This window comes from Plantactinospora sp. WMMB782 (assembly GCF_049179135.1).
Lineage (GTDB): Bacteria > Actinomycetota > Actinomycetes > Mycobacteriales > Micromonosporaceae > Plantactinospora.
Genome location: NZ_JBMHMC010000007.1, coordinates 7,553,497 through 7,609,462, shown reverse-complemented (window position 1 = coordinate 7,609,462; position 55,966 = coordinate 7,553,497). Strand labels below are relative to the sequence as shown.

51 protein-coding genes (2 of these 51 running past the window's edge) are annotated in these 55,966 nt (G+C 71.1%); 20 read left to right on the top strand and 31 right to left on the bottom strand.

The window, feature by feature from the left end; all coding sequences use genetic code 11:
• Window positions 1–823, bottom strand: partial view of a helix-turn-helix transcriptional regulator gene (locus ACN28A_RS35955; protein ID WP_421403182.1) — the 5' portion only. The gene continues 14 nt to the left of window position 1, outside the view; only the first 823 of its 837 coding nucleotides appear in the window; the start codon lies at window positions 821–823; its stop codon lies off the left edge, out of view.
• Window positions 824–1,006: 183 nt separating this feature from the next.
• Between ACN28A_RS35955 and ACN28A_RS35950 the strand changes: the two genes are divergently transcribed.
• Window positions 1,007–2,434 carry an aldehyde dehydrogenase family protein gene (locus ACN28A_RS35950; protein WP_421403180.1) on the top strand — a complete coding sequence of 476 codons (1,428 nt, stop codon included), beginning with the start codon at window positions 1,007–1,009 and terminating at the stop codon, window positions 2,432–2,434.
• 37 nt (window positions 2,435–2,471) lie between these two features.
• Here the strand turns inward: ACN28A_RS35950 and ACN28A_RS35945 are convergent, their stop codons facing one another.
• Entirely contained in the window at window positions 2,472–3,623 is a 1,152-nt protein-coding gene (locus ACN28A_RS35945) for an NAD(P)/FAD-dependent oxidoreductase (RefSeq protein WP_421403178.1), read from the bottom strand.
• Window positions 3,624–3,880: 257 nt separating this feature from the next.
• Between ACN28A_RS35945 and ACN28A_RS35940 the strand changes: the two genes are divergently transcribed.
• Window positions 3,881–5,155, top strand: coding sequence for an endonuclease/exonuclease/phosphatase family protein (locus ACN28A_RS35940; protein WP_421403176.1), 1,275 nt, complete (start codon window positions 3,881–3,883; stop codon window positions 5,153–5,155).
• Window positions 5,156–5,466: 311 nt separating this feature from the next.
• Window positions 5,467–5,886 (top strand): ester cyclase, encoded by a 420-nt coding sequence (locus tag ACN28A_RS35935; protein WP_421403174.1) that lies wholly within the window; start codon window positions 5,467–5,469, stop codon window positions 5,884–5,886.
• Window positions 5,887–6,056: 170 nt separating this feature from the next.
• Here the strand turns inward: ACN28A_RS35935 and ACN28A_RS35930 are convergent, their stop codons facing one another.
• Together ACN28A_RS35930 and ACN28A_RS35925 are read right to left on the bottom strand one after the other, a co-directional pair.
• On the bottom strand, window positions 6,057–7,055 hold the full coding sequence (locus ACN28A_RS35930) for a mechanosensitive ion channel family protein (RefSeq protein WP_421403172.1): 999 nt from the start codon (window positions 7,053–7,055) through the stop codon (window positions 6,057–6,059).
• A 231-nt stretch (window positions 7,056–7,286) separates the two neighbouring features.
• Window positions 7,287–8,030, bottom strand: coding sequence for a DUF1345 domain-containing protein (locus ACN28A_RS35925; protein ID WP_421403170.1), 744 nt, complete (start codon window positions 8,028–8,030; stop codon window positions 7,287–7,289).
• Window positions 8,031–8,351: 321 nt separating this feature from the next.
• Here ACN28A_RS35925 and ACN28A_RS35920 point away from each other — a divergent pair, with 321 nt between their 5' ends.
• From ACN28A_RS35920 to ACN28A_RS35905, 4 genes are all read left to right on the top strand, one after another.
• The gene (locus ACN28A_RS35920; protein ID WP_421403168.1) at window positions 8,352–9,542 is read left to right on the top strand and encodes a hypothetical protein; all 1,191 of its coding nucleotides are present in this window, start codon (window positions 8,352–8,354) and stop codon (window positions 9,540–9,542) included.
• Window positions 9,543–9,737: 195 nt separating this feature from the next.
• Entirely contained in the window at window positions 9,738–10,616 is an 879-nt protein-coding gene (locus tag ACN28A_RS35915; RefSeq protein WP_421403166.1) for a copper resistance protein CopC, read from the top strand.
• 23 nt (window positions 10,617–10,639) lie between these two features.
• Complete coding sequence (locus tag ACN28A_RS35910) at window positions 10,640–11,011, top strand: hypothetical protein (protein WP_421403165.1); 372 nt, start codon at window positions 10,640–10,642, stop codon at window positions 11,009–11,011.
• Between the two features lie 6 nt (window positions 11,012–11,017).
• The gene (locus ACN28A_RS35905; protein WP_421403163.1) at window positions 11,018–12,325 is read left to right on the top strand and encodes a hypothetical protein; all 1,308 of its coding nucleotides are present in this window, start codon (window positions 11,018–11,020) and stop codon (window positions 12,323–12,325) included.
• A gap of 86 nt (window positions 12,326–12,411) precedes the next feature.
• Here ACN28A_RS35905 and ACN28A_RS35900 read toward each other — a convergent pair whose 3' ends face one another.
• Entirely contained in the window at window positions 12,412–13,341 is a 930-nt protein-coding gene (locus ACN28A_RS35900; RefSeq protein ID WP_421403161.1) for a diacylglycerol/lipid kinase family protein, read from the bottom strand.
• Window positions 13,342–13,411: 70 nt separating this feature from the next.
• The gene (locus ACN28A_RS35895) at window positions 13,412–14,506 is read right to left on the bottom strand and encodes an NYN domain-containing protein (RefSeq protein WP_421403159.1); all 1,095 of its coding nucleotides are present in this window, start codon (window positions 14,504–14,506) and stop codon (window positions 13,412–13,414) included.
• Between the two features lie 229 nt (window positions 14,507–14,735).
• Between ACN28A_RS35895 and ACN28A_RS35890 the strand changes: the two genes are divergently transcribed.
• Entirely contained in the window at window positions 14,736–15,800 is a 1,065-nt protein-coding gene (locus ACN28A_RS35890) for a serine hydrolase (RefSeq protein WP_421403157.1), read from the top strand.
• A 155-nt stretch (window positions 15,801–15,955) separates the two neighbouring features.
• On the opposite strand, the gene ACN28A_RS35885 is transcribed toward ACN28A_RS35890, so the two are convergent.
• The 7 genes from ACN28A_RS35885 to ACN28A_RS35855 all read right to left on the bottom strand — a co-directional run bounded on the left by ACN28A_RS35885 (window position 15,956) and on the right by ACN28A_RS35855 (window position 24,911).
• On the bottom strand, window positions 15,956–18,118 hold the full coding sequence (locus ACN28A_RS35885; protein ID WP_421403155.1) for an alpha-glucuronidase: 2,163 nt from the start codon (window positions 18,116–18,118) through the stop codon (window positions 15,956–15,958).
• On the bottom strand, window positions 18,115–20,229 hold the full coding sequence (locus ACN28A_RS35880; protein ID WP_421403153.1) for a beta-galactosidase: 2,115 nt from the start codon (window positions 20,227–20,229) through the stop codon (window positions 18,115–18,117). The genes ACN28A_RS35885 and ACN28A_RS35880 overlap by 4 nt, the downstream gene beginning before the upstream one ends.
• A complete protein-coding gene (locus tag ACN28A_RS35875; protein ID WP_421403151.1) occupies window positions 20,226–20,915 on the bottom strand; it encodes a hypothetical protein in 690 nt (229 codons plus the stop codon). Before ACN28A_RS35875 ends, ACN28A_RS35880 begins: the two co-directional genes overlap by 4 nt.
• Before the next feature lie 178 nt (window positions 20,916–21,093).
• On the bottom strand, window positions 21,094–22,734 hold the full coding sequence (locus ACN28A_RS35870; RefSeq protein WP_421403149.1) for an extracellular solute-binding protein: 1,641 nt from the start codon (window positions 22,732–22,734) through the stop codon (window positions 21,094–21,096).
• A 53-nt stretch (window positions 22,735–22,787) separates the two neighbouring features.
• Window positions 22,788–23,750 (bottom strand): carbohydrate ABC transporter permease, encoded by a 963-nt coding sequence (locus ACN28A_RS35865; RefSeq protein ID WP_421403147.1) that lies wholly within the window; start codon window positions 23,748–23,750, stop codon window positions 22,788–22,790.
• Window positions 23,747–24,742, bottom strand: a complete 996-nt coding sequence (locus ACN28A_RS35860; protein WP_421403145.1) for an ABC transporter permease — start codon at window positions 24,740–24,742, stop codon at window positions 23,747–23,749. The genes ACN28A_RS35865 and ACN28A_RS35860 overlap by 4 nt, the downstream gene beginning before the upstream one ends.
• 43 nt (window positions 24,743–24,785) lie before the next feature.
• The gene (locus ACN28A_RS35855) at window positions 24,786–24,911 is read right to left on the bottom strand and encodes a hypothetical protein (protein WP_421403143.1); all 126 of its coding nucleotides are present in this window, start codon (window positions 24,909–24,911) and stop codon (window positions 24,786–24,788) included.
• Between the two features lie 294 nt (window positions 24,912–25,205).
• Between ACN28A_RS35855 and ACN28A_RS35850 the strand changes: the two genes are divergently transcribed.
• Window positions 25,206–26,243, top strand: coding sequence for a LacI family DNA-binding transcriptional regulator (locus ACN28A_RS35850; protein WP_421403141.1), 1,038 nt, complete (start codon window positions 25,206–25,208; stop codon window positions 26,241–26,243).
• Window positions 26,244–26,294: 51 nt separating this feature from the next.
• On the opposite strand, the gene ACN28A_RS35845 is transcribed toward ACN28A_RS35850, so the two are convergent.
• The gene (locus ACN28A_RS35845) at window positions 26,295–27,209 is read right to left on the bottom strand and encodes a cation diffusion facilitator family transporter (RefSeq protein ID WP_421403139.1); all 915 of its coding nucleotides are present in this window, start codon (window positions 27,207–27,209) and stop codon (window positions 26,295–26,297) included.
• Window positions 27,210–27,344: 135 nt separating this feature from the next.
• Window positions 27,345–28,334 (bottom strand): LacI family DNA-binding transcriptional regulator, encoded by a 990-nt coding sequence (locus ACN28A_RS35840; protein ID WP_421403137.1) that lies wholly within the window; start codon window positions 28,332–28,334, stop codon window positions 27,345–27,347.
• A gap of 267 nt (window positions 28,335–28,601) precedes the next feature.
• On the opposite strand from ACN28A_RS35840, the gene ACN28A_RS35835 reads away from it, so the two are divergent.
• Window positions 28,602–29,936, top strand: coding sequence for an MFS transporter (locus tag ACN28A_RS35835; protein ID WP_421403135.1), 1,335 nt, complete (start codon window positions 28,602–28,604; stop codon window positions 29,934–29,936).
• On the opposite strand, the gene ACN28A_RS35830 is transcribed toward ACN28A_RS35835, so the two are convergent.
• Window positions 29,906–31,594: an MDR family MFS transporter gene (locus ACN28A_RS35830; RefSeq protein ID WP_421403133.1), complete on the bottom strand. Its 1,689-nt coding sequence runs from the start codon at window positions 31,592–31,594 to the stop codon at window positions 29,906–29,908. The two genes, ACN28A_RS35835 and ACN28A_RS35830, sit on opposite strands and share 31 nt — an antisense overlap.
• A 111-nt stretch (window positions 31,595–31,705) precedes the next feature.
• Between ACN28A_RS35830 and ACN28A_RS35825 the strand changes: the two genes are divergently transcribed.
• Window positions 31,706–32,290 (top strand): TetR/AcrR family transcriptional regulator, encoded by a 585-nt coding sequence (locus ACN28A_RS35825; protein WP_421403131.1) that lies wholly within the window; start codon window positions 31,706–31,708, stop codon window positions 32,288–32,290.
• Between the two features lie 229 nt (window positions 32,291–32,519).
• Here ACN28A_RS35825 and ACN28A_RS35820 read toward each other — a convergent pair whose 3' ends face one another.
• The 3 genes from ACN28A_RS35820 to ACN28A_RS35810 all read right to left on the bottom strand — a co-directional run bounded on the left by ACN28A_RS35820 (window position 32,520) and on the right by ACN28A_RS35810 (window position 36,038).
• Window positions 32,520–34,460, bottom strand: a complete 1,941-nt coding sequence (locus ACN28A_RS35820) for an adenylyl cyclase (protein WP_421403130.1) — start codon at window positions 34,458–34,460, stop codon at window positions 32,520–32,522.
• A gap of 228 nt (window positions 34,461–34,688) precedes the next feature.
• Window positions 34,689–35,498 carry a CPBP family intramembrane glutamic endopeptidase gene (locus tag ACN28A_RS35815; protein WP_421403128.1) on the bottom strand — a complete coding sequence of 270 codons (810 nt, stop codon included), beginning with the start codon at window positions 35,496–35,498 and terminating at the stop codon, window positions 34,689–34,691.
• 255 nt (window positions 35,499–35,753) lie between these two features.
• On the bottom strand, window positions 35,754–36,038 hold the full coding sequence (locus ACN28A_RS35810; protein WP_421403126.1) for a flavin reductase: 285 nt from the start codon (window positions 36,036–36,038) through the stop codon (window positions 35,754–35,756).
• A gap of 595 nt (window positions 36,039–36,633) precedes the next feature.
• Between ACN28A_RS35810 and ACN28A_RS35805 the strand changes: the two genes are divergently transcribed.
• Together ACN28A_RS35805 and ACN28A_RS35800 are read left to right on the top strand one after the other, a co-directional pair.
• Window positions 36,634–37,419: a helix-turn-helix domain-containing protein gene (locus ACN28A_RS35805; RefSeq protein WP_421403124.1), complete on the top strand. Its 786-nt coding sequence runs from the start codon at window positions 36,634–36,636 to the stop codon at window positions 37,417–37,419.
• On the top strand, window positions 37,410–37,595 hold the full coding sequence (locus tag ACN28A_RS35800; RefSeq protein WP_421403122.1) for a DUF397 domain-containing protein: 186 nt from the start codon (window positions 37,410–37,412) through the stop codon (window positions 37,593–37,595). The genes ACN28A_RS35805 and ACN28A_RS35800 overlap by 10 nt, the downstream gene beginning before the upstream one ends.
• A gap of 507 nt (window positions 37,596–38,102) precedes the next feature.
• Here the strand turns inward: ACN28A_RS35800 and ACN28A_RS35795 are convergent.
• Entirely contained in the window at window positions 38,103–38,645 is a 543-nt protein-coding gene (locus ACN28A_RS35795; RefSeq protein WP_421403120.1) for a TetR/AcrR family transcriptional regulator, read from the bottom strand.
• 108 nt (window positions 38,646–38,753) lie between these two features.
• Here ACN28A_RS35795 and ACN28A_RS35790 point away from each other — a divergent pair, with 108 nt between their 5' ends.
• Complete coding sequence (locus tag ACN28A_RS35790) at window positions 38,754–39,518, top strand: SDR family NAD(P)-dependent oxidoreductase (protein WP_421403118.1); 765 nt, start codon at window positions 38,754–38,756, stop codon at window positions 39,516–39,518.
• 43 nt (window positions 39,519–39,561) lie between these two features.
• On the opposite strand, the gene ACN28A_RS35785 is transcribed toward ACN28A_RS35790, so the two are convergent.
• Window positions 39,562–41,043, bottom strand: a complete 1,482-nt coding sequence (locus ACN28A_RS35785) for a gluconokinase (protein WP_421403116.1) — start codon at window positions 41,041–41,043, stop codon at window positions 39,562–39,564.
• 125 nt (window positions 41,044–41,168) lie between these two features.
• On the opposite strand from ACN28A_RS35785, the gene ACN28A_RS35780 reads away from it, so the two are divergent.
• Window positions 41,169–42,122, top strand: a complete 954-nt coding sequence (locus ACN28A_RS35780) for an aminoglycoside phosphotransferase family protein (RefSeq protein WP_421403114.1) — start codon at window positions 41,169–41,171, stop codon at window positions 42,120–42,122.
• 68 nt (window positions 42,123–42,190) lie between these two features.
• Window positions 42,191–42,472 (top strand): hypothetical protein, encoded by a 282-nt coding sequence (locus tag ACN28A_RS35775; protein WP_421403112.1) that lies wholly within the window; start codon window positions 42,191–42,193, stop codon window positions 42,470–42,472.
• 22 nt (window positions 42,473–42,494) lie between these two features.
• Here ACN28A_RS35775 and ACN28A_RS35770 read toward each other — a convergent pair whose 3' ends face one another.
• Entirely contained in the window at window positions 42,495–43,223 is a 729-nt protein-coding gene (locus tag ACN28A_RS35770) for an alpha/beta hydrolase (protein ID WP_421403110.1), read from the bottom strand.
• 277 nt (window positions 43,224–43,500) lie between these two features.
• Between ACN28A_RS35770 and ACN28A_RS35765 the strand changes: the two genes are divergently transcribed.
• A complete protein-coding gene (locus ACN28A_RS35765) occupies window positions 43,501–44,106 on the top strand; it encodes a YdeI/OmpD-associated family protein (protein WP_421403108.1) in 606 nt (201 codons plus the stop codon).
• 73 nt (window positions 44,107–44,179) lie between these two features.
• On the opposite strand, the gene ACN28A_RS35760 is transcribed toward ACN28A_RS35765, so the two are convergent.
• The 5 genes from ACN28A_RS35760 to ACN28A_RS35740 form a co-directional block, all read right to left on the bottom strand.
• Complete coding sequence (locus tag ACN28A_RS35760) at window positions 44,180–45,184, bottom strand: phosphotransferase enzyme family protein (protein ID WP_421403106.1); 1,005 nt, start codon at window positions 45,182–45,184, stop codon at window positions 44,180–44,182.
• A gap of 94 nt (window positions 45,185–45,278) precedes the next feature.
• Window positions 45,279–45,908 carry a response regulator gene (locus tag ACN28A_RS35755; protein ID WP_421403105.1) on the bottom strand — a complete coding sequence of 210 codons (630 nt, stop codon included), beginning with the start codon at window positions 45,906–45,908 and terminating at the stop codon, window positions 45,279–45,281.
• Window positions 45,905–47,182 carry a sensor histidine kinase gene (locus ACN28A_RS35750; protein ID WP_421403104.1) on the bottom strand — a complete coding sequence of 426 codons (1,278 nt, stop codon included), beginning with the start codon at window positions 47,180–47,182 and terminating at the stop codon, window positions 45,905–45,907. Before ACN28A_RS35750 ends, ACN28A_RS35755 begins: the two co-directional genes overlap by 4 nt.
• 3 nt (window positions 47,183–47,185) lie before the next feature.
• On the bottom strand, window positions 47,186–47,926 hold the full coding sequence (locus ACN28A_RS35745; protein ID WP_421403102.1) for an ABC transporter permease: 741 nt from the start codon (window positions 47,924–47,926) through the stop codon (window positions 47,186–47,188).
• Between the two features lie 11 nt (window positions 47,927–47,937).
• Window positions 47,938–48,918 carry an ABC transporter ATP-binding protein gene (locus ACN28A_RS35740; protein ID WP_421403100.1) on the bottom strand — a complete coding sequence of 327 codons (981 nt, stop codon included), beginning with the start codon at window positions 48,916–48,918 and terminating at the stop codon, window positions 47,938–47,940.
• A gap of 470 nt (window positions 48,919–49,388) precedes the next feature.
• Between ACN28A_RS35740 and ACN28A_RS35735 the strand changes: the two genes are divergently transcribed.
• From ACN28A_RS35735 to ACN28A_RS35725, 3 genes are read left to right on the top strand one after another with little or no spacing between them, the layout of a single operon-like run.
• Window positions 49,389–50,681 carry an ABC transporter substrate-binding protein gene (locus ACN28A_RS35735; RefSeq protein ID WP_421403098.1) on the top strand — a complete coding sequence of 431 codons (1,293 nt, stop codon included), beginning with the start codon at window positions 49,389–49,391 and terminating at the stop codon, window positions 50,679–50,681.
• A gap of 13 nt (window positions 50,682–50,694) precedes the next feature.
• A complete protein-coding gene (locus ACN28A_RS35730) occupies window positions 50,695–51,720 on the top strand; it encodes a carbohydrate ABC transporter permease (RefSeq protein ID WP_421403096.1) in 1,026 nt (341 codons plus the stop codon).
• Window positions 51,720–52,586 (top strand): carbohydrate ABC transporter permease, encoded by an 867-nt coding sequence (locus ACN28A_RS35725; protein WP_421403094.1) that lies wholly within the window; start codon window positions 51,720–51,722, stop codon window positions 52,584–52,586. The genes ACN28A_RS35730 and ACN28A_RS35725 overlap by 1 nt, the downstream gene beginning before the upstream one ends.
• 36 nt (window positions 52,587–52,622) lie before the next feature.
• On the opposite strand, the gene ACN28A_RS35720 is transcribed toward ACN28A_RS35725, so the two are convergent.
• The 4 genes in view from ACN28A_RS35720 to ACN28A_RS35705 are tightly spaced (at most 11 nt apart) and all read right to left on the bottom strand, a layout consistent with a single transcriptional unit that may run on beyond the window.
• Window positions 52,623–53,465, bottom strand: coding sequence for a carbohydrate ABC transporter permease (locus ACN28A_RS35720; RefSeq protein WP_421403092.1), 843 nt, complete (start codon window positions 53,463–53,465; stop codon window positions 52,623–52,625).
• A complete protein-coding gene (locus tag ACN28A_RS35715; RefSeq protein WP_421403090.1) occupies window positions 53,455–54,408 on the bottom strand; it encodes a carbohydrate ABC transporter permease in 954 nt (317 codons plus the stop codon). The genes ACN28A_RS35720 and ACN28A_RS35715 overlap by 11 nt, the downstream gene beginning before the upstream one ends.
• Complete coding sequence (locus tag ACN28A_RS35710) at window positions 54,409–55,686, bottom strand: ABC transporter substrate-binding protein (RefSeq protein WP_421403088.1); 1,278 nt, start codon at window positions 55,684–55,686, stop codon at window positions 54,409–54,411.
• Between the two features lie 11 nt (window positions 55,687–55,697).
• Window positions 55,698–55,966 carry the 3' end of an FAD-dependent oxidoreductase gene (locus ACN28A_RS35705; protein ID WP_421403086.1) on the bottom strand. 1,330 nt of this gene lie beyond the right edge of the window, so the window shows 269 of its 1,599 coding nt (coding positions 1,331–1,599); its start codon lies off the right edge, out of view; the stop codon is at window positions 55,698–55,700.

The window sequence follows — 55,966 nt, the reverse complement described above, 5'->3', positions numbered from 1 at the left end:
CGCCGACGACCGACAGCTGGCGCAGTTTCTCCGCGCTCTCGCTGCCCGGGGTGGCGGTGAGGACCAGCAGCGACTGGGACTGGTCGGGATCGAGCAGCACCTGACAGTGCAGTTCGAGAAGGCCGAGCCGGGGATGCCTGATCCGCTTCGGGGCGCAGTACGGGCCGGTCACCGGATGCTCCTGCCACAGAGCGGCGAACTCCGTACTCCGGACCAGCAGCCCCTCGACGATCTCACCGGCCCGGGAGTCCCGCCCGGCCCGGCTGTACGCGCGGTGCAGGTCCGAGACGAGCAGCCGGCTGTGCCGCGGATGGTCCTCCTCGGGGTGGACGCGCCGGGTGTCCGGTTCGGTGAACCAGCGGTAGTGCAGGCTCCGGGCCAGCCCGGTGTGCCGGGTCTGGTCGCCGAGCAGCGCGGTGGCCAGCCGGGTCTGCCGCAGCGTCTCGCCGAGGTCGCTGACCACCTGGGCGGCGGCGTCGCCGAGCCCGTCGAAGATGCGCGTCATGCCGGGGTTGACGTGCTCGGCCCGCCGTACCCGCCGGGGTGCCGGATGTCCGCCGAGCTGGAACAGGTGGTCCCGTTCCTCCGGCGACAGCCGCAGACCGCGGGCGATCGCGGCGAGCAGCTGTGCCGACGGGCGCGGTCCACGCCGCTGCTCGATCCGGCCGTAGTAGTCGGCCGACATGTCGCTGAGCGCGGCGACCTCCTCGCGGCGCAGCCCGCCGGTACGGCGCCGCCGATGTCCGCGGGGCAGGCCGACGTCCTCCGGTTGCAGCGCCTCGCGCCGACTCCGGAGGAACTCGGCGAGCCGGTCCCGGTCCATCCGCGCTGTCCCCTCCCCGCTCCGGTCGTCGTCCGGTTGTCGTCGTCGTCCTAGCCGATCTCCCGTACGTCGGGCCCGGCGAGCGCACGACCGGGACAACAATCCTTGCGTCGACCGGATTCCGGGTGTCCGGGGATCGACTGTCCCTGGCTGGGCCGGGTCAGGCCGCCAAGACTCGGATCCATGACTGGATCGACACTTGCTGCACCGGGCCACTGGATCGGCGGCGGATGGACCCCGGCCGGATCGTCGGCGACCATCGCGGTGCTGAACCCGGCGAACGGGGAGGTCGTCGCCGAGGTGCCGGCCGGTACCGCCGCCGACCTGGACCGGGCCGTGGCCGCCGCCCGGGCCGCCTTCCCCGGCTGGGCGGCCACCCCGCCCGCCGAGCGTGCCGCCGTGGTCCGGCGGATCGGCGAGGGCCTGCGGAACCGGGCCGAGGAGATCGCCGTCACCGTCACCGCCGAGATGGGCTCCCCGATCGGCATGTCCCGGACCGCCCAGGTGGGCTTCCCGGTCGCCGTCGCGGAGTCCTTCGCCGCGCTGGCCGCCGACTTCGCCTGGACCGAGGAGATCGGGAACTCGCTCGTGGTACGCGAGCCGATCGGCGTCGTCGGCGCGATCACCCCGTGGAACTTCCCGCTACAGCAGATCGTCTCGAAGCTGGCACCGGCCATGGTCGCCGGGAACACGATGGTGTTCAAGCCCTCCGAGGTCGCGCCGTTGACCGCGCGGATCCTCGCCGAGGTCACCGCCGGGGCGGGCCTGCCGGCCGGGGTCTTCAACGTCGTCTACGGCACCGGCGCGGTGGTCGGGGAGGCGATCTCCGCCCATCCGGACATCGACATGGTCTCCTTCACCGGTTCCACCCGGGCCGGCCGGCGGATCGCCGCCGTCGCGGCCGGGACGGTCAAGCGGGTCGCGCTGGAACTGGGTGGCAAGGGCGCGAACGTGATCCTCGACGACGCCGACCTGCCCACGGCGGTACGGGCCGGTGTGCAGATGGCGTTCGCCAACGGCGGCCAGGTCTGCGGAGCCTGGCCCCGGATGCTGGTACCGGCGTCCCGGCAGGACGAGGTCGTGGCGTTGGCGGTCGCCGCGGCCCGGGAGTACGTCGTCGGGGAGCCGACCGACGAGGCGACCCGGATCGGCCCGATGGCCTCCGAGGAGCACCGGGCGAAGGTGCACGGCTACCTCGAGCGGGGGGTCGCCGACGGGGCGACGCTGGTCTTCGGCGGTCCCGGCCGACCGGAGGGGCTGCCGCAGGGCGCCTACGTCCGGCCGACGATCTTCGCTGACGTGGACCCGTACTCGGCGATCGCCCAGGAGGAGATCTTCGGACCGGTGCTGACCATCATCCCGTACGCGGACGAGGACGAGGCGGTCGAGATCGCCAACAGCACCGTGTACGGCCTCACCGGCGGGGTCTTCGGCGAGCCGGAGCACGCGCTGGCGATCGCCCGGCGACTGCGTGCCGGCCAGGTCGACGTCAACGGTGGCCACTGGAACCCACTCGCCCCGTTCGGCGGCTACAAGCAGTCCGGGAACGGCCGCGAGTTCGGTCGCGCGGGGCTGGAGGAGTTCCTGGAGACCAAGGCCATCCAGCGCTGACCGCGGCCGGACCGGGACGGCTGCCGGTGCACCCGCCTCAGCCGGCGTACGGGTCGGGCCGGTCGGATGGGTCGAACTGGTCGAACCGGTCGAACCGGTACGGGGCCAGCTCCGCGTCCCGGTCCTCGCCGAGCACCTCGGCCGCGACCAGGTCACCGGCGTACACGCTCAGGGTCGCGCCGCTGTGCGAGACGGCGAAGTGGAAGTTCGGCAGCCGGCCCGCCCGGCCCAGCACCGGCAGGCCGTCACCGGGGATGGGCCGTTCGCCGACCCGTACATCCCGGACGGTCGCGTCCCGGAGGCCGGGATAGAGCCGGCTCCCCGCCTCGACCACCCGGTCCACCGCCGGTCGGGGCACCTGGTACCCGCCGTCGGTGGCCGGCTGCGCCGCGTCGTCGATCTCCGGACTGTGCAGCAGCAGCCGCCCGCGCCCGTCGGGGCGCAGGTGGACGTGTGGGGCGTGCACGACCCGGGCGACCGTGACGGTGGTCGGCGAGGTGTAGACGAGTACGCCACGGGTGTTGCGCATCGGCAGCGCGAGCCCGGCGAGTTCGGCGACCTGGCCGGCCCGCGGCCCCGCGCAGTTCACCACGGCGGCGGCGGGCAGCCGGCGTCCCGAGGCGAGCCGCACCGCGCGTACCTCGGCACCGTCGACCTCCAGGCCGGTGACGGCGTCGTCGCGGACGACCTCTGCACCGCCGGAGACCGCGGTCGCCAGCAGGTGCCCGACCAGGCGGGCCGGGTCGACCCAGCCCTCGCGGGGGAAAAAGGCGATCTGGTCGGGCGGCAGTTCGGCCGGAGCCATCTCCGGTTCGAGGCGGAGCACGTCGTCGCGGTCCAGCCACCGTGCCTCGTACCCGTAGTCGAGGACGCCCTCGACCTTCGCCCGCAGTTCGGCGCGGGCGTCGTCGCCGTCGGCCCACTCCAGGTTGCCGCCCTCGTGGTACCAGTCGCCCTGCGGCGCCTCGGCCGCGAGCCGGCGGTGCGCCGCCATGCTCGCCACGCTCAGCTCGTGGTAGGCCCGGGGCTGCTTGCCACAGGAGTTGGTCCAGGAGAACGTCGCCCCGGAGGTGCCGCCGGCCGGCGCACCGGCGTCGACGACGGTGACCCGGGCGCCCCGGCGGGTCAGCCCGGCGGCGACCGCCGCGCCGTAAACTCCGGCTCCGATCACGACCACCCGGGTGACCATGCTGATCGTTCCCCTCTCCGTGGAATTCCGTCCGGGACGGGTGCGCGGCCTGCTGCCGATTCTCGCCGACGGGCCGCCAGGTCCACATGCCACGTTCGGTCGAAGCGGCGGGATTGGTGCCGCGCGGCTCGGTCGGCCACGACGCCGACGTCCGGGGGCCGGTGCGCGACAGGACGCCCAGATTTCACGCCCTGGTCACCGGATGCTCGGGCCCCGACGATAGACACGCGGGCGGAGATCAACGTCAAGGAGGAAGCATGTCCTGGAGTTCCGGGCGAACCGGCCGGTACGCGGTCCGGGCGGGCCTGCTCGCCGTCACCGTCGCCGTTGCCGGGGTGCCCGCTGCCGCGTCGCCGGCGACGGCACACGGCGACGCCGCTACGGTGCGGTTCGCCACGTTCAACGCCTCCCTCAACCGTGGCGCCGAGGGCGCGCTGCGCTCCGACCTTTCCACCCCGGGCGACGCGCAGGCCCGGACGATCGCCGAGATCGTGCAACGCACCCGGCCGGACGTGCTGCTGATCAACGAGTTCGACTTCGACCCGGTGGCCGCGCGGCTGTTCCAGCAGAACTACCTGTCGGTCGGCCAGCACGGTGCCCGGCCGGTCCGATACCCCTACCGGTTCGTCGCGCCGAGCAACACCGGGATCGCCTCCGGTTTCGACCTCAACAACGACGGTGTGCTCGCCACCGAGCCCGGCACCACCGGGTACGGCGACGACGCCCTCGGCTTCGGTGCCTTCCCCGGGCAGTACGGCATGGTGGTCTACTCCCGCTATCCGATCGACCTCCGGCAGGCCCGCACCTTCCAGGAGTTCCGCTGGAGGGACATGCCGGGCGCGCTGTTGCCGGACGACCCGGACACCTCGACGCCGGCCGACTGGTACTCCCCGGCGGAGCTGGCCGCGGTCCGGCTCTCCTCGAAGAGTCACTGGGACCTGCCGGTCCAGCTCGGACGGCGTACCGTGCACTTCCTGGTCAGCCACCCCACGCCGCCGGTCTTCGACGGCGCGGAGGACCGCAACGGGCGGCGCAACTTCGACGAGATCCGGTTCTGGGCCGACTACGTCCGGCCGGGCGCCGGACGGTACATCTACGACGACCGGGGACGGCGGGGCGGGCTGCGCCCCGGCGCGGAGTTCGTGATCGCCGGGGACCTCAACTCCGACCCGAACGACGGGGACAGCCTTCCGGACGCCGCACGGCAGCTCCTCGACCACCGGTGGATCGACGACCGGTTCGTGCCGGGCAGCGCGGGTGCGGCCGAGGCGGCTGCCGTGCAGGGCGGCGCCAACACGACGCACCGCAGCGAGCCGGTGCACGACACGGCCGACTTCGCCGACGTACCGGGGCCGGGGAACCTCCGCGCCGACTACGTGCTGCCGTCCCGGGACCTGGAGGTACGCGGCGGGGGCGTGTTCTGGCCGGTGGCCGGCGATCCGCTGGCGCGGCTGACCGGGACGTTCCCGTTTCCCAGCTCCGACCACCGGCTGGTCTGGCTGGACCTGCGCGTCCGGTCGCGCGGAGTGTGAAGGAATACCTGGTCAGCAGCGACCTGGGGGCGTCCTTCCGATCTTGCGAAAGGTTGGTCGTTGTCGATGTGTCGGTGGTGCGTCGTGGGGAGTTGACTGCCGATCAACCCAGGCGGCCCGGGGCGCGGACCACGTGCTCTCGGACCTTCGTACCGCTCGGTACAGATCGTGACGCAGGCCACCGACCGATCGGTACAAAACCCTGTTACGGTTGCTGCACAGCCGAGCGGCAAAGCACGTCGGCCGTGTCTGCCAGGCAGAACAGCCGCCTGGACCGCACCGGTCGGCGCCAACGAAATGGGAGATCGATCATGAGTTCCGACGCGAAGAGTTCGGGCATGTCGACCGAGGAACTGCGCGACTTCTACCTGCGGTACATCGAACTGGCGAACAAGCGCGAGTTCCACCGCATGGCCGAGTTCGCCCACGACGAGGTGATCCTCAACGGCACCCCGGTCAAGCGCGACGACATGGTGGCCGAGTTCCACAGGCACACCGACGCCGTGCCGGACTTCCACTGGGAGATCCAGGACCTCGTCATCGAGGGTGACCGGGTGGCCGCCCGCCTGATCGACACGGGCACGCCGGTCGCGCAGTGGAACGGCCTGGCCCCCACCGGGGCATCCGTGGAGTTCGCCGAGACCGCCTTCTACCAGGTCCAGGACGGCCGGTTCAAGTTCATGTGGTATCTCATGGACGCCGACACGGTGCGGCGGCAGCTCGCCGGCTGACCCGCCGACCTGGCACCGCGCGATGACCGCCGCTGACCTTCGGGTATCGAGGGTCAGTGGCGGTTCCGCATCCCACGCAACCGCAGTCGCGGCCCCAGCGTGACCCGGTCGAGCAGACCTTCGCCTGGCTCATGCCCGTCGCGGCCTTGCCCGCTACGGCTGGACGGGTCTCAGGGGTGGTACTCGCCACGGGTGCGGGGTAGCCATTGCGGATGGGTGTTCCGTACGTAGTGGAGAAGTCCCTCGCGTAGGTCGCAGCGGAGGTCCCAGGCGCTGGGTCCGTCTGCGGCGGAGGCGTGGATCTGGATGACGACGGTCTGTGGGGTGGTGTCGACCATCTGTAGGACCCACTGGTGCCGGTCCCACAGCGGTGACGATTCGACGAGGCGTTTGGTCTCCTGTCGGAGGTCGTCCAGGTCGGCGGTGTGGTCCAGGTGGATGCGGATTTCGCCGACCACCCGGGTTTCGTGCCGTGTCCAGTTCTGGAAGGCGTGTTCGGTGAAGTAGGTGGTGGGTAGGACGAGCATCCGGTCGTCCCAGAGCCGGATCACGACGTTGGTCAGTTTCACCTCCTCGACCCGGCCCCATTCGCCGTCTATCACGAGTACGTCGTCGACGTGCAGGCTGTCGGCGAAGGCGACCTGGATGCCGGCGAAGGCGTTGCCGAGTGCGGTCCGGGCGGACAGGCCGATCACCGCGCCGATCACGCCGGCGGAGGTCAGGAAGGTGATCCCGAAGGTGCGTACGGGCCGGAAGGTGACCAGGATCAGGCCGATCGCCACTACTATGACGACTGCTGAGGTCAGTCGGCGTACGGGTCGGATCTGGGTCCTTGCGCGGCGGATTCTGCGGTCGGTGACCGTCTCGCCTGGCAGTCGGCTGAACGCGACGCCTTCGGCGACGTGTAGAGCCTTGACCACCAGCCATCCGGCGCTGGCGATCAGCAGCAGCAGGATGACATGGCGGATCCCGCGGATCCATCCTTCCCCGTCCGAGGGCAGCGCGAAGTACAGCGCCGCGAGCAGCAGCACCACCGTGGTCGGGCGGCGGCAGGCGTGGCGCAGGGGGGTCAGCAGCCACTGGTAGCGGCCACGGGCGAACCGGCGGACCAGCACGCCGGTCAACAGGTCCACCAGCACGGCCGTGCCGACCGCGGTCAGTACGATCAATGCCGGGCGCAAGGGATCCCGTCCGCTGCGGTTCTGGTGTCCATCCTTCGCGGCTCCTCACTCCGTGGCACCGCATCAGCCTGACAGCGAGCGGCGGGGAAGGGGCGGGTATCACCAACGGTCGCGCCTCCGTGGACCGACCGTGCTGCCGAATCTTGCGACGTGCAGCCTGGTTGATACGTGCAGCCTGGTTGATACGTGGAGCGTGGTTGATACGTGGAGCCTGGTTGATCAGGCCCCGCCCAGGCTGGTCACCAGGTTGACGGCGACGGCGAGGATGACCGTGCCGAACAGGTAGGACAGCAGTGCGTGGCCGAGGGCGGTCTTCCGGATCCGCGTACTGGCCGGCTCGCTCTCCGACACGGCGAAAGACATGCCGACGGTGAACGCGAGATAGGCGAAATCACTGTAGGTCGGTGGTTCGCTCTGTTTGAAGTCGATCCCGCCGTCCTCAAGATAGAACATGCGTGCGTACTTCAAGGCGAACACGGTGTTCATCAATGCCCAGGACAGGATCGTCGTGAGCACACTCACGATGGCCAGGGTGACCGCGAGCGCGTCCTGGTTCTGCGAGGAGTGGACGAGGGCCCAGGCAACGGCGCCGAGACTGGCCACCGCGGCGATCAGCACCGCGCTGTCAGTAGAGCGTGAACGGCTCTCCTCCTCCGCGAGCCGCTCGGTGCCCTCCGGCCCCTGATGCCAACTGATCCGCCAGACCCAGACCAGCACGACGGCGGCGGCCACGTTCCAACCAACCAGCGGAAACAGCTCGGGGAACCCGAGCACCGCGACCGCCACGGCGACGACGGCGCCGGCGGCCAGCGAGATCGACAGACGCCGGACTGAGATAATCCGGTCCGGTGATCGCATCTTGACCTGGCCCATGGACTCAGGATTCCAGGCGGTCGGCGAAAGGCCGCCCAGCCATGCCGCCTCGGCGGCTACCTGACGAGTCCGCAGCGACCGCCGCTCCATCAGCCGGATCGGATCGGTCAGCTCTCGGCACCGGTCACCGTCCCGGGCTTGCCGCCCCCAACGACACCGTGTCTACCGCGAACCGGCTCGGCGCCGGTCTGGTCTTCCGGGCACGCGTGGTCGTCCCGGAATCGGGTACCCGCCGACGACGCTCAGGACGGGAACGACGCTCAGGACGGGCTGGTCGACGGCAAGGGGCAGGTGATGCGGGAGAACCGGGCGGCGGACCCGCCGGAACAGGGAGGAGGCGGCCGACAGGGCGCCTGGCGAACCGGTGGTCCGAGCGGCCGGGAATATGGCGGTGAGCGACGGGAGCGCGCCGTGCCGGAGGATTCCGTCGTCGTCGGCCCGGCTGTCGACCCTGTCACCGGCGAGGTTGGCCCACCGGTGGCCGAGCGGGCGGCGTCCGCCGCCGAACCGGACATCCTGCTCGATGTGCCGCAGCTCAGCGTGGACAAGATCCGGCTCAGCGTGCACGGCCTGGACGCCGATCTTTCGCTGCGGACCAGGCTGGCGAACCTGTTGCAGATCGACGCGGGCGTCCGGGTCCACCTCGAAGAGGTCGACCTCGACATCGAGGGTGTCGAGGCGGAGGCGCTGCTCAAGGTGCGGCTCGACCAACTGGCCGGCATCCTGACCCGGGCGTTGAGCACCATCGACCGCAATCCGGCGATCCTCGGAAACCTGTTGCGGACGGCGGACAACGCGGTGGGAGAGGTGAACCGCACCGCGCGGGACGCGGTGACCGGCCTGGACCGTGCCGCCGAACAGGCCCTCGGGTGGCAGGCGGCGGCGACCCGTGCCCTCGACCGGTCGGCCGGCAGCGACGTGCCGCCGAGCGGACCGCCGGTGACCGAGTCGCGCTGGTCGGACGTGTCAGCGGCGCCAGCGGGTGAGGATGCGGTGGCTGCGGCTGGCCGGTCGGCTGCGGATGCGGTGCGAGCGGGCGAAGACGCGGTGGCTGCGGCGAGCCGGTCGGGCGCGGGTGCGGTTCGGGCGGGTGAGGACGCGGTGGCTGCGGCGAGCCGGTCGGGCGCGGGTGCGGTTCGGGCGGGTGAGGACGCGGTGGCTGCGGCGAGCCGGTCGGGCGCGGGTGCGGTTCGGGCGGGTGAGGACGCGGTGGCTGCGGCGAGCCGGTCGGCTGCGGGTGCGGTTCGGGCGGAGGAAGCCGCGGCGCGCGTGGTGGACCGGGCGACCGGCACCGGTACCGGCCGGCAGGGTGACCAGGTCGGTCAGCTGCCGCCGGGGGCGACCGCCGCAGCCGCCCGAGTTGGTGAGGTGGCGAGCGGGGCACTGCGGGCGGCGGGCGGCTTCCTGCGGAGCGCTGTCCGGGATCTCGGACTCGAAACGCCGCCGTCCAGAACGGGTGCACAACGCCCGTCCGCCGAGCGCAGTCCCTCCCCGGGGCAGAGTCCGTCCGAGCGGAACCCGTCTGCCGCCGAGCGGACGCCGCCGGTGGCAGCCCGGTACCGGTCGCGGCGCACCGGCGCACGTATCCGCCGGTGGCGCTGACCGCCTGCCCGGTTGTCGGCAACGACGCCCTGCGGTAGTCACCCTGGCTCGGCCTCGTCGAGCCGGTGCGACCCGTCCGCCGGGCGGTAACCACACCGGTACGGGAAGTTTCGTCGGGACATCTGAAAGTCTGTTCAGATCCAGCGAAAGCGGCTAGCCTCGCGGGAGGTTTCTACCTGAGAGCCGAGGTACGCGATGGTTCGTGCGGCACCGCGTCTGCTCGTCGCCGTTGTGCTGAGCCTGCTCGCCGTCGCGCTGGCCGCCACCACTGTGCACCCCCGACCGGCGTACGCGCACGGGCAGCTCGCCGTCTCCACCCCGACCGACGGCGCTACGCTTTCCGCACCCGTCGAGTCGGTGTCGCTGGCCTTCACCGAGCAACCACCGTCCTTCGCGTACTTCACCGTGACGGCGCCGAACGGGGCGAGAGTGGACCGGCGCTGGTCTCCCGGCGCGCAGATCCGGCTGGAGAAGCCGGTACGCGAATACCAGCGGATCGACGGCGTCTGGCAGCCGCAGCTGTACCACGTCGGCTTCACCGTGCAGGTGCCGGTGGCGTACTGGCCGGAGCAGGGCCGGTACGTGGTGCGTTACCAGTCGGTCGCCTCGGACGGCGAGGAGGTCAAGGGCGAGCTCAAGTTCACCTACACCGGCAAGGACACGCCCGCCCCCGCCGGTTGGCAGGCCCCGACCGACCAGCCCAGTCCGGAACTGGTCGCGGCCGCCTCCGCCGGACACGGTCAGTCGACCGCCGCCGCCTCGACCCCGGCCGGGGCACCGCCGTCGGAGTCGGTAGGCGCGCCGGGCACCGGGCAGGACGACGACGGCTTGGCCACCTCGGTCTGGCTGGTCCCGGTCCTGCTGCTGGTCGGCGCCGCCGTCCTGATCGTCGGCGTCGCCCGCCGCCCGGCCCGCGCCGGCAAACCTGCCACGCACCCCCGAAACAGCTCGACCCGCCCCCGGAACAACTCGACCCGCTCCGGCGCCGCGTCCCGCTCCGGGGGGCAGGGCGGTGCGCCGGAGCGCCGCCGGAGCGGTCCCGCCGCCGCCTCGAACCGCCGCAAGCGCCGCTGACCGTCCCCTGGAGACCCCTCGCCATGATGCCGCCCCACCCCCGGCGACACCGCGCGGCGTACGCCGCCGCACTGCTCGCGCTGCTCCTGGTCGGACCGACCGGCTGCGGTGACGGTGAACCGGCCGCCACCGGAACCGAGACCGTCACGGTCACCATCGCCGACGGCACCGTCTCGCCGCCGCCGGGCCGGGTCGAGGTGGACCGGGGCCAGACGGTACGGATCACCACCACCAGCGACGTCGCCGACATGGTGCACGTGCACGGGTACGACAAGTCGGTGAACCTGCAACCCGGGGTTGCCGGCACAGTGGAGTTCGTGGCCGACCGGGACGGGCTCTTCGAGGTGGAGACGCACGGCCAGGAGTTGCAACTGTTCCAGCTCGTCGTCCGGTAGCCGGCGTTGTGGCTCGCGCACGGCGTCGGCGGGCGCCAGGACCTGCCGATCCCGTTCGGTCTCGCGCTCGCCGGTGCCCTGGTCGCCCTGGTGGTCTCGTTCGTGGCGCTGGGCGTGCTCTGGCGGGAGCCGCGGCTCGGCGCCGAACCGGCCCGACCACTGCCGGCACCGGTCCAGCGGGTGGTGGCCGCCCGGTCCTGGCCGTGGCTCTGCCGGCTGGTCGGGCTGGCCGTCGCGGCGTACGCCGGGCTCGGTTTCCTCGGCCCGGACACCGCCGACAACCCGACCGCCGGCCTGGTGTACGTGCTGTTCTGGGTCGGTCTGCTACCCCTGTCGCTGCTCTTCGGCCCGGTCTGGTCGGCGCTGAACCCGCTGCGCACCCTGCACCTGCTGGCCTGCCTGGCGCTGCGCCGCGATCCGGTACGCGGGCTGCGCGACCTGCCGCCCGGACTCGGGTACTGGCCGGCGGCCGGTGGACTCTTCGCCTTCGTCTGGCTGGAACTGGTGGCGCCGCACCGGGTGAGTCTGCCGGTGATCGGCGGCTGGCTCGCCGGGTACGCCGTGGCGATGCTTGCCGGTGCGGTCGTCTACGGGTCCCGCTGGTTCGACCGGGGCGACGCGTTCGAGGTCTACAGTGCCGTCGTCGGGCGGCTGGCGGTGCTGGCCCGGCGCCGCGACGGGACGCTGGTCCGGCAGCACCCGCTGGACGGGATGGCCGGGCTGCGCCCCGCTCCCGGCCTGGTCGCCTTCGTGGTGGTGTTGCTCGGCTCCACCATGTACGACAGCGTCTCCAACGCCCCGGGCTGGGTCCGGGTGCTCCAGTCCGGGACGGCGCCGGCCCCGCTGCTCGGCACGGCCGGGCTGACCCTGGTGGTCGTGGGAGTGCTCGGCGCCTATCTGGGCGCGACCGGCCTGGCCGGCCGGCTCGGCGGTCGTCCGGCGGGGGAGTGCGCCGGGGAGGTGGCCCATTCGATCGTGCCGGTCGCCGTGGGCTACCTGGTCGCGCACTACTTCACCCTCTTCCTGCTCGAAGGGCAGCGCACCCTGGTCCTGCTCAGCGATCCGCTCGGCACCGGAGCGGACTGGCTGGGCACCGGCTCGTGGACCGTGAGCGGGTTCGGCACCTCTCCGGCCGGCACCGCGCTGCTCCAGGTGACCGTGATCGTCCTCGGTCACGTCTTCGGCACCGTACTCGCGCACGACCGGGCGTTGCGACTCTTCGACCGCCGGACGGCGGTGGTCGGACAACTGCCGCTGCTGGTCCTGATGGTCGTCTACACCACCGCCGGCCTGCTGCTCCTCTTCGCCGCCTGAGCGGCCCGTGCGCCGCGCCCGGGTCGCTGCCGGCAGCGCGGCCGGGCAGCGCGGCCGGCGTCAGCGGCCGGGCAGCGCGGCCGGCGTCAGCGGTCGGGTGTGTCGGCGGGGGCCATCACCCGCAGCGCGTTCGCGTCGAGGCCGATCCGGATCGGGGTCCGGCCGCGTACCTCGCCGTCGACCTCGACCACGGCCGGTCGGTCGGTGTCGAGCAGGATCTCCCCGGCGGCGAGGAAGGGCTCGTCGTCGAGGGTGCGGCGGTGTCCGGTGGCCGCGTTGCGCGCCGTGGCGCGCAGCAGGTCGCGGCGGGTCGGGCCACCGACCGGGTACGCCACCAGCAGCCGGTCGTCGGCGTTCGCGTCCGCGGTGATCGGCCGGCCGGCCTGGAAGCCGCCGTTGGCGACGTAGAGCTGGTGGGTCAGGAACTCGCGGGATTCCGCGCCGGCCCGCACGCTGATCCGGATCGGACGGTGTCCGCTGAGCAGCGCCAGGGCGGTCACCGGGTACGCCAGCCGCCCGGTGGCCCGCTTGAGTCGGGCGGGTGCCCGGGCCATCACGTCGGCGGAGAGCCCGATGCCGACGTGGTTGGCGAACGGCATGCCGTCGGCGAGCCCGAGGTCGACGTCTATCACCTTTCCGCCGGCCAGCGTCGCGACGGCGGCGTCGAGGTCGAGCGGGACGCCGACGGTCCGGGCGAAGTTGTTCGTGGTGCCGAGCGGCAGCAGCCCGAGCGCGATGTCCCGGTGTGCGAGCAGTCGCGCTGCGGCTCCGATGGTGCCGTCGCCGCCACCGACGGCCAGCAGGTCCGGCGCCAGTTCGGCGGCGGCGGCCAGGCTCGCCTCCAGCTCACCGGGGCGGTCCGTCGGAAAGGTGCCGAGCAGTGTGAAGCCCGCGTCGACCAGCCGGGCCCGTGCCTCCTGGTAGAGCCGGCGGCCCCGGCGGGAGCGGGCGTTGACCACCAGCGCCGCCCGGCGCTTCCGCCGGATGGCGGCATCGAGCTCCTGCTTCGACCGCATGGGCCAAGACACTATCGGCAGCCGCCGGCCCGACCGGCGGCGTACCCGCCGGGCGGGGCGGTCCGGAACGTCACCCGGGGCGTGCGGTCAGCAGGTAGTCGTCGGTCTCCGGGCTCCACCGCAGTTCGACCGCGCCGCCGGTGGCGGCCGCCTTGCAGAACTGGAGGAAGCTGCGGTAGCCGAGCTTCTTCTCGCTGAAGTCCGGGCGGGCCCGGCGGAGCTGGTTCTTCAACCCGGAGAGCGCCACCGGGCCGTCCGCGCCGGCCAGGTCGAGGAGCACGGTACGCAGCAGCCCGAACGCCACCTCCCGGTCTCCGTGCTCGGGCAGCGACACCCCCGGGTCGCCCTTCGCCGGGCCCTCGGTCAGCTCGACCACGTTGTGTTCGGCGAGGTGCCGGAGCAGCTCGCCGAAGGCCCGGAACCCGTAGTCGGACTCGCTGAACGTGGGGTCCTTGCGCAGCAGGGTGCGCTTGAGTGTCGAGGCGGTGACCTCCCCGCCCGAGCTGCCCTGCAACCCGGCCACGGTCTGCGCGACCAGCTCGGCGAGGGTGTCGACGTCGCGTACCGGCTCGTCGACCCCCGGTGCGGCCTCCGGTACCGGCTCGATCTGCTGGTCCGGCTCGACCTGCGGCGCCTCCGCGCCGGTGGGCCGGGCCGGACGGCCCCGGCGGGGGCGGGTCGACGGGATGTCCACCCCTTCGAGCCGGTCGTAGTAGAGGAACTCGTCGCAGGCCGGCGGCAGCAGCGCCGAGGTGGACTTCTCCACACCGACGCCGATCACCCGCTTGTTGAGTTCGCGGAGCTTGTGCACCAGCGGGGTGAAGTCGCTGTCCCCGGTGCAGATCACGAAGGTGGAGAGGTAACCGCGTTCGAAGGCGAGTTCCACCGCGTCGACCGCCATCTTGATGTCGGCGGCGTTCTTGCGGCTCGCACCCATCCGCTGCGGGATCTCGATCAGCTCGACGTGTGACCGGGTGAGCATCCGGCGGTCCTCACCGAAGAACGACCAGTCGGCGTACGCCCGGCGGACCACCACCCGGCCCCGCTCGGCCAGTGCGTCCGCGATCGGGCGGAAGTCGAAGACCAGGCCGCCGAGGTGGTCCCGGGCGCCCAGCGCCAGGTTCTCGTAGTCGAGGAAGAGGGCAATCCGGTCTTCTTGATCCACGTGGTTCAGCCTACGCCCGGCGAGGCGTTCCGGGCCGTTCCGCGCCGGTGCGTCGGCGGGCGGCGCTGCCGCGTCGGGTGGTCGGCGGGGGGATCGTGGCCGGTGACGGGACGCGACACCGCCCTCGGTGCACGGCACCGACCGTGTCGACTCCGTCCGGGTTGTTACCGGAAATCACGATCGGTACGCTCGCCCACGGCAGTTGTCGATGGATCACGGGGGTGCAACGGTGTCGGAGAGCGTCAGCCGCCGGGCGGCGATCGGGATGGGGGCGGCGGCCGCCGCGCTGGTGGCGACGGGGCAGCCCGCCGTCGCCGCACCACCGGCGACGGTGGCGGTCGGCCGGGCACCGGTCTCCGGGCCGGGCGCGCCGGTCGGGCCGCTGGGGCCGACCGGCACCGCGCAGGCCACGATCCGCCAGGCGTACGCCGCGCAGAAGGCCCGGGCCGGTGGGGTGTGGCACTCGCACATCGCGATGGTCAACTCCACAGGCGCCCTGGAGACAGTCGTGGCCGACGACGTCGACAGGGTGACCCACGGCTACAGCGTGCAGAAGCTCGCCGTCGCGGTGGCGGTGATGGACAAGATCGACCGTGGTCAGCTCCGGCTCGACCAGAAGCTCGACCTCACCGCCGACATCATCCTCGGTGGCACCGGCATCTACTTCCTGCACACCGTCTGGGGTGACGACGTCACCGTCGCGAACTTCCTCACCGCGATGCTGCTGGTCTCGGACAACACCGCCGTCCGGATGTGCGGGCGGGTGGTTCCGGCGCTGGAGATCAACGAGATCCTCGCCGCCAAGGGCTTCACGCACACCCGGGTCGAGCCGGTCGCCAACCCGAACCGCTTCTTCCTCGGAGTCACCACGCCCCGGGAGACCCACGACCTGCTGTGGCGGCTGGCGAACAAGACGATCGTCACGCCGAAGTCGGCCAACTTCCTGCTCGGCATCCTGCGTTGGATCAACGGCTACCACGACGGGGTACGCCGCAACATGTCGTCGGCAGAGCGCAGCCGGGTCGCCACCAAGTACGGCGCGGACTACGACGAGCTGGGCGCGGCCCGGCACGAGGCCGGGATCATGTTCGACGCGGCCGGTGCGCCGACGCTGACGTACGCGATGTTCGCCGACTCCCTGGGCGACCTGGACAACTACGGTGCGACGCATCCGGCGGTGCAGGCGCACGCGGCGCTCGGCCGGGTCATGTTCGACTCGATCGCCACCGTCACCAACCGGACGGCGAAGGCCCGGCACCCGGTCGACCCGTTCCGCCCGGTCAGCGGCGGCTGACCGGCGCGCGTCGGGCAGCGGGCGTGCGCCGGACGAGCGCCACCCTCCGCCCTGCCCCCGGTGGCCCGGGCGCAATGCCCCGGTGGCCCGGAGGCCCTGCCCCGGTGGCCCGGCGGACGCATCCGCCCCGGCGGTCGGTCGCCGGGGCGGATGCGTCAGTAGATCGGTCGGTCGTGCGCGTCCGGTACCCCGGACTTGCGGAGGAAATAGGTATTGATCTTGTCGCGCCACTCCTCGGCGGAGCGCAACTGCTCGGCGAGCCGCTCGGTCACCCGGGCGTGCAGGGCCGGGTCGACCAGGCCCGAGCCGGCGATCCCGGCCCACCGCCGGGCCATCCCGGCCACCTCCTCCGCCCCGGCGAAGTGGCTGTCGTAGATGTGCTGGATCACCGTCGACCCGCTCTGCAGCACGTGCTGGTACGGCACGTGGTGGAAGAAGAGCAGCAGCTCGTCCGGGCACCGCTCCAGCGACTCGTAGCGGTCCGCCCAGGGCTGCGGGTACTGGCCGGTGAACCCCGTACCGGTGGCCCGGGTCCGGTCCACCCCGACGCCGTCCCGGTCGGCGAAGTGGTAGGTGCCCCAGCGCGAGTACTCGTAGCCGTCCACGTCCGGCCCGTAGTGGGTGTTCGGCCGGACCATGAAGCCGACCCCGAGCGGCGCCGTGTACCGCTCGTAGGTGTGCCACGAGTCGTCGAGCAGCGCGTGCAGCGTCCCGCGCAGCAGCTCCGGATCGCCGGTCGCCGACGGCGTGAAGGTGAGTTCGATCCACTCGTCGAGTACGGCCACCGGGTCGAGGTCGGGGGCCCAGCCGAGCCGGCCGACGGCGTACAGGTTCGCCTGGGCGAGCGGGTGCCCGGTCCAGTAGTGGTCGTCGCCGACGTTGGAGACCACCACGATTCCACCCCCGGCCGGCGCCGGCAGGTCCCCGCCGGTCGAGGGTGTCGGCGCGCCGTGGCCGGTCGTGCCGGCGACCACCGAGGCGACCGTCGGGCCATCCTCCCCCCAGGGCGCGAACCGCAGCACCTCGCTCCAGGACGGGCCGAGATAGCAGACGTGCCGCTGCTGCCCGGTGTACTCCTGGGTCGCCTGCACCTCCACCGCCAGCCGGGTGCGCGGCATCGCGGCGAGCACCGGTGAGACCGGCTCGCGGACCTGGAAGTCCATCGGCCCGTGTTTCACCTGGAGGATCACGTTCTCCCGGAACTGGCCGTCGAAGGGCGTGAAGTGGTCGTACGCCGCGCGGGCCCGGTCGACGGAGCGGTCCCGCCAGTCCTGGTGGTGGTTGTAGACGAAGGCCCGCCAGTGCACCACCCCGCCGTACGGTGCCAGGGCGTCGGCCAGCATGTTCGCGCCATCGGCGTGGCTGCGCCCGTACCGGTACGGGCCGGGCTGCCCCTCGGAGTCGGCCTTCACCATGAACCCGCCGAGGTCCGGGATCGTCTCGTGCAGCCGCCGGGCGGCCTTGGCCCACCAGGCCCGCACGTCCCCGTCCAGCGGGTCGGCGGTCGGCAGCTCGCCGAGCGCGACCGGCGCGGCGAAGTTGACCGACAGGTGCACCCGGATCCCGTACGGACGGACCAGCTCGGCGATCTCGGCGACGTCGTCGAGCCGGTCGGTCAGCAGCCGGGTCGCGGTGCCGTGCACGTTGACGTTGTTCACCGTCATCGCGTTGAAACCGCAGGCGGCCAGCAGCCGGGCGTAGCCGCGTACCCGCTCGGCGTCGTGCCGGGGTGCACCGTCCCGCCAGAATATCGACCCGCCCGCGTAGCCGCGCTCGACCTGCCCCATCCTCGGATGCACGTCGACGTTGTCCCAGTGGCTGACCAGCCGCAGCCGCATCGCCGGCCGGTGCCGCCGTGCCGGGCGGTCGGCGCCGAACGCCGCCGCGCCGAGCCGGACCACCTCGAACAGCCCGTAGAGCAGCCCGGCCGGCTCGTCGGCCAGCACCACCGTCACGCCGTGCCGCCGGACCAGCGCGAAACCCTCCGGCCCGAGTTCGTCCCCGTCCGCGTCCGGCCCCGGCCCGGCCGCCTCCGCGACCACCTCGGCTGCGCCGGCCGGCAGCGGCCCGCCCGTGCCGAGCGCGAGAACCAGGTCGTACGGCCCGCCGGAGGCACCGGCCCGGCCTCCGGTACCGGCGCCGACCCGTTGCCGGGTGACGGTGCCGCCGTAGCGGGCGCAGGCCTGCGCCACCTCGTCGTACACCGTCTGCACCAGCAGGCCCTCGCCGCAGACCAGGGTCCGGCGGCCACCTATCGCCCGGAACGCCTCCGGGGGCAACCACGCCGGGTGTACGGGCGCGGGATCGGGGGTGTTCACGGTGTTCCTTCCCGGTCTGCCGGCGAGCCGGTTCCCCGTCGACCGGCCGGGCCGGCGGCGTCCTCGCGCAGCACCAGCACTCCGGTCGGGCCGAGCCGGATCGGCTGGCCGGCCTCGATCCGCTCCCCGCCGAGCAGGTCGGTGCCGGCGGCGTACGCGGTCGTCTCGATCGGTTCGGTGCCGTGGTTGAGCAGGAACCGCAGCCGTGTCCCGTCCGGGGCGACCCGCACCGTCGACTCCAGCTCGGGCAGTTCCGCGTACGGCCCGAGCAGGTCGTGCCGTTCCAGCACCCGCCGGACCACCCAGTCCACCCCCGGCTGGTCGAGACCGGCGGCGACGTACCAGCCGTGGCCGGCACCGTGCCTGTTCCGGGTCACCGCCGGGGTACCGGCGTAGAAGTCCGCCTGGTACGTGCCGAGCACCTCGGCACCCTGCGGGATCACCAGCTCGAAGAGCAGCCGCGACTCGACCTCGACCTCGCCCGCGCTTCCACCGGCTGCTCCGGCTTCGGCGTCGCGCAGGCGTACCGGGTTCACCACCTCGGGCGGGCGGGCGTCCCACTCGTCGATCCGGATTCCCAGCAGCGGACCGAGCGGTCCGGGTACGTCGGCCAGGAACGCGTTGTCGTCCTCGTCGACCCGGCCGGACAGGAAGGTGGTGAGCACCGAACCGCCGCGTTCGGCCACCGCCGCCAGCCGCTGCGCCAGGTCACCCTTGAGCATGTGCAGGGCCGGCGCGACCACCACCTGACAGTCGGTGAGGTCCGCGGTCACCGGTACGACGTCGACGTCGACCCCGGCCGTCCAGAGTGCCTTGTAGTACGCGTGCACGATCTGCTGGTAGCGCAGCAGTCGGGACGGGCCGTCGGAGATCTCCAGCGCCCACCAGCTGTCCCAGTCGAAGAGCAGGGCGACCCGGGCCGGCGTGCGGGCGCCGAGCGTCGCTCCGCCGAGCCGGTCCAGCTCGGCGCCGAGCCCGGCCACCTCGCGGAAGACCCGGGTGTCGTCCCGACCGGCGTGCCCGATGACCGCGCCGTGGTATTTCTCGCAGGCGCCCCGGGACGCACGCAGCTGGAAGAAGAGGACCGCGTCGGCACCGTGCGCCACCGCCTGCCAACTCCACAGCCGCATCACCCCGGGGCGCTTGACCGGGTTGACGTCCCGGGACGCGGTGTGGCTCGGGGTCTGCTCCATCAGCCAGAACGGCTGGCCGTTCTTGAGGCCGCGCATCAGGTCGTGGGTCAGCGCCATCCAGGCCGGGGAGTTGTCGTCCGGCGGGTAGTTGTCCCAGGAGGCGAAGTCGAGGTGCGGTGCCCAGCGGTGGTAGTCGATCGGCCGGTACATCCCCATCAGGTTGGTGGTGACCGGGACGTCCGGGCTCGACTCGCGGATCGCCGCCTTCTCGTCGGTGAAGTTGGCGAGCATCGCCTCGGACATGAAGCGCAGGTAGTCCAGGGTGATGCCCTGGAAGGCGGTGTGGTTCGGCCCGCGCCAGTGCTCGGTGAGCGCCGACGGCGGCTCGATCTCGTCCCAGTCGGTGAAGGTGTGCGACCAGAAGGTGGTGTACCAGGCCGCGTTGAGCGCGTCGAGGCTGCCGTACCGGTCGCGCAGCCAGGCCCGGAAGCCGGCGGCGCAGAGATCGCAGTAGCAGGCGCCGCCGTACTCGTTGCCGACGTGCCAGGCGACCACCGCCGGGTTGCCGGCGTACCGGCGGGCGATCCGGCGGGCCAGTTCGGTGGAGAGCCGACGGAAGACGGGCGAGCTGGGGCAGGAGTTGTGCCGCTGCCCGTACCGGTGCCGACGCCCCTCGAAATCCGTCCGGGTCACCTCCGGATGTGCCCTCGCCAGCCAGGCCGGATGTGCTCCGGTGGCGGTGGCCAGGCAGATCTGTCGACCTTCCGCGCCGGCCCGCTCGACGATCCGGTCCAGCAGGGTGAAGTCGTAGCGGTCCGGGGCGGGCTGGAGCAGCGCCCAGTCGAAGACGCCGAGCGTGACCGTGTCGATCCGGGCGGCGTCGAAGAGCCGGTGGTCCTCCTTCCAGACCTCCTCCGGCCACTGCTCCGGGTTGTAGTCCCCGCCGAAGGCGATCTTCGGGACGATCGGCAGGCTCACGCGGTGAACTCCTTCTCGACCTTGCCGACCAGCGGGCGGCTGTTGCGGAGCAGGGCCAGCACCAGCACCGAGCCCAGCAGCCCGAGGACCGCCTCGGAGGTGAACCAGACGATGCCGGCCGCCACCACCAGCAGGCAGGCGTTGCCGAGCGTCACCCCCGGGGCGTACCCGAGGAAGTGCAGCGCAAGCCGGGCGACGTCCCGGACCCGGAAGCGGAACAGCGACGTGATCACCAGGGCGTTCCCGACCCACAGGGTGGCGCCGAGTGCGATCAGCAGCAGCGGCACCCGCCACCAGCCGGGCACCCCGGCCGCGCCGAAGTAGCTCAGGTTCAGCGCGACGATCGTCAACCAGGCGAGCCAGGGCACCCAGATCGCCAGTACGCCCAGGGCGTTGGCCCGGTAGCCGCGCCAGAACAGTGTCGCCGGTTTCAAATCGGTCAGGTCCGGCCGGTGGTGGCGCAGCGCGTACAGCGCGGCGGACAGGGCCGGGCCGAGCGGCAGTGCGCAGAGCGCGACAAGCGGCAGGTTGCTGGCATGCCGGTCCAGCAGGAAGAGCGGGACCAGACCGGGCAGGGTGGTCAGGACCAGCAGCAGCTCCACCACCAGCAGGCTGTAGACCAGTGCCATGGCCCGGGAGAGCGGCCCGGTGCCGAACCGGGCGCCGAGCCGTGCGTTGTCGTTCATTCCGGCTGCCTCCCGCGTCCGTCGGGGTCAGGTCGAGCGGCCGGTACGGGATCGCACATGCTGGTGGTCCTCTGTTCCGTGTTGCGTGGCCCGCCCGTCCCGCTGCCGGTGCGGGCGGGCCGCTGTGCCGACCTCCGGTCCGGCCGTGCCCGTGGCGGGCACGACCGGACCGGACGCCTCAGCCGTGTTCCTTCTGGTACCGCTCGTACGCCTCCTGGACCTTCTCCATGTAGGCGTCCATGTTCTTGCCCTTGAGTTCGGTCAGGTAGGCGTCCCACTGGGCGAGGTCCCGCTGCCCGAGGATGAACTGGAGCGTCGCCTGGTAGACGAAGTCCTTCAGCGGTGTCGCCCAGAGCGATATCTGCTCGCGTTCCTCGTCGGTGAACGGGTACGGCGGCATCACCGGCCGTGGGGTCCGGGCGTTCATCACCTTCTGGAACTCCTGCTCCTCCGCGGAGAAGAAGGCCTGCACCAGCTCGGGCTTGCCGCCGTAGGCGAAGACGCCGTTGGCGAAGCCGAAGTCCTTCTGCAGGTGCTTCGGCGCCTTCGGGTTGATCGCGATCATGCGGACGTCCGGGGTGAGGGCGTACTTGCCGGCGGCGTCCTTGGTGAAGGTGGTCCCCTCCACGCCCAGCCGGGCGAACTCCTGGCCGGCGTCGGAGTAGAACAGCCAGTCGATGAACTGCATCATCGCGACGAAGTTCTTGCTGTCCCGGGCCTTCTTGGAGATCATGATGCCGTTCTCCAGCCGGGAAGCCGGGTTGATCTCACCGGCCGGGCCGACCGGCAGCGGGATCTTGGTGAGCGTCGCGTTCGGCAGCGTCTTCGCCAGGTCCGGTCGGTAGTCGTTGTCGAGCGTCTGCGCGTTGCTGCTGATCACGAACGACTTGCCGTTCGCCAGCTTCTGTCGGGCGTTGTCGTCGGTCTGGGTGAAGCTCTCCGGGTCGAGCAGTCCTTCCTTCACCAGCTTGTTCAGGTAGGTCAGCATCTGCCGGTAGTTCTCGCTGGCGCCGGTGTAGAAGAGCTTCTTGGCGTTCGCGTCCCAGCTCACGTGCTGGAAGTTCCAGCCGGCGCCCTCCATGCCGTACGACGCGGCGAGGATGTTCAGCAGGTTGCCGCCCGGGTTCGGCTGGCTGAACCGGTCGGAGAACGGGTAGCTGCTCGGGTACTTCGCCTTCATCGCCTTGAGCACCGTGTAGAGCTCGTCCCAGGTCTTCGGGATCTCCAGGTTCAGCTCTTTGAGGATGTCGGTCCGGATCGCCAGCGAGTAGTCGTGCCAGGGCTTCTCGTGCACCCCGGGCAGCAGGTAGAACTTGCCGTCCGCCTGGCGCCGCTGGTTGATCTCAGGAGCCAGGTTCCACTTCTCGATCTTGTCCTTGAAGTTCGGCATCAGGTCGAGGTAGTCGCTGACCGGGAGGATGGCGCCGGAGGAGACGAAGGTGTCCTCGGAACTCGGGTACGTCTTCGGGATGATCATCGGTGCGTCGCCGGCACCGATCAGCAGGCTGCGCTTCTGCTCGTAGTCGCTCAGCGGCACGGAGACCGGTTCGAGCGTGACGTTGGTCCGCTTGTTCAGCTCGGACCAGAACAACCAGTCGGCCTTGTAGGGGTAGTTCGGGTGGTTGTTGTAGAGGATGGAGAAGGAGACCGGTTCGGTCGCCTTGAACTGCTGGTTGACGCCGAGTTCGGCCATCGCGCCGGCCCGGTTCGCCGACAGGTCCTCGGCGTCCGACTCGTCGCCACTGCCGCAGGCGACGAGCGAGAGGGTGAGCGCGCCGGCAGCTACCACCGCTGCTCGGCGCCGGGCTCGTTGGAACATCAGGCTTCCTTTCGCTGGTGGTTCGTGGGTTCGACGGCTCACCGCCCGCCGGGCTATCCCTTCACCGCGCCGAGCATCACGCCGGACACGAAGTACCGCTGCACGAAGGGGTAGACCAGCAGGATGGGCAGGGTGGTGAGCACGATGGTCACAGACTTGAGGGTCGCCTCGGCCTGTACCTCGTTCGCCTCGGTGACGGCGCCGATGTTCTCGGAGCCGACCGCGCCGGCGATCAGGTTGCGCAGGTAGACGGTGACCGGCAGCAGGTCCTGCCGGTCCATGTAGAGGAACGCGGAGAACCACGAGTTCCAGAACGAGACGGCGTAGAAGAGGACCATCGTGGCGATCACCGCCTTCGACAGCGGCAGCACGATCCGCAGCAGGATCCCGTACGTGTTCAGCCCGTCGACGGCGGCGGCCTCCTCCAGGTCCACCGGCAGGCTCTCGAAGAACGCCTTCATCACCAGCAGGTTGAACACGCTTATCGCGTTGGGCAGCACGATCGCCCAGATGGTGTTCGTCATGCCGAGGCTGCTGATCAGCACGTAGTTGGGGATCAGGCCGCCGTTGAAGAACATGGTGAAGACCGCGATGCCGATCAGCGCGGTACGCCCCTTGAGGTGGTGCTTGGAGAGCACGTACGCGAAGCAGGTGGTCAGCACCATCGCGATCGCGGTGGCGACGACGGTGTAGACCACGGTGTTCCGGTAGTTGGTCCAGAACAGCGAGTCCTTCATCACCAGCTCGTACGTGCCGGTGGTGAACCCGCGCGGCCAGATCGTCACCTGGCCGGCGATGATGTACGCCTCGTCGCTGAGCGACCGGGCCACGATGTTCAGGAACGGGTAGAGCGTCACCACCACCACGCCGGTGAGCACGATGGCGTTGAACACCCGGAACACCCGGTAGCCCCTGGTGTCCTGGATGCCTCGGCGCCGCCGGGGCCGGCCGAGCCGCTCGGTGGCCCGCTCCGGGTCGGCGGTCTCGGGGTGGGCGGTGCTGGAGTCGACGGTCACCACAGGCTCGTCCCCACTGTGCGGCGGGAGATCGCGTTCGCGGACAGGATCAGGGTCAGCCCGATCAGGGCCTCGAAGAGCCCGATCGCGGCGGCGTAGCTGAAGTTGCTGGACTGGAACGCCATCCGGAACAGGTACGTGGAGATGACGTCCGCTGTCGGGTACGTCAGCGGGTTGTAGAGCAACAGGATCTTCTCGAAGCCGACCGCCATGAAGGTGCCGATGTTGAGGATCAGCAGCGTGACCATGGTGGGCCGGATGCCGGGCAGCGTCACGTGCCAGGTCTGCCGCCACCGGTTGGCGCCGTCGATCCGGGCCGCCTCGTAGAGGTTCTCGTCGATCGTGGTTAGGGCGGCGAGGTAGAGGATGGTCCCCCAGCCGACCGTCTGCCACACCTCGGAGGAGACGTAGATGGTCCGGAACCACTCCGGCCGTTGCAGGAACGGGATGGCGTCCTCGCCGGCCGCCTCCACGATCTGGTTCACCGTGCCGTCGGTGGAGAGCAGCTGCATCACCATCGCGGCCACGATCACGATCGAGAGGAAGTGCGGCAGGTAGGAGACCGACTGGACGAAGCGCTTGAGCTTGCGGGTCCGGACCTCGTTGAGCAGCAGCGCCAGGATCACCGGCAGCGGGAAGACGATGACCAGGGTGAGCGTGCCCAGGATGAGGGTGTTGGTGAAGACCTCCCAGAACGTCGGGTCGCTCAGGAACATCTTCACGTAGCGCAGGCCGACCCAGTACTCGCCGAAGATGTTGCCGCCGGGCTGGAAGCGCCGGAAGGCAATTACGTTGCCCAGCATCGGCAGGTAACGGAAGATGAGGAAGAACAGCAACGGCAGCAGCGCCAGGGAGTAGAGCTGCCAGTCCCGGCGGATCGCCTGCCGCCACGTCCGGCGGGCCTTGCGGGGCCGGCGGCGGGCCGCGTCCGGACCCGGTGGATCGGACTCGACCGTGACGGGCGGCGGGCCCGCGGTCGTCGGTGCACTCATCCTCGTACCTCCGTGCTGACGGACGGGAGCGGCGTGCCGCCCATCATGTCGAACCGGCGCCGGACGGCAACTGCGCCCGGAGCACCCGCGCGGTGGCGATCAACCGTTGATCGTGGTGCGGTGCGGTGCGGTGCGTCGTGGCGCCGTCGGCCACGGGCGACTGGCTCAACATGTCACCCCTTCGAGCCGACCAGGACACTGTCCGCCCGGGACAGTGGGCAGGTCAGGTCGGCGGGATTCGAAACTTTCGGCAATGTCCGCGTTACCTGTGCGGGGGAACCTATGCGCCGTGGCGAAGATGTGTCAAGGGTGTCTGAACTGCTGGATTCGTGACGACACCGCGTATCGTGCCCGAAGTGGCCCGGACGGTCGGCCAGGTGTCGCCGCCGGTCCGAGCCGTGGTCGGTCCGCCCGGTGTTAGGGTTTCGCACCGAAAGTTTCGGATACTTGCGGGAGGCTGTCGATGACGAGGTCCCAACGGATCGTCAGTACCCGTACCGCGACGATCGCGACCATCGCCGACGAGGTCGGGGTCTCCCTGACGACCGTCTCCAAAGTCCTCAACGGCCGATCGGACGTCGCACCGGAAACCCGGGCCAAGGTCGAGGCCAGTCTCGAACGGCACCGGTACCGTCGCCGGGTGAAGCGGCAGCCGACCGCCGTGGAGCAGATCGACCTGGTCTTCCACGAACTCGACTCGGGCTGGGCAACAGAGATCATCCGGGGCGTGGAGGCGGTGACCAGCACCGCCAAGGTGGACCTGGTCTTCTCCCAGATGGGCGGCCGACACCGGCCCTCGCAGCAGTGGCTGGAGCGGGTGCTGCTGCGCCGGCCGCTCGGCGTACTGCTGGTGCTCTGTCAGCTGACCGAGGCGCAGCGGCAGCAACTCCAGCGCCGGTCGATCCCACTGGTGGTGATCGACACCGACAGCGCGACCTCGGCCGCGGTGCCGACGGTCGGCTCCAACAACTGGAACGGCGGGCTGCTCGCCACCCGGCACCTGCTGGAGCTGGGCCACCGCCGGATCGCCTGCATCTCGGGCCCCGAGGACGTACTGTGCAGCCGCGCCCGGGCCGCCGGCTTCCGCTTCGCCCACGACGAGGCAGGCATCCCGGTCGACCCCGCACTGGTCCGGTACGGCATGTTCTCCACGCATGCCGGCTACCAGCACGGGATGGAGCTGCTGAACCGGCCGGACCGGCCCAGCGCGATCTTCGCCGGCTCCGACATGCAGGCCATCGGGGTGCTGCGGGCCGCCCGGCAGCTCGGCCTGGACGTGCCGGCGGACCTCTCGGTGATCGGCTACGACGACCTGCCGATGGCCACCTGGATCGGTCCGGCCCTGACCACCGTGAACCAGCCGCTGCGCGACATGGCCGGCACCGCCACGCAGATGCTGCTCGACCTGGCCCGGGGCGCGGAGCTGTCGACCAGCCGCATCGACCTGGTCACCGAACTCGTGGTCCGGGAGAGCACCGCGCCGCCCCGACACCGCGACTGAGCACCGGCCGGCACACCGCCGTCGAGCCCCGGCAGCGCGCCGGGGCGGCGGTCACCACTCGGCGTCCTGGCAGACCTTCTCGGCGGTCGGCGGCTCGATCTGCAGGGTGCAGTGGTCGATCCCGAATCCGTCGTGCAGCCTGGCCCGTGCGGCGGCCAGTACCGGGGCGACGTCCGCGCCCGGGGCGAGCAGCAGGTGCGCCGAGGCGACGTCCATCCCGGAGGTCAGGGTCCAGACGTGCAGGTCGTGCACGTCGACCACCCCGGGCACCCCGGTCAGGCTGGTTTCCACGGCTGCGACGTCGATGTGCGCCGGCGCGGCCTGCACGAGTACCCGCACCGCGGCCCGGGCCAGTTGCCAGGTGCGGGGCAGGATGAACAGGCCGACGGCGACCGCGACGACCAGGTCGGCGTAGCGCCAGCCGGTGGTGGCGATGACGACGGCGGCGACGATCACCCCGACCGAGCCGAGCAGGTCGCCGAGCACCTCCAGATAGGCGCCCCGGACGTTGAGGCTCTCCTTGGCACCGGCGCGCAGCAGCAGGAACGCCACGACGTTGGCGGCGAGACCGACGATCGCGACCGCCAGCATCGGCCCGGCCAGCACCTCCGGCGGGTCGTCGAACCGGCGTACCGCCTCGACGAGCACGAAGACCGCCACCGCGAACAGCAGTACGGCGTTGGCGAGCGCGGCCAGCACCTCCAGCCGGTAGAGCCCGAAGGTGCGCTGGGCGTGCCGGGCGGCCCGGCTGGCGGCGGTGATCGCGGCCAGCGCCAGGCCGATGCCCAGCACGTCGGTGAACATGTGCCCGGCGTCGGAGAGCAGCGCGAGCGAGCCGGTCCACCACGCCGCCGCCGCCTCCAGCAGCAGGGCGGCGCCGAGAACGGCCACCGCCGCCCAGAGCGGTCTGCGGTGGCGTTCGCCGGCCCGCATCGCCTGGCCGCCGTGATCGTGGCCTGCGCCCATGTCTCCAGCCTCCCGCCGCCGACACCAGTCCCGACAACATATGCTCACATTGCAATGTGTGCAAGTTGAAACTGGATGCCGATGCCGATGCCGGCACGGCGGACCACCGCCGGCGGAGGCGGGCGGCGGATCAGCTCAGGCGCTCTCGCGGAGGATCAGATCGGACGGGTACGCGGTGGCCGGCGGCACCCAGGCCCGGTCGAGTACCGCCCGCGCGGCCGAGGTGGCGATCTGCTCGACCGGATGGCTCGCGGTGGTCAGTGCCGGCGCGCTCAGCGCGGCGAACGGCACGTCGTCGAAGCCGGCCACGGCGATGTCACCCGGCACGTCGACCCCGCGCCGCCGCAGCGCCGCCAACACCCCGAGCGCCATCGCGTCGCTGTTGGCGAAGATCGCGTCGGTGTCCGGCCACTGCTCCAGGATCCGCAGCGTCGCGGCCTCGCCGCCGGTCGCCGTGAAGTCGCCCGGCACCGACCGCACCGCCAGCCCCGCCGCCCGCAACACCTCCTGGTAGGCGGTGACCGGCCGCCGGGTGCACGGCATCCAGTCCGGGCCGCTGATCATCGCGATCCGGCGCCGCCCGGAGGTGACCAGGTGCCCGACGATGCTACGGGCCGCGCCGCCGTTGTCGACGTCGAACGACGGTACGGTCCCGGAGCCGATGCCGATCGACACCGTCCGACCCTCCAACGCGGCCGGCACCGCCGCCAGGATCAGCTCGGTGGTGTTTACCAGCAGTACGCCCCGGACACCCCGGTCCTCCGCCAACTGCCGCAGCCGGCCGGGCGTGTGCAGCGGCAGCCACTCCAGGGAAACGCCGATCGCCCGGCGTGCGCAGACCTCGGCCGCGGCCCGCACCACCCGGTCGACGTACGGGTCGTGCAGCACCGTCGGCACGCTGCCGACGACGGCCACCACCAGCCGTACCCCGGCACCGGTGGCCAGCGCCCGGGCCGCCGGATCGGGGGCGTAGCCGAGCTGCGTGGCGGCGGCCACCACCCGGTCCCGGGCGATCGGGGAGGCGGCGCCGTAGCCGGCGATGACCCGGGAGGCGGTGGAGCGGGAGACTCCGGCCATCCGGGCCACGTCCTCCAGGGTGGCCCGGCGCGGCGCCCGGCTAGGCACGCCGGCACCCCGACTCGACCTGGTGGGGACCGGCTGTTGCTGCCGCGATGTAACGACCGGGCTGACGCATGGGCAAATCATGCACCCGCGAGGCAACCGTCGGCGAGCCGGTAACCGGCCCGGAGGGCGGATATCCCGGACAGTTCGAATCGAGTTGCGTCGAGAGCGCTCCCAGGGGTGCGATCAAGGAACCCGGCACGGGAAGCGGCGGAGCGACCTTGGCGGTGGCCCGTCCGGGGCGGATCGTCGAGGAAGCGGAGGCAGCAGGTGAACGCGTCCAACGGCACGCTCCGGCCACCGGTCGAACCGCGACAGGTCCTTACCGCCCGGACCGCTGTCGCCGTCGTCTTCGGGCTCAACGGGCTGGCCCTGGCATCCTGGTTCGCCCGCCTGCCGGCCGCCCGGGACGCCCTCGGGCTGACCCCGGGGCGGCTGGGCCTGCTGCTGCTGGCCGCCTCCAGCGGTGCCCTGCTGGCGCTGCCGACCGCCGGGATACTGGCGCACCGGATGGGCGCCGCCCGCGCGGTGGGCGCCGCGACCGCGCTGGCCGCGTCCGGCCTGGTACTGGCCGGCGTCGCCACCGGAAGCTGGCACACCGTACCGCTGGTCGCGGTCGGACTGTTCGCCCTCGGCTACGGCTCCGGCACCTGCGAGGTCGCGATGAACGTGGAGGCGGCGGCGGTCGAACGGCGACTCGGCCGCACCGTGATGCCCAGGTTCCACGCGGCGTGGAGCCTCGGCACCGTGGCCGGGGCGGCGGTCGGCGCCGGCACGGCCCGGCTCGGCGTACCGATCGGGCTGCACCTCGGACTGGCCGCCGCCGTGATGCTCGCCGGTACGCTGTCCGCCGTCCGCTCGTTCCTGCCGGACCCGCCGACCCCGCCGGCCGGCCCGACGACCGCCCGGACCCCCGGTGCCGGCCTGCTGGCCGCCTGGCGCGAGCCGCGGACCCTGCTGATCGGCCTGCTGCTGCTGGTGATGGCCTTCACCGAGGGGACCGCCAACGACTGGCTGGCGCTCGCCTTCGTCGACGGCCACGGGGTCTCCGAGACGGTCGGCGCACTCGCCTTCGGCGTCTTCGTCGCCGCGATGACCCTCGGCCGCACCGCCGGGACGATCGCCCTGGACCGCTGGGGCCGGGTACCCGTGCTCCTCTGCGCCACCGCGGTGGCCGCGATCGGCGCCACGGCGGCGGTACTGGCCGACCCGTGGCCGCTGGCGATGGCCGGGGTGCTGCTGTGGGGGCTCGGCACCTCGCTCGGCTTTCCGATGGGGATGAGTGCGGCGGCCGACGAGGAGCACCGGGCGGCCGCCCGGGTCAGCGTCGTGGCGGCGATCGGCTACACCGCCTTCCTGGCCGGGCCACCGCTGGTCGGGCTGCTCGGCGACCGGGTCGGCAGCCTCCGGGCGCTGCTTGTCGTACCGCTGGTGCTGCTGCCCGCCCTGCTGCTGGTGCCGGCCACCCGCCCGCCGGTCGCCGCCCCCGGCCCCGAACCCACCGACGGTCGGCAGGACCCTGCCGACGTGCGGGAGGGACCTGCCGACGTGCGGGCCGGTTCGACCGTCCCGGCCTACGACGCCGGCAACGTGCCGGACCGCTGACCGTCCCTTTCGTCGTCCTGTTCCGGGGCCGGGACCTGGAGCGGGGTCGGTTCGGCGGCCGGTGGGGCGCCGTCGACCGCGCCGGCCGCGGTGGCGGCGCTGGTCGCCGGGTCCGGCAGGTCGAGGCTGGTCCGCAGGGTGACCGGCTTGAGCAGGGCGGCGGCGACCACCCCGACCACGGCGATCGCCGCGGAGATCAGGAAGATGTGCCCGGTGGCGTCCCCGTAGGCGTCGCGCACGATGTGCACGACCGCGTCCGGCAGGCCGGCCAGGTTGAGACTGCCGGCGCCGCTGCCGGAACCGGAGGCCGGGATGCCGGCCGCGGTCAGATCCTGGCTGATCTGTTCGGTGACCCGGCGGGCGAGTACCGCACCGAGCACCGAGACCCCGATGGTGCCGCCGAGGGAGCGGAAGAACGCCACGGTGGAACTCGCCGCGCCGATGTCCTTGAGCGGTACGGCGTTCTGCACCGCGAGGACCAGGTTCTGCATGGTCATCCCGACGCCGGTCCCGACCAGTAGCATCGCCGCGCCGACGAAGACCAGTGAGGTCTGGTGGTCGACGGTGCCGAGCATCAGGAACCCGGCGACCAGCACGATCGCCCCGAACACGATGTACGGCTTGATCCGCCCGCTGCGCGTGATCATCCGTCCCGCCACGATGGAGGAGACGAGCACCCCGGCCATCATCGGGATGGTGAGCAGACCCGCCTCGGTCGGGCTGTAGCCCCGGCCGATCTGGAAGTACTGGCCGAGGAAGACGGCGCCGCCGAACATCGCCATCCCGACCGCCAGGCTGGCGACGATCACAAGTGCCGTGGTGCCCTGCCGGACGATGTCCAGCGGCACGACCGGCTCGGCGGTGCGTGCCTCCACGAGCACGGCGACGGCGAGCAGCACTACGGAGGCGCCGACCATGGCGGCGGTCTGCCAGGAGAGCCAGCCGAACGAGCTGTCGACGAACGAGATCCAGACGAGCAGTACGCTGACCCCGGCCGCGATCAGCGTCGCACCGAGGTAGTCGATCCGCACGTTCTCCCGCCGTACCGTGACCAGGTGCAGGGTGGCCTGGAGGACGACCAGGGCCAGGATCGCGATCGGTACGCCGACGAAGAAGCACCAGCGCCAGCCGAGCCAGGACGTGTCCACGATGAGTCCGCCGAGCAACGGCCCGCCGACGGTGGCCAGCGCCATCACACCCCCGAGGTAGCCGTTGTAGCGGCCGCGTTCCCGGGGCGGGATCATCGCGGCGATCACCACCTGGACCAGGGCCTGCAACCCGCCGACACCGATGCCCTGGAAGGCGCGGGCGGCGATCAGCTGGCCGGCGTTCTGGCTGAACCCGGCCAGCACCGAGCCGACGAGGAAGATCACGATGGCGGTCTGGACCAGGGCCTTCTTGTTGAACAGGTCGGCCAGCTTGCCCCAGATCGGGGTGGTCGCGGTCGCGGTGAGCAGGGTGGCGGTGACCACCCAGGTGTACTGGGTCTGCGAGCCGTTCAGCGCACCGATGATCTTGGGCAGCGCGGTCGAGACGACGGTGCTGCTCAACAGGGCGACGAAGAGCACCAGCAGCAGGCCGCTGAGCGCCTCGAGGGTGCGCCGGTGGCTCATCGGCTCCGCCTGTGGCGCGGGGGTGGTTGTGGTCGGGGCGCTCATCGCGCGGCCTCCAGCTCTTCTTGATTGCCGCAGGCAAGGATTCTCGAAAGCTGCGCATTGTGCAAGTTTTCGCTGTGAGAAGTAAGTCACCGCCGCGTACGCTGTCGGACGATGGACGAGACGGTGGGCCGGCGGGAGCGCAAGAAGGCCGCGACCCGGGAGGCACTGCACCGGGCGGCGCTCCGGCTCGTCGCCGAGCAGGGACCCGAACGGGTGACCGTGGAGGCGATCGCGGACGCCGCCGACGTGTCCCGCCGGACGTTCTCGAACTACTTCGCGAACAAGGAAGAGGCTCTCTTCCACCCGGACACGGTGCGGATCCGTCGACTTCTCGCGCTGGTGCACGCGCAGCCGCTCGACGAACCGCCATGGGTCGTCCTCAGCAGGGCGGCCGAGCAACTGGCCCGGGAGAGTGACGGGCTCGACCCGCTCTGGCTGGCCCAGCGGCGGTTGATCCGCAACCATCCCAGCCTCGCCGCCCACCAGATCACCGCGTACGGCACCGTCGAGCAGGAGTTCACCGCCGAGATCGCCCGCCGCCTGCCGGACGATCCGGAGACCCCGCTGCGCGCCCGGGTGCTCGCCGGCACGTTCCTGCACGCGTTGCGCGCGGCCACCCGGTACTGGACGGACCACCAGGAGCGCCCGCTGGTCGAGGTGGTCCGCGCCGCCCTCGGCTACCTGATCCCACGGTGACCGGGCGGGCTGACCGCACGGTGACCGGGCGGGCTGACCGCACGGTGAGCGGGCGGCTGACCGCACGGTGAGCGGGCGGGCCGGGCTCCCGGTTGTTCGGGCGGGTGGGTGTGCGCAGTTGCTGTCGCTACCACGACATTGACTGCGCACACCACCCCGCGGAGTGCGGAGTCCGCCCGGCGGCCGGTCGGGGGCACCCCGGCCGGCCGCCGTCATCGCCCGAACGGGTTCAGGCTCCCGGGTACTCCGGAAGGTAGACCGGTACGCCGACCCGGGTGGTGTCGGCCGCCTCGCCGACGCCGTTGACCACGTGGTCGATCGTGCCGGCACTGAGGTTGACGGTCATCACGTGGTGCAGCCGGACACCGGGCGTGCGGGGCACCTCGAAGCCGTTCTCGGTGTGGATCGACGGGTTGTTCTGGTTGAAGACGTACACGCCGCCGCCGTGCAGGGTGTGCCGGCGTACCCGGTCGCCGACCTTGTAGCCGGCCCAGCCCTCGACGTCGCCGTTCATCCAGTCCGCCTGGGTCGGCGGGTCGTACGGCAGCTCGTTCTGGTAGAGCACAGTGGTGCCGTCCTCGCCGTTCCAGACCGTGTTGTACCGCTGGAAGTGCTCGACGAAGAGGCCGGTCGCCGTGACGTGGTCGCCGTTGACGACGGCGCCGTACCGGCCGGTGTTGGTCCGCCAGCGGTCGGTGTCGCCGTTCACGCCCTCGGTGAAGCCCTCGACGCCGTGGTCGCCGCGCCACACCCAGGTGTGGTCGATCAGTACGTGGTCGGCGTTCACCTCCAGGGCGATGTGTGTCCGGCCGATGTGCGGGCCGCCGACCCGGAAGTACACGTCGGAGAGGGTGATCGGGTTGTCCGGGGTGCTGTGGTTGCGGCCGTGCCGGCTGCCGACCCGGAGCAGCACCGGCGACTCGCGCGGGCCGGCGTCCACGGTGACCCCGGCGACGACCACGCCGGGCACCCCGGCGACCTCCAGCGGGACGGCGCCGTTCGCGGCCGTCAGGGTGGCGTGTCCGATGCCCAGCACCACGGTGTCCGGCCGGCGGACCTCGATGCTCCGGGCGATGTCGTAGACGCCGGGGGTGAACAGCAGGTGCCGGCCCCGGGCCAGCTCGCGGTTGATCACGTGTACCGGGTCGGACGGGCGGGCGACGAAGAAGTCCCGCAGCGGCACGGTCCGCCCCGGCGTGATCCCGGCACCCCAGCTGACGCCCCGGCTGTCCCGCCGCGCGGCCGGCACCCGGACCTGGTAAGCGCCCTTTCCGTCCACGAAGAGGTACGGCTTCTCCCGGCTCAGCGGCGTCGTCTCCAGAGTGGTGTACGGCGGGTCGGGGAATCCGGCGTCGTCGGGTGCGCCGACCACGCCCGCGAAGACCTGGTTCCACACCGCGTTGGACCAGCTCGCCACCTCGCTGTTGCGGGTCAGCCACTGCTGCTGGGAGCCGTTGGTGGTGGCCGGCAGCCGGGAGTCGGCGATGAAGCCGCCGCTTGCGTACTGCGGTCCGGCGGTGCAGTAGTCCATCAGGGACAGTCCGCCGCCCTCGACGTTCATCCGGCGCAGCGAGACCGCCTGGGAGACGGCCCAGAAGTTCGCCGTGGACCGGCACTCGTCCTGGCCGCTGGCGACGATGTGCAGCGACAGGTTGGACAGGGTCCGCCAGAAGTTGACCAGGGCGATGCAGTTGCCGGTGCCGCCGCCCTCCAGGCAGCGGTTGTAGACCTCGATCTTGCCGTTGATCACGACGTCGGTGGGCGAGGCACCCAGCCCGGCGATCTCGGTGTAGTAACCGACCCTGATCTGGAGCGGCTGCTCGGCACTGCCGTAGGTGCCGGGCTTGAAGAGGTACGCGTACCGGTCGGTGCCCATCTCGGCGTCGACCTGCCGGGCGTGGGTCGCGTCCAGGGTCGCCTGGATCTGGCTGACCGGCATGCTCGGGTCGAAGACGGTGACGTTGCGCCCGAGGTCCGGCGCACCTGGCCGGGGCGATTGGATGCCACCGGAGGTGGTGGCGGTGGTCTCGTTGCCAGCGACAGTGGTGGTCGCAGCGGCGGAGGTGGTGGTCGCGGTGATGGCGGAGGCCAGCACCAGGCCGAGCACGAGCACCCGGCGGAGCCGGTGGCGTGTGGGGCGCCGCCGGAGGCCGGGGGAGGTGGTCGTCATGCGGTTCGTCGGTCCTTTCCGGATGCCGCCGGGTTGGGGTCTGAGAGCGCTCTCTCGCCCATCCCGGCGGCACCCCGTCGATCGAACGAAGGGGATCGAGACGTTTCTACCGGGTGCACGCCCGCTCCGCCATCGGGCAACCGGCGGCAGCGCCGGGTGCCGCCGGGTCCGGCCCGCATGCTCTCGGGTTCGGCCGGGCGCCGCCGGGTCAGGCCGTTGGCGCCGGGTTCAGCGCAGGATCAGCACCGCCAGTGTGCCGATCACCGCGTTGGCGGTCACGTGCACCAGGTACGGCAGCAGGATGCCGCCGGTGTGCAGCCGCAGTATTCCCAGGGCAAACCCCCAGGTGCCGGCCATGACCATGCCGACCGCCCCGGACGGGAAGCCGGCGAGGTGTGCCGCGCCGAACAGCACCGCCTGGAGCACCACCGCGATCCTGGCCCCCCAGACCGAGGCGAGTTCGCTAAGCAGCACCCCCCGGAAGAGCATCTCCTCCCACACCGGGTTGACCAGGGCGAACCCGACGATTCCGAGGATCGCCAGCCAGAGCGGGAGGCGTTGCAGGTCCCGCAGGTATTCGGCCGGCTCGGGACGTACCGTAAGTGCCCAGGTGACCAGCGCCGCCGCTCCGGACAGGACGGTGGCCAGGCCGAGCCAGGGTGCGTCCGGGGTGAGCCGGCCCCGGGCCAGCCACGGTGCGGCCGGAGCCACTCCCGCCCGCCGCCCGACGAGCAGCAGACAGGCCAACGGCAGCACGCAGACCAGCACGGTGGTGAGCGCGGGCGGCCAGCCGGCCAGGATGCCGACCGCGAAGCAGCCGAAGAGCGGCCCGACGAAGGCGGCGCCGCGCAGCGCGGCCGGTGAGCGCAGCCCGACGGCGATCCCGACCAGCGCGACGACGGCCGCCGCGACGATCGCGGTCCGCACCGGTGCCTCCGGTCGGATCGGCAGTACGGCGCAGACGCCCAGCCCGACTATGGCACCGCCGGCGAGCAATCGCCCGCCGGTCGAGCCGCCACCGGCCGCTGTTCCGGGCATGGCCGCTGCTCCGGGCACGGTCGCTGCCCCGGGCATGGCCGCTGTCCCGGGCGTGACCGCTGTCCCGGGTACGGCCGGTTGTGGTGCCACCGTCGTCGGCGCCTCCGGAGGGTCCGGCTCCGGAGGCGGCGACGGCTTCGCACGGTCCGGCTCCTGCGTCATCGGGCGGTCCTCCCGGGCTGGTCCGACGGCGGCGGCCGGAGAATATCCTGCCTCGGCTGTGCCGATCGACCCCGGCGCCTCGCGGCCGATGGCTCAGCGGTGCCGGGGCAGCCAGTGCAACAGTTGACCGACGACCTGCGCCGGATGCGTGTCGGGCAGGGCCCGCAGCGCCCGGGTGAGGTGGGCCGCGAGATACATCAGCAGACCCACCCGGTCGCCCTTGAAGCCGATCAGCAGAGCCAGCCGGGCCGGCGCGCACGGCCAGGGATCCTGGCAGGTCTGGCATCGGTACGTCGACGTCGGGCTGTGCCGGCCGGCCGGATAGCGCCGGGCGTTCCGGCGCATGTGCCGGTACCAGCGCTCCTGCGGTCCGATCATCGGGTCACGTCCGGGCGGTGCTTGCCTGCCGGGACCGGTGCTGCTGTCCCGGATACCCGCCGCCCGGCCGACCGTTGGCCAGCCGGGCGTGTGCGGATGCGTTCCAGCCGGAACGACGGTTCGCCGTCGCTGTCGCCGTCTTCGGGCGAGACGTTGGCGTCGGTGGCGGGGTGGGCGCCGCCGCGCGAACGGCGGCCCGGAATTCGGCGCGGGGCAGCGCTGGTATAGGTGGTGGCTCATAGGGCTTCGGCACCGGCGGGACCGAGTCCGGGCAGCGCCACCGATAACCGCATCGACAGTACCGCCAGAGTCGGCGCCAATCGCGGCGGTGCCGGGGCCTGAATCTACGCCGGAAATTCATGATCGATGCCTTCCGTCATGGAATTCGACGGGGGCGGCGCCAAAGATTCGTTGTCGGCGCCGCCCCGTCAGGCATCCACCCGGGTCGGAGGTCACGGGGTGGGCGAATGCCTTGGTTCCACCCTGGACTGTGACCGCAGCAGGGCGGAAGATGCTGGTCGAGCCCGTGGAGCGGGCCGGCATCCCATCGAAGATGACCATCAGCGCCGAAGTGATTTGGGGGACGTGAAAAGCTATGTCGGCGAGCGAATATCTGGTAAAGGACCTTCGTCGTACGCGTGAGCTGCTTGGGCTGACCCAAGAAGCGTGGGGAGAGCGGATCCACTTCTCCGCAAACTATGTCGGGGCGGTGGAGCGGGGTGAACGGCCGGCACTCCCGGACTATCTGGTTGCGGTCGATCGCGCCTTCACCACCACATTCGTGCAGTTCTACCAGATGTTCGTGAAGGGCGAACTCGTTCCGGTCTGGTACCGACCGTTTGATGAGAACGAGGGCCGGGCGAGCCTGCTCCGGGTCTATCAGCCACTGGTCGTCCCGGGCATCCTGCAAACCGAGGCTTATGCGAGAGCGATCCTGATCGGACTCCGCTGCCAAGCAGATTCCATAGACGCGCTGGTGGCGGCACGGCTCGGCCGACAGGAGATCCTGCACCGCAGACCCGACCCGTGCCAGTTGGTTGCGGTGGTGGACGAGGGTGCCCTCCATCGCCAGGTGGGAGATGCGGCGGTCATGCGTGACCAGCTGAAAGCACTGGTTGCGGCATCGGATCTTCCCAATGTGCGGGTGCAGGTCGTTCCATTCGAAGCTGGCCCCTACGTGGGATTGGAAGGTCCACTGGCTATTGCGACTGTTGACGGCCGATCGGTCGGCTTCCTTGAGGGCCACCTGAAGGGTCGCGTCGTCGAGAGCCCGGATGCCACGATGGGCCTGGAACGCGCATGGGAAGCCATCCGGGATTACGCTCTATCCAGTCAGCAGAGCCGTGAAATGATCATGAGGGCGGTTGAAAAATGGACCTGATCCCCACCCTTGGCTGGCGCAAGTCGTCGCACAGCGAGAGCACGTCCTGTGTCGAGGTGGCCGACGACGTTCCCGGCCGGGTTCTCGTGCGGGACAGCAAGGACCCGGAGGGGCCGGTCCTGACGTTCACCCCTCGGCAGTGGGGCGGCTTCGTGGACATGGCCAAGCGTTCCTAGTGCCCTGTCTTTGAAGATTGGTCGGATAACCCGGTCTCCAGGCGATTTGAGCCGGTGATCTCCGGACGTCGGCTCGGGTGCCGGGCCGGGGATAGTAGCCGGGGAGACTGTCGAGCTGCCCCGCCTGTGCGCCCACCCTCCCGGGCTGCCCGACCCGGGTCCGCCCCGCCGGTCTACCCGAACCGCAGCACGCCGTCGGCAACCCAGGCCCCGTGCCCCGCCTGTGCACCCAGGTCGACAGTCTCCACGCCGACTACACCCCGCTCCGCCGCCGGGTCGCTCGGGTGGTCGGCCGACGTCCACCCAACGATGCCGGCACCGCCTCATACGGCTCCGAACGGTGATCCGGATGGCGCATCACCACGACGACCGCAAGGCTGGAAGACAACCCACCAAAAGATGCCCAAAACCACCGGCTTACCCAACCAACGTTCGAAAACGAGGTACTAGAATCCGCAGCCCGACGCTGTCAGGCTGCGCGTGCCGGCCCGGTGGAGTGTGGGGCGCTCACCGGGTTGGGTCGTCGCCGAAGGTGGCCGCCAGCGCCTCGGCGATCAGGGCGGGCAGGTCGGTGCGCCCGTCGTCCTTCGCCCACCGCACCAGCGCCGTGTGCATGGCGGCCAGGCAGGCGCTGGCCGCAGCCTCGGCCCGGAATTTGGCGTCCGGGTCGGCGGCCTCGTCCCCGAGACCGTCCACGATGGCCTGTTGCAGCACGTAGTGGTTGTCCAGGTGCCTGGCGCGCAGGGCCGGCGTGGAGATCATCAGCCGCAGGCGGGCCAGCAGTAGTCCGTCGTCACCGGCGGTCAGGGTCCGCGCCGAGTCGACGAGCGCGCTGCCGATGCGGCGTACCAGAGGCTGTCCGGCGGGCGTGGCGGCGATCCGTTCGGCGACCAGCGGGCCGTTCTGGTCGACCAGCACGAGGTCCTCCTTGGTCGGGAAGTGCCGGTACACCGTCATCGCAGACACGCCGGCGGCGTCGGCGACGTCGCTCACGGTCGTGCTGTCGTAGCCGCGCTCGACGAACAGGCGCAGCGCACGCGTCTGGATCATGCGCTGCGTTTCGGCCCGCCGTTGCTCCCGCAGTGTTGAGTGCCGCTCGCGCATGTGATAGACACTACCGCACTGGTAGTCACTAACATTTCGGGAGTAACTAACATCATGACTGATCTGATCGGCAGAACCGCCCTGGTGACCGGCGCGTCGCGTGGCATAGGGCAGGAGATCGCGATCCGGCTCGCAGCGCGCGGAGCGACGGTCGTCGCGCACTTCGGCACGGACCAGGACGGCGCTACGGCGACGGTCGAGCAGATCGTGCGGCACGGTGGCACGGCGTACGCCGTCGGCGCGGAACTGGGCGTGGACGGGGACGTCGAGACGCTCTTCGCGGGGGTCGAAAACTGCCTGGCGGGGCGGCCCCTCGACATCCTCGTCAACAACGCGGCGGCACCACCGGCAGGCCCGCTCGGCGCCACGACACGGACGGTGTTCGACAAGCTGTTCGCGGTGAACGTCCGAGCGCCGTACTTCGTCATCGAGCGGGCCCTGCCGCTGTTCCGCGACGGCGGCCGGATCATCACGATGTCGTCCGTGGCGACCCGGATGGCCAACGCCACCCAGACCTCCTTCGCGATGACCAAGGGCGCGGTCGAGACGATGACCCTGACCCTGGCCAACCAGCTCGGTCCCCGGGGCATCACGGTGAACGCGGTCGCGCCCGGCGCCACCCGGACCGCGACCAACGGACCGGTCTTCGAGACACCGGGCCTGGCCGAGTCGATCACGGGGATGACGGCGCTCGACCGGCTGGGCGGCCCCGGCGACGTCGCCGACGTGGTCGCGTTCCTCGCCTCCGACGCCGCGCGCTGGGTCACCGGCCAGGTCATCGACGCCAGTGGCGGCCTGTTCCTCGGCCCGCGCCTCTGACGACCCGAGCCCCCAACCTTCTCCCGGGCTGGCGCCCCGGTGGTCAGCCGCGCACGAGCGCGTCGTACACCTCGGCGAACCGCGCCCGGCGTCGCGCATAGTGCTCGACGTGCGGCGGCCGGGGCTGGTAGGTCTCTCCCGTCGCCCGGGGTGCGCGCGGAACGTCCGGTGCCAGCACGTCGAGCGCGAGCAGCGCCGTGCCACGCTGCGTGGCACGGCGCCGGGTCACCCGGGTGACGGGTTGCCCGAGCACGTCCGCGAGGATCTGCAGCCATCCAGGATGGTCGTTGCTGACCCGTCCCGCCGCCGCGACCTCCAGGACCTCCGGGGCGGCCGGGCGGAGTTCGTCGGCGACCCGCGCGTAGGTCATGGCCACGCCCTCGATGATCCCCCGGAACAGCGAGTCGGCATCCGTGGCCGCCGACACGCCGTCGAGCACGGCACGCGCCCCGCCGACCCAGCCCGGCGCACGTTCACCGGTGAGGTACGGCAGCACCAGCGGCGTGGCGTCGCTCGGCGGCGCGGCGAGGGCGGTCGGCAGCGCCGGGTCGAGGCGCAACGTGCTCTGCGCCCAACTGACGGCTCGACCGACGTCGTTGATCGCCCCGCCGAGCAGCGTGCGCCGGGCGTCGACCCGGTAGTTCCAGAGCCCGAACGGCAGGGGATCGGCAGGACCGTCGAGCAGCACCCGCAGCGCACCGCTGGTGGCTGTCGACGCGGTGAGCACCGTGGCGTCGGTCGCCCCGGACCCGATGTTGCTGGCGAAGCCGTCGGTGATCACGGGGAACCACACGGCCCGAGCGAGAGCGGGCCAGCGCGCCGGGGCCCCCGACGGTGCCGGCTCGGTCATGTCCAGTGCTGCGGAGAGCTGCTCGGGGCCGATGCCCGCCGCGGCGAGCAGTTCGGCGTCGAACCCACCGGTACGGCGGTCGAGCAGGCCGGTCCACGCCACCGTGGACGTGCCGGCGAGCGGGTGCCCGACCAGCCGGGTCAGGACGTACTCGCCGAGGGAGCACCAGAGCGCGGCCTCGGCGACGACACGCGGCTGCGCGGTCGCGAACCAGCGCAGGCGCGGCGCATGGTAGCTCGTGTGCAGGCGGGTGCCGGTGCGCTGCTGCACCGCCTGCTCGTCGATCTCCTCCCGCAGCGCCGCGACCGCCTCGGCGCTGCGGGAGTCGGCGTAGGTCAGGCACGGGGTTAATGCGCGTCCGGCCGCGTCGACCGCGATCAACGAGGCGGCGAAGGTGTCCATCGCGACACCGGCGATCCGGGTCCCCAACTGCCGGTCCCCGGTCACCGCGTCGAGGACCTGCTCGACCTCCGCCGTCACCTGGTCGGGGTCGATGACCGAGGTGCCGTCGGGCGCGACGGTGAAGGCGTGCGGCACCTTGTGCTGGAGGCCGTCGACCCGCCGGCCCGACGCGTCGTGCACGCCACCACGGGTGGCGGTGGAGCCGATGTCCAGCGCGACGACCAGCGGGTCCAACGCCGAGTCGAGAGCGACGTCGTCGTCGGTCCTGGTCATCGCAGTCCTCGTCATTCGGCGAAGCGGGTCTCCGGCGACAATAGCCAACCCACGCGCTGGACGCTCACCATCGCCCGGCCAGCCGCCGGGTACCCGTCAGCTGGCGCGTCCGGGAGGATGCTCCGGTGAGCGACACACCCCGACTCGGTCCCGTTCCGCGCCGCATCCCCGTCGACGTCCAGCAGGTGCGTCGGTTGGTCGTCGACCAGTTCCCGCAGTGGGCCGACCTGCCGGTGCGGCCCGTCGCCAACGGTGGCTGGGACAACTTCACGTTCCACCTGGGCGCGCGGAAGTCGGTGCGCCTACCCAGCGCGGCCGAGTACGCCGAGGCGGTCGACAAGGAGCATCGCTGGCTTCCGGTGCTCGCACCCCACCTCCCGCTGCCCATCCCCGCTCCACTGGGCAGGGGCGAACCCGGTGCCGGCTACCCCTTCCCGTGGTCGATCTACGAATGGCTGCCCGGCGAACCCGCGAGCGCGGACCGGATCGCCGACCCGACCCGATTCGCGCTGGACCTCGCCGAGTTTCTGGCGGCCCTGCGGAGCGTCGACCCCGCCGACGGTCCCCGACCCGGGCAGCACAACTGGTACCGGGGCGGCACGCTGCGCACCTACGACGGTGTGGCGCGGCGCGCGCTTCCGACGCTCGCCGGCCACGTCGACGTCGACCTGGCCGGCGAGATCTGGAGGAGCGCACTGGACGCCCGCTGGGACGGCGTGCCGAACTGGTTCCACGGTGACATCGCAGCGGGCAACCTGCTGCTCGACGACGGGAAGCTGGCCGCTGTGATCGACTTCGGGACCTGCGGCGTCGGTGATCCGGCCTGTGACCTGGCCATCGCCTGGACGCTGCTGACCCCCGAGGGCCGCCAGGTGTTCCGGGACCGACTTTCCGTCGACGACGCGACCTGGGCGCGCGGGCGCGGCTGGGCGCTCTGGAAAACTCTTGTCACCTGCGCCAACACCCTGGGCGACGAGGACGACTCCGCTGCTGGCGCGCTGCGCGTCCTCGACGAGATCTTCGAGGAGTACGCGGCAGGCACCGCCACCCGACCCGGCGCTTCCAAGCTCAGCCGATGATCAACCATGGGGGACCCTCGTCACGGCTCGGCGGATTCTGGGCCTGCCTCGTCGGCGGCGCGGCCGTCATGGTGCTGCTGCTGGTCCTCGACCCGATCACGCGCTACGAAGACTGTCCCAACTACGGCGGGAACGGTAACGCGAGCTCCTTCGACAACCCGGCCTGGGATCTCCTGTTCCCGCTGGTCCTGCTCGGCTGGCTGGCGATGGTGGTCGTGGAGCAGACGTTGCCGGTGACCCGCCGTCATCGTGGCGGCGCCGATGTCGCCGTTCGGGCAGCGTCCGCGGTCACCCTGTCCGTGCTGGGCTCGTGCTGCCTGTTCCTCAACGTGGCAACCACCTGTCACTGACGCCGGTGGACGATCGTCTGCCTCAGGTCTCGGATCCGGTCGGCAGCTCCAGGTTCCGGTGGAGCCAGCTCTCGATGTCGTGCGTCGCGGCCCTTGCCATGGCGGTCGGATGGCCGGTGAAGCCGTGCGGCGAGGCGGGATAGATCCGGAGGTCGACGTCGACGCCGGCCGCCGAGAGCCGCCCGGCCATCGCCAGGTTGTCCTCGAGCAGGATGTCGTCGGTCCCGACGACGAGGAGGACCGGCGGTAGGCCCCTGAGGTCCGCGTAGATCGGCGAGAGGTCGGGGTGGGTCCGATCCTTGGCGGAGCCGGCGTAGGCCGCGATGAAGTACTCGTCGGCGATCAGGCGTCCGGCCGGTGTCTGTGCGCTGAGGTCGTAGGTCCCGAACTGCAACACGGCAGAGCGGTACGCCCCGATGCCCCGATCACGCAGCCGGAGCAGCGTGGTCATCGCCAGGGTCGCACCTGCGGAGAAGCCCCCGATGCCGAGCCTCGTCGTGCCGAACCGGTGTCCGGCGAGGTCGGCGAGCCAGAGCGCCGCCGTCGCGCAGTCGTCAGGCGCGGCGGGCCAGGGGTGTTCGGGAGCCAACCGGTAGTCCACGCTGACGACGGCGATACCGAGGGTCTCGGCGAGGTTCCGGTTGCGCACGTCGCTGCCCGCGGCCGAACCCAGGTAGAACCCCCCACCGTGAATTTCCAGGAAGACCCCGGCCGGCTCGCCGCTCGCCGGCAGGTGGATGCGCACCGGCACGCTGTGACCGTCGGCCCGGACAACCTCGACGGCTGGTGGCGGATGCGACGGGGCGGGCGCGACCGCCGGCGCCCCGGATCGCCCGCAGTTCCTCGGGGCCGCTCGGACCACGACCTGCCACCCGCCGGGCGTAGAAGGCTCGTGATTCCGCGACGAGCCCCGAGAGACGGGGATCGCTGAGATGGACCAGCCCGAACTCCATGCCGGGCCACCCTACCGGGAGCGGCGGCCAGACGAGGTCGAGGCCGTCGTCATACGCACCGGTTAGCCTGCCTGCATGGGCAGCGCCGAACTGGATGAGTTGATCGTGGCGGACGCCGAGGCACTGCGCGCGTGGCTGACGGCCAACCACGCCACCTCGCCCGGTGTCTGGCTCGCCCTGACCAAGAAGGGCGGCACAGTCACCACGCTGACCTGGCAGCAGGCGGTCGACGAGGCGCTGTGCTTCGGCTGGATCGACGGGCAGGCCCGGAAACGGGATCACGAGACCTCCTGGATCCGGTTCACTCCGCGCCGGCCCCGCAGTCCCTGGTCACAACGCAACGTCGCACACGTCGCCAGGTTGGAGGCGCAGGGGCGGATGCTGCCCCCCGGCCGTGTCGCGGTGGAAGCCGCCAAGGCGGACGGGCGGTGGTCGGCGGCCTACGCGCCGCCCTCGGAAGCCGAGGTGCCGGCCGACCTCCGTGCCGCGATCGCCGCCGATCCCGCCGCGCAGGCCATGTTCGACGTACTCACCAAGACCAACCGGTTCGCTCTCATCTACCGGGTCAATGCCGTCAAACGGGCGGAGACCCGCGAGCGGAAGATCGGCGAGTTCGTCGCCATGCTGGCCCGCCACGAGACGATCTATCCGCAGAAGGCCAAGCCCCCGACCTTGCCGTGACCGGCGTTTCCGGATCGGGCGACCTCGTGCGCGCCGCGGACCGGGCGTCACCTCCTGTGACCTTCGGCTGGCGTTATCCGAGCCGGGGTGTGGGATCCGGTTCCGCCGCCTTCCGGACGTCCGCCAGCAGCTTGGTGAGCACCGCTTCGGTCACCCAGGCGTCGCCGTTACGGTCGGTGGCAGCGAGCCAGTCACCGACGTCCCACATCGCCCGGCAGGCAGCCAGTACGGGAAAGCCGGCCACCTCGCTCCGGCTCAGCGGGCGGACCTGCTGGTAGCCGGAGAGGGCCGCTGTCCACTGTTCGCGTTCCTCCGCCGGCGATTCGGGCCCGCGATAGAGAGCGACCAGGTCGAACGCGCGTAACCCGAACCCGCAGTGGTCGAAGTCGAACGTGACGAACCGTCCGTCGCCGTCGACGTGGGTGTTGCCCCGGTGCAGGTCCGCGTGGATGATCCCGTACGCGGCGCCGCCGATCGCCCGGAGCCGCCGGATCTCGCCGGTCAGTCGCTCGCCGAGCCGGCCGAGTTCGGCGAGGTCCGCCGCGGCCCGGTCCGAGCCGGCATAGGGCGCCAGGCTGGCCAGCGGCCGTGCGACGAGGATGTGTTCGTCCAGGTGGTAGCGGTCGTGGCCGGTGCGGAAGGTGTCCATCTCCAGGTGCATCCGGGCGATGCCGGAGCCGAAGTCGCGCCATTGCCCGGTGGTCAGGGTGCCTTCGAACAGGGGCCTGCCGGGCGCGTGGGTGAACAGGGCGTAGCATCGCTCGCCCTCCGGCGCCGTCAGCCGGCCGAGCCGGTCGCCGACGGTCCGCCGGTAGGGGCGGATGACGCCCAGCCCGGCGGCGGCCAGGTGCTCGAGCAGGTCGACCTCGAAGCGGAGGTCGGATTCCGAGCGGATCCAGTACTTGGCCCGGTTGTAGACCCGCAGCACGCGGCGACCGCCCTCGACGTCGGTGACGAGGTAGGTGTCGTTGAAGCCGCGGTTCAGCAAGGTCACCCTGACGGGCGCCGCGACGGCGTACTCCCGCTCCACGAGTTGGGCGAGGTCCTCGGCGTGCAGGAGCGAGTGGGTCACGCGCATGCCGAGTGAGCCTAGAAGAGGACCGGGTGGCCCGCCAGGAAAGACGAGTACAGCGGGCCTGCGCTCCCCGGACCGAGGTCGCCCGGTGCGGGCGTCAGGGGCGGGGTGTCAGGTAGCCACGGGAGAAGGCGGTGGCCACCGCCGCCGCCCGGTCGTTGACCCCCAGTTTCGCGTACACGTGCAGCAGGTGGGTCTTGACGGTGGCCTCGCTGATGAACAGCTGCTTCGCCGCCTCGCGGTTGGTCGAGCCCTGGGCGATCAGCTCCAGCACCTCCAACTCGCGCTGGGACAGCGGCTCCGAGGCCGGCTGGCGGATCTGCCCCATCAGCCGGGTCGCGACGGCGGGGGAGAGGACCGCCTGTCCGCGCGCGGCGGCCTCGACCGCCCGGAACAGCTCCTCCCTCGGGGCGTCCTTCAACAGGTACCCGGTGGCGCCCGCCTCGATCGCGGGCAGCACGTCGCTGTCGGTGTCGTACGTGGTGAGCACCAGGATCCGGGCCGGCACCCCGCGCCGGGCGAGTTCCCTGATCGCGGTGACCCCGTCGGTCCCCGGCATCCGCAGGTCCATCAGGATCACGTCGGGTCGGAGCCGCTCCCCGGCGGCGATGGCCTCGGTGCCGTCGCCGGCCTCGCCGAGCACCTCGAAACGCGTGTCGGCACTGAACATGCCCCGCAGCCCGTCCCGGACCACCGGATGGTCGTCGACGATCAGCAGCGAGATCAATCCGCACCTCCGGCGGGGATGGCCGGCACGACCGCCGAGATCGCCGTACCGCCGCCCGGCTCCGATTCGATGTCCAGCCGGCCGGCGAGGCGCTGCACCCGTTGCCGCATGCCGACCAGCCCGAACCCTCCGTTCGTCGAGCCGTTCGCCCGCTTCGCGCCCGGCGCGAAGCCGACACCGTCGTCCCGTACGTCGAGCGTCACCAGATCCTCCATGTACGACAGGGTCAGGCCGACCCGGCTGGCCCGGGCGTGCTTCGCCACGTTCGCCAACGCCTCCTGCGCGGTACGCAGCAGCGCCACCTCGACGTCGGTGTGCATCGGCCGGGCGTCGCCGGTGGTGGTCAGCACCGTGTCGACGTCGTGCACCTCGGCCCAGCGCCGGGCCAGCTCGTTTATCGCGTCCGGCAGCCGGGCCTGTGCGAGCATCGCCGGTTCCACCGCGTGCACCGTCCGGCGGGCCTCGGTGAGGCTCTCCCGGGCCAGGTTCATCGCGTTCGTCAGGTGTCGAGCGGAGGCGGCCGGGTCGTCGGTCTGCTCGGCGGCCTGGAGTTGGGTGAGGATGCCGGCGAGTCCCTGGGCGAGCGTGTCGTGGATCTCCCGGGCCATCCGCTGCCGTTCGTCGAGCACGCCGGCCTCCCGGGCCTGGACCAGCAGTTGGGCGTGCAGGCCGGCGTTCTCCTCCAGCGCCGCCTCCAGTTTGGTGTTGACCTCGTGCAGCTCGGCGAGTGCCTGCCGCTGCTTGCGGTGGCGCTGCTCGGCCAGCTCGGCGAAGTGGAAGAACACCCCGGCCAGCAGGATGCTGATCACGCTGACGGCGATGCCCTCCCACCACCTCCCGGCGATGATGTCGGCGGCCCCGCCCAGGTAGCCGATCGCCGAGACGGTCGCCGTGGCGGCGACCCCGGCATAGCGCCAGCGACCCTTCAGGTAGATGAACGACTGTGGATAGCCGACGAAGGCGAAGAGGGCGAAGAAGGGTGCGATCGCCACCAGAGCGGCGGCCAGCACCATCAGCCCGGTGTAGTAGAGGCCCATCAGCGGGCCGCGCTCGTGCCACTCCGGGTGCAGGGTGTGGAAGTAGAGCACCCAGAGGGTTGCCGCGAGGGTCAGCCCGAGCATGCTCGGCACGTGCACCGACCTGACCCAGATCGGTTGCAGCAGCGTGAGCAGGACACTGGCGGCCAACAGCAGATAGGGGAGGACGTTGAAGAGGGCGATCTCCCTGCGCTCCCAGCGGTCGAACTCCGCCCGCAGCTCCGCCTCGATGCTCACGACCTACTCCCAGCGGAAGTACCGCGCGGCCAGCCCGCCGGCCACGATCGTCCACCCCAGCATGACAGCCAGGTGCAGCGGCTGCGGCCAGTGCCCGGCCGTGGCGTCCTGCAACGACTGCACCCCGGCGCCGAGCGGGGTGAGGTCGCTTATCGTCAGCAGCACGCCGTTCATGGAGTCGCGCGGGATCCAGAGGCCGGCGAAGAAGACGAGCGGGAAGAAGAGTACGGTGCCGATCGCGCCGGCACTCTTGCCGCTCGGCGCGAGCGCGGCGACGAGCAGGCCGATCGCGAACATCGCCAGCGCCGCCAGCACGTAGCCGAGCAGGTAGGCCGGCACCAGCCGGGGCAGCCGGACGTCGAACCCGAGCCGGCCGACGGCGAGGACGACCACCATCGTCGCCACCGACAGGATGGTGGCCATCAGCAGTTGTGCGCCGAGCATCAGCCCCGGTTTGACCGGGGTGGTGCGCATGCGGCGCAGTACCCCCTTCTCCCGGTAGCTGGCGAAGAGCTGGGAGAGGCCGTTGAGGGCGAACATGGCGAGCGCGGTCGCGACGGTGATCGGAACGTACAGGTCGATCACCCGCAGGCCGCCGAGCGACGGCTCGGGTTCGCGGAACGCCGGTACCGCACCGAAGATGACCAGCAGGATCGGCGGGAAGGCCAGCGCGAAGAACACGATCAGCGGCTCGCGGAAGAAGAGTCTGGTCTCGGTGACGGTGAGTCGGGACAGAGCGGACATCCTGGGTCTCCTCAGGCTTCGGGGTGGCGGGCGCCGGGCGTGTGGCCGGTGTGATCGCCGGGCGTGCGGCCGGGCAGGTCGCCGAGGGCGCGGACGCTGCGGCCGGTGAGCGCGACGAAGGCGTCCTCCAGCGAGGTCTGCTCGACCCGCAGGTCGGCGGCGACGACCTGTTCGTGGGCGAGCGCGGTGGTGACCGCGAGCAGCAGGTTGCCGGTACCCGTCACCACGAGTTGGCTGCCCGCCCGCTCCACCGAGGTCACCTCCGGCAACGCGGTGAGCACCGCGTGGTCCAGCGGCGCCGAGGGCCGGAACCGGATGCGCTGCCGGTCGTCGACGCTGGCGACCAGCCCGGCCGGGGAGTCGAGCGCGACCAGCCGACCCGAGTCGATCACGGCGAGCCGGTCGCAGAGCCGTTCCGCCTCCTCCATGAAGTGCGTGACAAGCAGGATCGTCACGCCCCGGTCGCGGACGTCCTCGATCAGGTCCCAGGTGTCCCGTCGGGCCTGCGGGTCCAGGCCGGTGGTGAGCTCGTCGAGTACCGCCACCGTCGGGTTGCCGAGCAGGGCGAGGGCGATCGACAGCCGTTGCTTCTGACCGCCGGACAGCCGCCGGAACTGCGTACCGATCTTGTCGCCGAGCCGCAGCACGTCGACGAGTTCCCGCCAGTCGGCGGGCTTGCGATAGAAGGAGCTGAACAGACCCAGCGCCTCGCCGACCCTGAGCTTGTCGGGCAGTTCGCTCTGCTGGAGCTGCGCGCCGAGTAGTTGTCGCAGCTCCCCGGTGTCGTGTCGCGGGTCGATGCCGCAGACCCGGATGGTGCCGCCGTCCGGGATCCGTAACCCCTCCACACACTCGACGGTGGTGGTCTTGCCGGCCCCGTTGGGGCCGAGGATGCCGAAGATCTCGCCCGGCTGCACAGTGAAGCTGACCCCGTCCACCACGGTCTGCCTGCCGTAGCGCTTGACGAGGCCGTCAACCTCGATGATTGCCATACCGGAAGCCTGCCGGCCGCGACCCGATGTCGAATCGACCACGCGGTCACCGCGGTCGCCGGCCGCGACGGGTGACCCGGTCAACCGATCGGTGGATGCCGGGTCAACCGTCGGCCGGCAGCACATCTTCCCGGACCGTCGCCACGAAACTGGCACATCTCGGCGGTAGCGGGTCGACGCTCACCTTCCGGAACTTCTCCGATACGGTACGCCCGCCCGCCCCGCTTTTCTGTCGCCCGTAAGCGACGCTGGGCAGGCGTAGCAGCTCTGAAAAGTTTCGGAAACGTGTCTTGTATTTTTCAGTTCGGTCTGCGAGTCTTTGCCCGTCCAAGACAGCTGACGTGACGCCCGACGGGTGTAGTGACGGGGTACGCCGGCCCTCGCGTCCGCTGTGGACAACCGGAAGCGGTGTCTCCGCTCGTCCGGTGGAAGCCCCGTCCGGTGCGTATTCGGGCAGAGAGGACAGGTTGATGAGGGCAAGAAAGCTACTGACGGTGTCGGTAGTCCTGGCGACTGGTCTCCTGGGAACCGCCGCGTGCGGTGCCGGCGACTCGGACGGCGCCAGCGGCGGCAACGTCACGATGAGCTTCTGGCACAACGCCACGACGGGCCCCGGCAAGGCGTTCTGGGAGAAGACCGCCGCCGACTTCCAGGCTGCCAACCCGAACGTGACGATCAAACTCCAGTCGATCCAGAACGAGGACCTGGACGGCAAGCTCCAGACCGCGCTGAACTCCGGTGACGCCCCTGACGTCTTCATGCAGCGCGGCGGCGGCAAGATGGCGGCGATGGTCAAGGCCGGCCAGCTGATGGACATCACGGACGGGATCAGCGACGCCACCCGGAAGGTGGTCTCGGAGGGCTCGTTCAAGGCGCAGACGATCGACGGCAAGGTCTACGCGATGCCGGTCGCGGTGCTGCCCGGCGGCTTCTTCTACAGCAAGGACCTGTTCGGCAAGGCCGGCATCGCCCAGCCGCCGACCACGCTCGCCGACCTCCGGAGCGCCGTCGACAAGCTGAAGGCGGCCGGCACCCAGCCGATCGCCCTCGGGGCCAAGGACGCCTGGCCGGCAGCCTTCTACTACTACTTCTTCGCGCTGCGCGAGTGCAGCACCAACACGGTCACCGAGACCGCCAAGAACATGACCTTCGACGACCCCTGCTGGCTCAAGGCCGGCCAGGACGTCCAGGCATTCGCCGCGACGCAGCCGTTCAACAACGGCTTCCTCACCACCTCGGCCCAGCAGGGCGCGGGAAGCTCGGCCGGTCTGCTCGCCAACCACAAGGCGGCGATGGAGCTGATGGGCGCCTGGAACCCGGGTGTAATCGCCTCGCTGACGCCGGACCAGAAGCCGCTGCCCGACCTGGACTGGTTCCCGTTCCCGAGCATCGAGGGCGGCGCGGGCGAGCCCGGCGCGATCCTCGGCGGCGTCGACGGCTACTCCTGCTCCGCGCAGGCGCCCAAGGCCGAGTGCACCGCCTTCCTCAACTTCATGTTGCAGACAAGCGTGCAGGAGGAGTACTACAAGGCATTCCAGGCGCCGCCGGTGAACAGCGAGGCACAGGGCGCGGTGACCGAGCCGCACCTGAAGTCCGTGCTGGCCGCCTACAACAAGGCCCCGTTCGTCTCGCAGTGGCTCGACACGGTCTACGGGCAGAACGTCGGCAACGCCCTCAACACCGCGGTGGTGAACCTGCTGGCCGGCAAGGGCAGCCCGGAGGACATCGTCACCGCGGCCAAGACCGCCGCCAAGAGGTCCTAGAGACACCCGGATCATGTTCGATACAGACCGCGAGAGCGCACAGCTCACGCAGGACCGGTCGGCGGACGTGACGCCGGTCGGGGGTGGCGCGCCCGTCGTGCCGCCCCCGACCGGGCGCCGTCCGCGCCGTAGGGGCATCGGCTGGCCCGCCCGGCTGGAGATCGCCCTGATGACGGGGCCGACGCTGATCGTCTTCCTCTCCTTCGTCATCCTGCCCGTCGCCATGGCCGCCTACTACGGCTTCTTCAGCTGGCAGGGGTACGGCCCGCCCACCGAGTTCGTCGGCCTCCGCAACTACCTGCTCATCTTCGAGGACGGCACCTTCGTCGACGCCCTGCAACACAACGCCGCGATCGTCGTGCTGTCGCTGGTGCTCCAGGGGCCGGCCGCCATCCTGCTCGCGCTGCTGCTGAACCGGAGGATGCGCGGGCAGACGCTCATCCGGGTACTCGTCTTCGTCCCCTACGTCATCTCCGAGGTGGTCGTCGGCACCGGCTGGAGCCTGATGCTGCAGAGCAGCGGCGCCGTCAACGCCCTGCTCGAGGATCTCGGACTGGGTTGGCTGCGCAACGACTGGCTCTCCGACCCGGACAAGGCGATCTGGACCCTGATGGGGATCCTCACCTGGAAGTACATCGGGTTCGCCGTGATCCTCTTCCTCGCCGGGTTGCAGGGCATCCCGGACGAGCTGACCGAGGCGGCGGCGATCGACGGGGCGTCCTACTGGCAGATCCAGCGCCGGATCACGCTGCCGCTGCTGGGGCCGACGATCCGGATCTGGGCCTTCCTCTCGATGATCGGTGCCCTGCAACTGTTCGACCTGGTCTACATCATCTGGGGCCAGTACGTCGCGTCCACGGCCGGCACGTCGACGATGGCGACGTACATGGTGGCCAACGGCCGGAACGCCGGCGAGTACGGCTACGGCAACGCGGTGGCCGTGGTCCTGTTCTTCGTCTCGCTCGTCGCGGCCCTGGTCTACCAGCGGTTCGTGCTGCGCCGTGACACCGAGGGCGCGATCACCGGAGGGAGAAGCTGATGGCCGCGACCGCCGTAGCCCGGCGCAGGCCGACCCGGACCAGCCGGAGGGCGAACTGGGGAAACCCGTCCGTCTACTTCGTCGCGCTGCTGCTCGTCGGGACGATGCTGGCGCCCGTCGTCTACATCATCGTCGGCGGCTTCCGGACGAACTCGCAGATCACCGTCGACCCGGCGGGCTGGCCGAGCCCGTGGCAGGCCGGCAACTACCTGGACGTGCTGACCGGCGGGGTGTTCTGGCAACAGGTGGTCAACTCCACGATCGTCGCCGGCTTCACCACAGCCGGCGTGGTCACCCTCGGCATGATGACAAGCTTCATCCTGGCCCGTTACCGGTTCCGGGGTCGGGGAGCGATGTACTCGCTCTTCGCCGCCGGCCTGATGTTCCCGCTCACCGTGGCGATCACCCCGCTGTACATCCTGGTCCGGACCCTCGGGCTGATGAACACGCTGCCCGGGGTGATCCTTCCGCAGATCGGGTTCGCCATCCCGATGACGATCATCATCCTGGTCCCGTTCCTGCGGGCCATCCCGAACGAGATCCAGGAGGCGGCGGCGATCGACGGATGCAGCCGACTCGGCTTCTTCTGGCGGATGGTGCTGCCGCTGGCCCTGCCGGGGGTCGTCACCGTGGCCATCCTGACCTTCATCAACAGCTGGAACAGCTACCTGCTGCCGCTGTTCATCCTCAACCGGGAGGAGACCTTCACGCTGCCCCTCGGCGTGCAGGCGTTCGCGTCGCAGTACTCGGTCGACACGGCCAAGGTGCTGGCGTTCACCTCCCTGTCGATGCTTCCGGCGTTGCTGTTCTTCAGCCTGTTCCAGCGCCGGATCGTCGGTGGCCTGACCGGTGCCGTGAAGGGCTGACACCGGACGCCCGGCTGAAGGGCTGACCGAGCCGGGTCAGCCCTTCAGGCCGGTGTGCGCCAGTCCCTCGATGAACTGGCGCTGGGCGATCACGAAGACGACCAGCACCGGGATCGCGGTCAGCGACGCCGCCGAGAGCTGCACGTTCCACATCGGACCGCCGTACGCGTCGACGAACTGGGTGAGCGCCTGCGGCAGGGTGAACTTCTCCGGCGTCGAGAGGAAGACGATCGGCTCCAGATAGAGGTTCCAGCTGTGCAGGAAGGTGAAGATCGAGACCGCGCCCAGCGCCGGCCGGGACAGCGGCAGCCCGATCCGCCAGAAGGTCGCGAACCGGCCCAGCCCGTCCAGCCGGGCCGCCTCCTCCAACTCGCCCGGCAGCGCCAGGAAGAACTGCCGCATGATGAAGGTGGCCAGCACGCTCGGTGCGCCCAGGATCGGCACCAGGATCAGCGGCCAGTGGGTGTCGACCAGGCCCGCCGCGTTGAACATCCGGAAGAGCGGGACGATCGTCACCTCGCTCGGGATCAGCAGGCCGAGCAGCACCACCAGGAAGAGGGCGTTCTGCCCCCGGAAGCGGATCCGGGCGAAGGCGTAACCGGCCAGCGAGGAGACCGCGAGGGTGCCGACGGTCACCACCAGCGCGATGTACGCCGAGTTGAGGTACTGCCGGGCGAAGGGCTGGGTGCCGAACGCGTCGCGGTAGCCGTCGAAGCTCACCGAGCCGGGCAGCAGGCCGGGCGGGAACGCGAAGATCTCCGCGACCGGCTTGACCGACGAGGTGACCATCCACCAGGTCGGGAAGACGAACGGGACGGCCAGCACGCAGAGCACGCCGTAGAGGAGCACCTTCGTGCGCGGCGAGAGCCTACTGCTCATGGAAGACCCATCTCTTGCGCATCTGCCACTGCACCACGGTCAGCGCCAGGACGACGAGGAACAGGAGTACGGAGACCGTGGCGCCGTACCCGAAGTGGTGGAACTGGAACGCCTGCTGGTAGAGGTAGTAGACGAGCACCGTGGTCGACGAGCCCGGACCGCCCTGGGTGAGTACGGCGATCTGGGCGAAGACCTGGAGCGACCCGACCACGGTGATGATCGAGGTGAGCAGGATCGTCGGGCTGATCAGCGGTACCGTGATCCGGCGGAACTGGGTCCACCGGCCGGCGCCCTCGACCCGGGCCGCCTCGTAGAGTTCGCCCGGCACACCCTGCAACGCGGCCAGGAAGAGCACCATGTTGAGGCCGACGTTCTTGACCACCTGGACGACGATCACCGAGAGCATCGCGGTGCGGTCGCCGCGCAGCCAGTTCGGGCCGTCGACGCCGACCGTGTCCAGCAGGCCGTTGACGCCGCCGTTGTCCTGCAACAGGAAGCCCCAGACGATGGTCCAGGCGACGAGCGACACCACGACGGGGGAGAAGAAGAGCACCCGGAAGAAGGCGGTGCCGCGCAGCCGCTGGTTGAGCAGCACCGCGAGGAAGAGCGCCAGACTCAGGTTGAGCGCGACGAGCCCGACCGAGAAGAGCGCGGTCGCCCGCAGTACGCCGGGCAGGTTGGGGTCGTCGGCCATCGCCCGGTAGTTGTCCGCGCCGACGAAGTCGAACGTGTCGGCGAGCACGTTCCACTCGTGCAGCGAATACCAGACCACCAGGCCGAGCGGGACCAGCACGAAGAGCACGCTGCCGGCGAGCTGCGGTGCGACGAAGAGGTAGCCGGCGAGCTGGTCGCGGCGGCGGGCCGTCCACCAGGGCCGCGCGCCGCCCGGGGCGGGCCGGCGTGAGGTCCGGCCCGCCGCGCGGTCGTCGGTCAGCAGTGCCATCTACTTGGCCAGCAGCGGGTTGATCGCGGTGCAGACGCCGGCGAGCACGGCCGGTACGTCGGCGTCCGGCTTCCAGAGCGGGTCGAGCGCCGAGCGGACCGCCTGGGACAGCTCCGCCTGCCCGGTGTGGCTGGGCTTGACCACGCCGGTGGAGATGCCGTCGATCACGACCGCCTCCAACTGCTCCGGCTTGAGCAGCGGGTTGGTCTTGGCGAGCGTCTCGGTGGTGAGCAGCGAGGTGCGCGGCGGGGGGAAGAACTGCGCCAGCTTCGCCGAGTTGGCGGGGTTGGTGAAGTAGGCGAGGAAGTCCGCCGCCGCGTCGGCGTGCCGGCCCTTCCTGAGTACGCCGAGCCCGCCCTGGCCGATCACCGCGTAGTCGCCCTTCGGGCCGGCGGGCAACGGGACCAGGTCCCAGCCGAACTTCGCGTCCTTCAGCAGCGAGGCCCGGGAGATCTGGGTGACGGTCATGCCCGCCTCGGCGGCGAAGAAGTCGGTGGTGGTACCCGGGCCGGGGAACGCCCTGTCGGTGAAGGTCGCCCGGTGCAGGAAGGTCATCGCCTCGACCATCTCCGGCCGGTCGAAGCCGCAGGTCTTCCCGTCGGCGCTCCACGCCTCGGCACCCCAGCCCGTCCACACCGTGGAGAGGTTGTCCCAGCCCTTGTAGTCGAAGTCGCGGACCACCAGCCCGGCCCTGCCGGTCTTCGCGTTGACCGACGCGGCCAGCTTCGCCGCGTTCTGCCAGTTCCACCGGTTCGCCGCGATCAGCTCGGCGGGGGTCTGCGCTCCGGCGGCCTTCACCAGGTCGGTGTTGACGAAGATGCCGAACGGCGAGGTGGAGAAGGGATAGCCGTAGAGCTTGCCGTCGGCCTGCCAGAGCTTCGTCGCGGCCGGGGCCAGCTCGTCGAAGTCGTAGCCGTCGGCCCCCTTGAGCGTGTCGTCGAGCGGCAGCAGCGCGCCGGAGGAGACGAAGTCGGGTGCCGCGTTCTCCAGTATCCAGGCCAGGTCGGGCGGGTTGCCGCCGGCGATCTGCGTGGTGAGGGTGGTCGTGTAGTTCTCGAACGGGATCGCATCGAAGGTGATCGATGTAACGTCCGGGTGCGTCTTCCGGTATTCGGCGGCGATCTCCTCGAAGAGCGCGACGTGCGCCTCGTTCGCCGACCAGGTGGTCATCCGCAGGGTGATCGGGCCGTCGTCGCCGGCGCCGCCGCTGCCGGAGCCGCAGGCGGTGAGGCCGAGCAGCGCCGCCACCGCGACCGCGGCCGTTGTCCGTGCTCTCATGGGGATTCCTCTCAGTAGCCCGAGACGTCGGGCCAGCGCAGCTCGACACCCTCGGCGGTGAGGCGGTTCTGGAAGTCGGCCAGCAGGCCGGGGGTGTCGCGTACGGCGGCCGGAGTGGTCCGGCGGGCCAGGCAGAAGTCGGCCAGCACCCCGGCCACCTCGCCGACGTTCCACTCGACGGGGTGCAGCCGGTAGGAGCCGTTGGTGACGTGCGTGGTGCCGATGTTCTTCCCGCCCGCGATCAGGTTGTCCACCCGCCGGGGGAGCAGCGCGCCCAACG

What these genes read in the sequence shown, in the direction of transcription:
- ACN28A_RS35950 (WP_421403180.1), top strand. Translation starts at nt 1,007, where the DNA reads ATGACTGGATCGACACTTGCTGCACCGGGCCACTGGATCGGCGGCGGA.
- ACN28A_RS35945 (WP_421403178.1), bottom strand. Translation starts at nt 3,623, where the DNA reads ATGGTCACCCGGGTGGTCGTGATCGGAGCCGGAGTTTACGGCGCGGCG.
- ACN28A_RS35940 (WP_421403176.1), top strand. Translation starts at nt 3,881, where the DNA reads ATGTCCTGGAGTTCCGGGCGAACCGGCCGGTACGCGGTCCGGGCGGGC.
- ACN28A_RS35935 (WP_421403174.1), top strand. Translation starts at nt 5,467, where the DNA reads ATGAGTTCCGACGCGAAGAGTTCGGGCATGTCGACCGAGGAACTGCGC.
- ACN28A_RS35925 (WP_421403170.1), bottom strand. Translation starts at nt 8,030, where the DNA reads ATGGAGCGGCGGTCGCTGCGGACTCGTCAGGTAGCCGCCGAGGCGGCA.
- ACN28A_RS35915 (WP_421403166.1), top strand. Translation starts at nt 9,738, where the DNA reads ATGGTTCGTGCGGCACCGCGTCTGCTCGTCGCCGTTGTGCTGAGCCTG.
- ACN28A_RS35910 (WP_421403165.1), top strand. Translation starts at nt 10,640, where the DNA reads ATGATGCCGCCCCACCCCCGGCGACACCGCGCGGCGTACGCCGCCGCA.
- ACN28A_RS35900 (WP_421403161.1), bottom strand. Translation starts at nt 13,341, where the DNA reads ATGCGGTCGAAGCAGGAGCTCGATGCCGCCATCCGGCGGAAGCGCCGG.
- ACN28A_RS35875 (WP_421403151.1), bottom strand. Translation starts at nt 20,915, where the DNA reads ATGAACGACAACGCACGGCTCGGCGCCCGGTTCGGCACCGGGCCGCTC.
- ACN28A_RS35870 (WP_421403149.1), bottom strand. Translation starts at nt 22,734, where the DNA reads ATGTTCCAACGAGCCCGGCGCCGAGCAGCGGTGGTAGCTGCCGGCGCG.
- ACN28A_RS35860 (WP_421403145.1), bottom strand. Translation starts at nt 24,742, where the DNA reads ATGAGTGCACCGACGACCGCGGGCCCGCCGCCCGTCACGGTCGAGTCC.
- ACN28A_RS35850 (WP_421403141.1), top strand. Translation starts at nt 25,206, where the DNA reads ATGACGAGGTCCCAACGGATCGTCAGTACCCGTACCGCGACGATCGCG.
- ACN28A_RS35845 (WP_421403139.1), bottom strand. Translation starts at nt 27,209, where the DNA reads ATGGGCGCAGGCCACGATCACGGCGGCCAGGCGATGCGGGCCGGCGAA.
- ACN28A_RS35830 (WP_421403133.1), bottom strand. Translation starts at nt 31,594, where the DNA reads ATGAGCGCCCCGACCACAACCACCCCCGCGCCACAGGCGGAGCCGATG.
- ACN28A_RS35825 (WP_421403131.1), top strand. Translation starts at nt 31,706, where the DNA reads ATGGACGAGACGGTGGGCCGGCGGGAGCGCAAGAAGGCCGCGACCCGG.
- ACN28A_RS35820 (WP_421403130.1), bottom strand. Translation starts at nt 34,460, where the DNA reads ATGACGACCACCTCCCCCGGCCTCCGGCGGCGCCCCACACGCCACCGG.
- ACN28A_RS35815 (WP_421403128.1), bottom strand. Translation starts at nt 35,498, where the DNA reads ATGCCCGGAACAGCGGCCGGTGGCGGCTCGACCGGCGGGCGATTGCTC.
- ACN28A_RS35810 (WP_421403126.1), bottom strand. Translation starts at nt 36,038, where the DNA reads ATGATCGGACCGCAGGAGCGCTGGTACCGGCACATGCGCCGGAACGCC.
- ACN28A_RS35805 (WP_421403124.1), top strand. Translation starts at nt 36,634, where the DNA reads ATGTCGGCGAGCGAATATCTGGTAAAGGACCTTCGTCGTACGCGTGAG.
- ACN28A_RS35800 (WP_421403122.1), top strand. Translation starts at nt 37,410, where the DNA reads ATGGACCTGATCCCCACCCTTGGCTGGCGCAAGTCGTCGCACAGCGAG.
- ACN28A_RS35795 (WP_421403120.1), bottom strand. Translation starts at nt 38,645, where the DNA reads ATGATCCAGACGCGTGCGCTGCGCCTGTTCGTCGAGCGCGGCTACGAC.
- ACN28A_RS35790 (WP_421403118.1), top strand. Translation starts at nt 38,754, where the DNA reads ATGACTGATCTGATCGGCAGAACCGCCCTGGTGACCGGCGCGTCGCGT.
- ACN28A_RS35785 (WP_421403116.1), bottom strand. Translation starts at nt 41,043, where the DNA reads ATGACCAGGACCGACGACGACGTCGCTCTCGACTCGGCGTTGGACCCG.
- ACN28A_RS35775 (WP_421403112.1), top strand. Translation starts at nt 42,191, where the DNA reads ATGGTGCTGCTGCTGGTCCTCGACCCGATCACGCGCTACGAAGACTGT.
- ACN28A_RS35765 (WP_421403108.1), top strand. Translation starts at nt 43,501, where the DNA reads ATGGGCAGCGCCGAACTGGATGAGTTGATCGTGGCGGACGCCGAGGCA.
- ACN28A_RS35760 (WP_421403106.1), bottom strand. Translation starts at nt 45,184, where the DNA reads ATGCGCGTGACCCACTCGCTCCTGCACGCCGAGGACCTCGCCCAACTC.
- ACN28A_RS35745 (WP_421403102.1), bottom strand. Translation starts at nt 47,926, where the DNA reads ATGTCCGCTCTGTCCCGACTCACCGTCACCGAGACCAGACTCTTCTTC.
- ACN28A_RS35740 (WP_421403100.1), bottom strand. Translation starts at nt 48,918, where the DNA reads ATGGCAATCATCGAGGTTGACGGCCTCGTCAAGCGCTACGGCAGGCAG.
- ACN28A_RS35735 (WP_421403098.1), top strand. Translation starts at nt 49,389, where the DNA reads ATGAGGGCAAGAAAGCTACTGACGGTGTCGGTAGTCCTGGCGACTGGT.
- ACN28A_RS35730 (WP_421403096.1), top strand. Translation starts at nt 50,695, where the DNA reads ATGTTCGATACAGACCGCGAGAGCGCACAGCTCACGCAGGACCGGTCG.
- ACN28A_RS35725 (WP_421403094.1), top strand. Translation starts at nt 51,720, where the DNA reads ATGGCCGCGACCGCCGTAGCCCGGCGCAGGCCGACCCGGACCAGCCGG.
- ACN28A_RS35720 (WP_421403092.1), bottom strand. Translation starts at nt 53,465, where the DNA reads ATGAGCAGTAGGCTCTCGCCGCGCACGAAGGTGCTCCTCTACGGCGTG.
- ACN28A_RS35715 (WP_421403090.1), bottom strand. Translation starts at nt 54,408, where the DNA reads ATGGCACTGCTGACCGACGACCGCGCGGCGGGCCGGACCTCACGCCGG.
- ACN28A_RS35710 (WP_421403088.1), bottom strand. Translation starts at nt 55,686, where the DNA reads ATGAGAGCACGGACAACGGCCGCGGTCGCGGTGGCGGCGCTGCTCGGC.